At 64.1% G+C, this 57,465-nt stretch carries 54 protein-coding genes (2 of these 54 running past the window's edge); 22 read left to right on the top strand and 32 right to left on the bottom strand.

Features of this window, described 5'->3' with window-relative positions; all coding sequences use genetic code 11:
* The 3 genes in view from gspL to IPK65_13475 are tightly spaced (each overlapping or abutting the next) and all read left to right on the top strand, a layout consistent with a single transcriptional unit that may run on beyond the window.
* Nucleotides 1-373, top strand: the 3' portion of a protein-coding gene (gene gspL, locus IPK65_13485; GenBank protein MBK8164097.1) for a type II secretion system protein GspL. It extends 857 nt beyond the left edge of the window; 373 of the gene's 1,230 nt are visible here — the last part of the coding sequence; its start codon lies beyond the left edge, outside the window; it ends in the stop codon at nt 371-373.
* Nucleotides 370-855, top strand: coding sequence for a type II secretion system protein M (locus tag IPK65_13480; GenBank protein MBK8164096.1), 486 nt, complete (start codon nt 370-372; stop codon nt 853-855). Before gspL ends, IPK65_13480 begins: the two co-directional genes overlap by 4 nt.
* Nucleotides 852-1,622, top strand: a complete 771-nt coding sequence (locus tag IPK65_13475) for a type II secretion system protein N (protein ID MBK8164095.1) — start codon at nt 852-854, stop codon at nt 1,620-1,622. Before IPK65_13480 ends, IPK65_13475 begins: the two co-directional genes overlap by 4 nt.
* 52 nt (nt 1,623-1,674) lie before the next feature.
* Here the strand turns inward: IPK65_13475 and rho are convergent, their stop codons facing one another.
* Entirely contained in the window at nt 1,675-2,931 is a 1,257-nt protein-coding gene (gene rho / locus IPK65_13470; GenBank protein MBK8164094.1) for a transcription termination factor Rho, read from the bottom strand.
* A gap of 239 nt (nt 2,932-3,170) precedes the next feature.
* The gene (gene trxA / locus IPK65_13465) at nt 3,171-3,497 is read right to left on the bottom strand and encodes a thioredoxin TrxA (GenBank protein ID MBK8164093.1); all 327 of its coding nucleotides are present in this window, start codon (nt 3,495-3,497) and stop codon (nt 3,171-3,173) included.
* A 163-nt stretch (nt 3,498-3,660) separates the two neighbouring features.
* Between trxA and IPK65_13460 the strand changes: the two genes are divergently transcribed.
* Nucleotides 3,661-4,953, top strand: coding sequence for a DEAD/DEAH box helicase (locus tag IPK65_13460; protein MBK8164092.1), 1,293 nt, complete (start codon nt 3,661-3,663; stop codon nt 4,951-4,953).
* 6 nt (nt 4,954-4,959) lie between these two features.
* Here IPK65_13460 and IPK65_13455 read toward each other — a convergent pair whose 3' ends face one another.
* From IPK65_13455 to IPK65_13425, 7 genes are all read right to left on the bottom strand, one after another.
* Entirely contained in the window at nt 4,960-5,304 is a 345-nt protein-coding gene (locus tag IPK65_13455) for a Rieske 2Fe-2S domain-containing protein (GenBank protein ID MBK8164091.1), read from the bottom strand.
* A 5-nt stretch (nt 5,305-5,309) separates the two neighbouring features.
* Complete coding sequence (locus tag IPK65_13450) at nt 5,310-6,533, bottom strand: heme biosynthesis protein HemY (protein MBK8164090.1); 1,224 nt, start codon at nt 6,531-6,533, stop codon at nt 5,310-5,312.
* On the bottom strand, nt 6,530-7,615 hold the full coding sequence (locus tag IPK65_13445) for a uroporphyrinogen-III C-methyltransferase (protein MBK8164089.1): 1,086 nt from the start codon (nt 7,613-7,615) through the stop codon (nt 6,530-6,532). Before IPK65_13445 ends, IPK65_13450 begins: the two co-directional genes overlap by 4 nt.
* Complete coding sequence (locus IPK65_13440) at nt 7,605-8,432, bottom strand: uroporphyrinogen-III synthase (protein MBK8164088.1); 828 nt, start codon at nt 8,430-8,432, stop codon at nt 7,605-7,607. The genes IPK65_13445 and IPK65_13440 overlap by 11 nt, the downstream gene beginning before the upstream one ends.
* The gene (hemC, locus tag IPK65_13435; GenBank protein MBK8164087.1) at nt 8,413-9,348 is read right to left on the bottom strand and encodes a hydroxymethylbilane synthase; all 936 of its coding nucleotides are present in this window, start codon (nt 9,346-9,348) and stop codon (nt 8,413-8,415) included. Before hemC ends, IPK65_13440 begins: the two co-directional genes overlap by 20 nt.
* A 97-nt stretch (nt 9,349-9,445) precedes the next feature.
* Entirely contained in the window at nt 9,446-10,183 is a 738-nt protein-coding gene (locus tag IPK65_13430; GenBank protein MBK8164086.1) for a response regulator transcription factor, read from the bottom strand.
* The gene (locus IPK65_13425) at nt 10,180-11,253 is read right to left on the bottom strand and encodes a sensor histidine kinase (protein MBK8164085.1); all 1,074 of its coding nucleotides are present in this window, start codon (nt 11,251-11,253) and stop codon (nt 10,180-10,182) included. The genes IPK65_13430 and IPK65_13425 overlap by 4 nt, the downstream gene beginning before the upstream one ends.
* Before the next feature lie 151 nt (nt 11,254-11,404).
* Here IPK65_13425 and argH point away from each other — a divergent pair, with 151 nt between their 5' ends.
* Both argH and IPK65_13415 read left to right on the top strand, forming a co-directional pair.
* Nucleotides 11,405-12,790, top strand: coding sequence for an argininosuccinate lyase (argH, locus tag IPK65_13420; GenBank protein MBK8164084.1), 1,386 nt, complete (start codon nt 11,405-11,407; stop codon nt 12,788-12,790).
* A 173-nt stretch (nt 12,791-12,963) separates the two neighbouring features.
* Nucleotides 12,964-15,804, top strand: coding sequence for a class I adenylate cyclase (locus IPK65_13415; GenBank protein MBK8164083.1), 2,841 nt, complete (start codon nt 12,964-12,966; stop codon nt 15,802-15,804).
* Nucleotides 15,805-15,811: 7 nt separating this feature from the next.
* Here the strand turns inward: IPK65_13415 and mnmG are convergent, their stop codons facing one another.
* Complete coding sequence (gene mnmG, locus IPK65_13410; protein ID MBK8164082.1) at nt 15,812-17,707, bottom strand: tRNA uridine-5-carboxymethylaminomethyl(34) synthesis enzyme MnmG; 1,896 nt, start codon at nt 17,705-17,707, stop codon at nt 15,812-15,814.
* A gap of 171 nt (nt 17,708-17,878) precedes the next feature.
* Here mnmG and IPK65_13405 point away from each other — a divergent pair, with 171 nt between their 5' ends.
* The 4 genes from IPK65_13405 to IPK65_13390 are packed head-to-tail and all read left to right on the top strand — an operon-like array spanning nt 17,879 to nt 22,309.
* On the top strand, nt 17,879-18,832 hold the full coding sequence (locus IPK65_13405; GenBank protein ID MBK8164081.1) for a MoxR family ATPase: 954 nt from the start codon (nt 17,879-17,881) through the stop codon (nt 18,830-18,832).
* Nucleotides 18,833-18,848: 16 nt separating this feature from the next.
* Nucleotides 18,849-19,820 (top strand): DUF58 domain-containing protein, encoded by a 972-nt coding sequence (locus IPK65_13400; GenBank protein ID MBK8164080.1) that lies wholly within the window; start codon nt 18,849-18,851, stop codon nt 19,818-19,820.
* Nucleotides 19,817-21,793, top strand: a complete 1,977-nt coding sequence (locus IPK65_13395; protein ID MBK8164079.1) for a DUF3488 domain-containing transglutaminase family protein — start codon at nt 19,817-19,819, stop codon at nt 21,791-21,793. The genes IPK65_13400 and IPK65_13395 overlap by 4 nt, the downstream gene beginning before the upstream one ends.
* Nucleotides 21,794-21,853: 60 nt before the next feature.
* Nucleotides 21,854-22,309, top strand: coding sequence for a cyclic nucleotide-binding domain-containing protein (locus IPK65_13390; protein ID MBK8164078.1), 456 nt, complete (start codon nt 21,854-21,856; stop codon nt 22,307-22,309).
* A 134-nt stretch (nt 22,310-22,443) separates the two neighbouring features.
* On the opposite strand, the gene IPK65_13385 is transcribed toward IPK65_13390, so the two are convergent.
* Nucleotides 22,444-23,349: a LysR family transcriptional regulator gene (locus tag IPK65_13385; GenBank protein ID MBK8164077.1), complete on the bottom strand. Its 906-nt coding sequence runs from the start codon at nt 23,347-23,349 to the stop codon at nt 22,444-22,446.
* 124 nt (nt 23,350-23,473) lie between these two features.
* Here IPK65_13385 and IPK65_13380 point away from each other — a divergent pair, with 124 nt between their 5' ends.
* The 4 genes from IPK65_13380 to IPK65_13365 all read left to right on the top strand — a co-directional run bounded on the left by IPK65_13380 (nt 23,474) and on the right by IPK65_13365 (nt 26,209).
* Nucleotides 23,474-24,298 carry a hypothetical protein gene (locus IPK65_13380; GenBank protein ID MBK8164076.1) on the top strand — a complete coding sequence of 275 codons (825 nt, stop codon included), beginning with the start codon at nt 23,474-23,476 and terminating at the stop codon, nt 24,296-24,298.
* Between the two features lie 42 nt (nt 24,299-24,340).
* The gene (locus IPK65_13375; GenBank protein MBK8164075.1) at nt 24,341-24,907 is read left to right on the top strand and encodes a polyisoprenoid-binding protein; all 567 of its coding nucleotides are present in this window, start codon (nt 24,341-24,343) and stop codon (nt 24,905-24,907) included.
* 73 nt (nt 24,908-24,980) lie between these two features.
* Nucleotides 24,981-25,646, top strand: a complete 666-nt coding sequence (locus tag IPK65_13370) for a class I SAM-dependent methyltransferase (protein ID MBK8164074.1) — start codon at nt 24,981-24,983, stop codon at nt 25,644-25,646.
* A 38-nt stretch (nt 25,647-25,684) separates the two neighbouring features.
* Entirely contained in the window at nt 25,685-26,209 is a 525-nt protein-coding gene (locus tag IPK65_13365) for a cytochrome b (GenBank protein MBK8164073.1), read from the top strand.
* 19 nt (nt 26,210-26,228) lie between these two features.
* On the opposite strand, the gene IPK65_13360 is transcribed toward IPK65_13365, so the two are convergent.
* From IPK65_13360 to rpmH, 20 genes are all read right to left on the bottom strand, one after another.
* Nucleotides 26,229-26,930, bottom strand: a complete 702-nt coding sequence (locus IPK65_13360; GenBank protein MBK8164072.1) for a hypothetical protein — start codon at nt 26,928-26,930, stop codon at nt 26,229-26,231.
* On the bottom strand, nt 26,930-28,030 hold the full coding sequence (locus IPK65_13355) for a chemotaxis response regulator protein-glutamate methylesterase (protein ID MBK8164071.1): 1,101 nt from the start codon (nt 28,028-28,030) through the stop codon (nt 26,930-26,932). The genes IPK65_13360 and IPK65_13355 overlap by 1 nt, the downstream gene beginning before the upstream one ends.
* A 53-nt stretch (nt 28,031-28,083) precedes the next feature.
* On the bottom strand, nt 28,084-28,650 hold the full coding sequence (cheD, locus tag IPK65_13350) for a chemoreceptor glutamine deamidase CheD (protein ID MBK8164070.1): 567 nt from the start codon (nt 28,648-28,650) through the stop codon (nt 28,084-28,086).
* Between the two features lie 112 nt (nt 28,651-28,762).
* Complete coding sequence (locus tag IPK65_13345) at nt 28,763-29,599, bottom strand: protein-glutamate O-methyltransferase CheR (GenBank protein MBK8164069.1); 837 nt, start codon at nt 29,597-29,599, stop codon at nt 28,763-28,765.
* A gap of 98 nt (nt 29,600-29,697) precedes the next feature.
* On the bottom strand, nt 29,698-31,431 hold the full coding sequence (locus IPK65_13340) for a PAS domain-containing protein (GenBank protein MBK8164068.1): 1,734 nt from the start codon (nt 31,429-31,431) through the stop codon (nt 29,698-29,700).
* 145 nt (nt 31,432-31,576) lie between these two features.
* Nucleotides 31,577-32,887: a HAMP domain-containing protein gene (locus tag IPK65_13335; GenBank protein MBK8164067.1), complete on the bottom strand. Its 1,311-nt coding sequence runs from the start codon at nt 32,885-32,887 to the stop codon at nt 31,577-31,579.
* A gap of 532 nt (nt 32,888-33,419) precedes the next feature.
* The gene (locus tag IPK65_13330) at nt 33,420-33,956 is read right to left on the bottom strand and encodes a chemotaxis protein CheW (protein MBK8164066.1); all 537 of its coding nucleotides are present in this window, start codon (nt 33,954-33,956) and stop codon (nt 33,420-33,422) included.
* Nucleotides 33,957-34,019: 63 nt separating this feature from the next.
* Nucleotides 34,020-34,382, bottom strand: a complete 363-nt coding sequence (locus IPK65_13325; GenBank protein ID MBK8164065.1) for a response regulator — start codon at nt 34,380-34,382, stop codon at nt 34,020-34,022.
* Nucleotides 34,383-34,415: 33 nt separating this feature from the next.
* Nucleotides 34,416-36,047, bottom strand: a complete 1,632-nt coding sequence (locus tag IPK65_13320) for a HAMP domain-containing protein (protein MBK8164064.1) — start codon at nt 36,045-36,047, stop codon at nt 34,416-34,418.
* Between the two features lie 117 nt (nt 36,048-36,164).
* Entirely contained in the window at nt 36,165-36,617 is a 453-nt protein-coding gene (locus IPK65_13315; protein ID MBK8164063.1) for a purine-binding chemotaxis protein CheW, read from the bottom strand.
* Nucleotides 36,618-36,746: 129 nt separating this feature from the next.
* A complete protein-coding gene (locus tag IPK65_13310) occupies nt 36,747-38,849 on the bottom strand; it encodes a chemotaxis protein CheA (protein MBK8164062.1) in 2,103 nt (700 codons plus the stop codon).
* Nucleotides 38,846-39,133, bottom strand: a complete 288-nt coding sequence (locus IPK65_13305) for an STAS domain-containing protein (protein ID MBK8164061.1) — start codon at nt 39,131-39,133, stop codon at nt 38,846-38,848. The genes IPK65_13310 and IPK65_13305 overlap by 4 nt, the downstream gene beginning before the upstream one ends.
* A gap of 498 nt (nt 39,134-39,631) precedes the next feature.
* On the bottom strand, nt 39,632-40,393 hold the full coding sequence (locus tag IPK65_13300) for a protein phosphatase CheZ (protein ID MBK8164060.1): 762 nt from the start codon (nt 40,391-40,393) through the stop codon (nt 39,632-39,634).
* Nucleotides 40,394-40,400: 7 nt separating this feature from the next.
* A complete protein-coding gene (gene cheY, locus IPK65_13295; GenBank protein MBK8164059.1) occupies nt 40,401-40,790 on the bottom strand; it encodes a chemotaxis response regulator CheY in 390 nt (129 codons plus the stop codon).
* Nucleotides 40,791-40,925: 135 nt separating this feature from the next.
* Complete coding sequence (locus IPK65_13290) at nt 40,926-41,951, bottom strand: GGDEF domain-containing protein (protein ID MBK8164058.1); 1,026 nt, start codon at nt 41,949-41,951, stop codon at nt 40,926-40,928.
* Between the two features lie 258 nt (nt 41,952-42,209).
* The gene (gene mnmE / locus IPK65_13285; protein MBK8164057.1) at nt 42,210-43,568 is read right to left on the bottom strand and encodes a tRNA uridine-5-carboxymethylaminomethyl(34) synthesis GTPase MnmE; all 1,359 of its coding nucleotides are present in this window, start codon (nt 43,566-43,568) and stop codon (nt 42,210-42,212) included.
* A gap of 43 nt (nt 43,569-43,611) precedes the next feature.
* Entirely contained in the window at nt 43,612-45,261 is a 1,650-nt protein-coding gene (gene yidC, locus IPK65_13280) for a membrane protein insertase YidC (GenBank protein MBK8164056.1), read from the bottom strand.
* 12 nt (nt 45,262-45,273) lie between these two features.
* A complete protein-coding gene (yidD, locus tag IPK65_13275; GenBank protein MBK8164055.1) occupies nt 45,274-45,501 on the bottom strand; it encodes a membrane protein insertion efficiency factor YidD in 228 nt (75 codons plus the stop codon).
* Nucleotides 45,486-45,848, bottom strand: coding sequence for a ribonuclease P protein component (gene rnpA, locus IPK65_13270; GenBank protein MBK8164054.1), 363 nt, complete (start codon nt 45,846-45,848; stop codon nt 45,486-45,488). Before rnpA ends, yidD begins: the two co-directional genes overlap by 16 nt.
* Before the next feature lie 19 nt (nt 45,849-45,867).
* Complete coding sequence (gene rpmH / locus IPK65_13265; protein ID MBK8164053.1) at nt 45,868-46,002, bottom strand: 50S ribosomal protein L34; 135 nt, start codon at nt 46,000-46,002, stop codon at nt 45,868-45,870.
* Between the two features lie 233 nt (nt 46,003-46,235).
* Here rpmH and dnaA point away from each other — a divergent pair, with 233 nt between their 5' ends.
* The 4 genes from dnaA to gyrB all read left to right on the top strand — a co-directional run bounded on the left by dnaA (nt 46,236) and on the right by gyrB (nt 52,555).
* Nucleotides 46,236-47,621, top strand: coding sequence for a chromosomal replication initiator protein DnaA (gene dnaA / locus IPK65_13260; protein ID MBK8164052.1), 1,386 nt, complete (start codon nt 46,236-46,238; stop codon nt 47,619-47,621).
* A gap of 199 nt (nt 47,622-47,820) precedes the next feature.
* A complete protein-coding gene (gene dnaN, locus IPK65_13255) occupies nt 47,821-48,921 on the top strand; it encodes a DNA polymerase III subunit beta (protein ID MBK8164051.1) in 1,101 nt (366 codons plus the stop codon).
* 100 nt (nt 48,922-49,021) lie between these two features.
* On the top strand, nt 49,022-50,101 hold the full coding sequence (gene recF / locus IPK65_13250) for a DNA replication/repair protein RecF (protein MBK8164050.1): 1,080 nt from the start codon (nt 49,022-49,024) through the stop codon (nt 50,099-50,101).
* 36 nt (nt 50,102-50,137) lie between these two features.
* Nucleotides 50,138-52,555 carry a DNA topoisomerase (ATP-hydrolyzing) subunit B gene (gene gyrB / locus IPK65_13245; protein ID MBK8164049.1) on the top strand — a complete coding sequence of 806 codons (2,418 nt, stop codon included), beginning with the start codon at nt 50,138-50,140 and terminating at the stop codon, nt 52,553-52,555.
* A gap of 138 nt (nt 52,556-52,693) precedes the next feature.
* Here the strand turns inward: gyrB and IPK65_13240 are convergent, their stop codons facing one another.
* Nucleotides 52,694-53,665, bottom strand: a complete 972-nt coding sequence (locus IPK65_13240) for a LysR family transcriptional regulator (protein ID MBK8164048.1) — start codon at nt 53,663-53,665, stop codon at nt 52,694-52,696.
* Nucleotides 53,666-53,813: 148 nt separating this feature from the next.
* Between IPK65_13240 and IPK65_13235 the strand changes: the two genes are divergently transcribed.
* The 4 genes from IPK65_13235 to IPK65_13220 form a co-directional block, all read left to right on the top strand.
* Nucleotides 53,814-55,292: a ribulose-bisphosphate carboxylase large subunit gene (locus IPK65_13235; GenBank protein ID MBK8164047.1), complete on the top strand. Its 1,479-nt coding sequence runs from the start codon at nt 53,814-53,816 to the stop codon at nt 55,290-55,292.
* 23 nt (nt 55,293-55,315) lie between these two features.
* Nucleotides 55,316-55,750, top strand: coding sequence for a ribulose bisphosphate carboxylase small subunit (locus tag IPK65_13230; GenBank protein MBK8164046.1), 435 nt, complete (start codon nt 55,316-55,318; stop codon nt 55,748-55,750).
* A 74-nt stretch (nt 55,751-55,824) separates the two neighbouring features.
* On the top strand, nt 55,825-56,742 hold the full coding sequence (gene cbbX / locus IPK65_13225; protein MBK8164045.1) for a CbbX protein: 918 nt from the start codon (nt 55,825-55,827) through the stop codon (nt 56,740-56,742).
* Nucleotides 56,743-56,797: 55 nt separating this feature from the next.
* Nucleotides 56,798-57,465: the 5' portion of a class II fructose-bisphosphate aldolase gene (locus tag IPK65_13220; protein MBK8164044.1), read on the top strand. 562 nt of this gene lie beyond the right edge of the window; the window shows 668 of its 1,230 coding nt (coding positions 1-668); it begins with the start codon at nt 56,798-56,800; the stop codon falls past the right edge of the window.

Genomic DNA, 57,465 nt, shown 5'->3' with positions numbered 1-57,465 from the left:
GCTGGAACAGGAGATCCAGGCGATCTACCTTGACGCCTTTCCTGACGCGCGCCGGGTGGTCAATCCGCGCGCGCAGATGGAACAGGGGCTGGCCGCGCTGCGCGGCGGAGGTGGCGGCACGGGAGGCGGGTTCCTCGCCCTCATGAGCGACGCTGCCGGCCCGCTCAAGCAGGTCGACAACCTCATACTGCAGCGCGTGAATTATCACGACGGCAAACTCGACCTCGCGCTGGTGATCGGCGATTTGCAGGCCCTGGACCGGCTCAAACAGCAGCTGATCGAGGCGGCCGGCATGGAGGTCGACATCCAGTCCGCGAGCGCGCTCAATGACCGCGTCGAGGCGCGGCTGCAGCTGGCGAAGAAGGGCATATGAAACAGTTCATCGCAAACCTGAGCGACCGGGAACGGGTGCTGCTGGCGGGTGGCGGCGGGGGCGCGCTGCTCGTCCTGCTATTCCTCATCGCCTGGCATCCGTTCAGCCGATATGTCGAGCGGCTCGACGACAATGTGGTCGCACAGCGTGAATTGCGCGTGTGGATGCAGCAGGCGGCGACGGAGGTCAAGCAGCTGCGCGGCAGTGCCCCGGCACGGCGCGGCGCCGGCCAATCCCTGCTCGCCGTGGCGGACAGCACCGCGCGCCAGCACGGTCTCGCCGCCGCGATGAAGCGGGTCGAGCCCGAGGGCACCGACAAGGTGCGCATCCGCCTCGAACAGGCGGGCTTCGACGACTTGACCCGCTGGCTCGAGTTGCTGGTGCGCGAACACGGCGTGCGCATCGAATCGATCACCATCGACGGCAGGAGCCAGTCGGGCACGGTGGACGCGCGCCTGGCGCTGCAGGCGGGCACGCCATGAAGCGCCTGATCGGTTACGGCCTGCTGTTATCGTGCGCCTATCTGGTCTTCCTTATTCTCCAGTTCCCGGCCGCGCAACTGTACGCCTGGCTGCAGTCGCGCGCCGCCGCGCCGGTGCAGCTCTATCAACCCGACGGTACGCTGTGGTACGGCCGCGCCGCCGCCGCAACCATCGGCAAGACGCGCATCGATGCGCCGGCGTGGACGTTCCGCCCGCGCGCGCTGCTGCTGGGGCGCGTCGAATACGCGCTCTCAGGCCGGCTGGCACGCGCGCCCGTCAGCGCCGTCGTCGGCCGCGGGCTCGGCGCCCCTTTTTTTGCTGACGATGTCCAGCTCGCACTTCCGCTCAACGAGGCGCTGCGCTTCGTCGACCTGCACGACATCGGCCTCAACGGCCAGTTCAGGGTCGAGATCGGCCACCTCGAGATCCGTGCCGGGAAGATCGCCGCCCTTGAGGCGACGCTCAGTATCGCGGACGCGGCGTTCGCCCCTCCGGTCAACGTCGCGCTGGGGGGGGCCGCCATGCGGCTGGAATCCAGCGGTGAAATCATCAAGGGGATACTCAAGGACAACGGCGGTCCGTTGCAGGCGGACGGAGTGCTGATCTTTCAGCCGGGCGGCGAATACCAGCTCACGATCGGGCTGAGCGCGCGCGATCCGAACGACGTCCAGCTGCGCCAGGCGCTGCGCTTCCTCGGCACGCCGAATGCCGCCGGCAAGGTGAGTCTGAGCCGGCGCGGCCGCATCGATCTCGCGAGTTACTTCTAGGCCGGGCGCGCCTGTAGTACAGGTAGCTGCGCGGTCTTCCCGCGCGGTACCGTCAACGCTTCATCGAATCGAAGAAGTCGGCGTTGTTCTTGGTGACCTTGAGCTTGTCGATGAGGAACTCGATCGCCGCCAGCTCGTCCATCGAATGCAGCAGCTTGCGCAGGATCCACATCTTCTGCAGCTCGTCCTGGTCGGTGAGCAGTTCCTCGCGGCGGGTGCCGGAGCGGTTGATGTTGATGGACGGGTAGATGCGCTTCTCGGCGATGCGGCGGTCGAGGTGGATTTCCATGTTGCCGGTGCCCTTGAACTCCTCGTAGATCACGTCGTCCATGCGCGAGCCGGTCTCGACCAGCGCGGTGGCGATGATGGTGAGGCTGCCGCCCTCCTCGATGTTGCGCGCCGCGCCGAAGAAGCGCTTGGGGCGTTGCAGTGCGTTGGCGTCGACGCCGCCGGTCAGCACCTTGCCGGAGGAAGGCACCACGGTGTTGTAGGCGCGTCCCAGACGGGTGATCGAATCGAGCAGTATCACCACGTCCTTCTTGTGCTCGACCAGGCGCTTGGCCTTTTCGATCACCATCTCGGCCACCTGCACATGGCGGGTCGCCGGCTCGTCAAAGGTGCTGGAGATTACCTCGCCCTTGACGGAGCGCTCCATCTCGGTCACCTCTTCCGGGCGCTCGTCGATCAGCAGCACGATCAGGTGACATTCCGGGCTTTTGACCGAGATGGAGCGGGCGATGCTCTGCAGCATCATGGTCTTGCCCGCCTTGGGCGGCGAGACGATCATGCCGCGCTGGCCCTTGCCGATGGGCGCCACCAGCTCGATCACGCGCATGGTGATGTCTTCGGTGGTGCCGTTGCCGAGCTCCATCGGCAGACGCTTGTTGGCGAACAGGGGCGTCAGGTTCTCGAACAGCACCTTGCTCTTGGCAACCTCGGGGGCTTCGTAGTTGATCTCGTTGACCTTGAGCAGGGCGAAATATCGCTCACCCTCCTTCGGGGGACGGATCTTGCCGGAAACGGTGTCGCCGGTACGGAGGTTGAAGCGGCGGATCTGGCTGGGCGACACGTAGATGTCGTCCGGGCCGGCGAGGTAGGAGCTGTCGGCCGAGCGCAGGAAACCGAAACCGTCCTGCAGGATCTCCAGCACGCCCTCGCTGTAGATATCCTCGCCCTTCTTGGCGTGCGCCTTCAGGATCGCGAAGATGACGTCCTGACGACGCGATCGCGCCATACCCTCGATGTTCATGGATTCGGCCAGCTTGAGCAGGTCGGCCGCGGATTGCTGTTTGAGTTCGGTCAGATTCATAGATGTTTTATTGGATATGACGGTGACGACTAGAGGGGGACGGAAGTTGTCCGCGCTGCCCAGCAGGCCTGCGGTATTCTCTGTCAGGGATTGTACGTTAAAACTAAATGGAAGACGGCTGCAGGAGGTAAGCCGTAACTAGCTGTTTGGATTCTGTTTGGGTAACGCTATCACCATTTAGCGGCAGCGTCCAGCACTTTTTGCTGTCGCCGGCCGAACGCCCCGCCGCTGAATATTGCCTAAATATTGCTGTCGATAAACGCCGACAGCTGCGACTTCGATACCGCGCCCACCTTGGTCGCCTCCACGTTGCCGTTCTTGAACAACATCAGGGTCGGAATGCCGCGGATGCCGTATCTGGGGGGGGTCGCGGGGTTGTCATCGATGTTGAGCTTGGCCACGGTCAGCTTGCCGGCATAGGCATCCGCGATCTCATCCAGGATGGGGGCGATCATCTTGCAGGGCCCGCACCACTCGGCCCAGAAATCCACCAGTACCGGCAGATCCGATCTCAATACCTTCTGCTCGAATTCGCCGTCCGACACGTACTTGATGTTCGCACTCACTTAAGCTTGCCTCCGGTTTCCGACAACTTCGCGTTGCCCATGATCATGTGGTTGCTGGCGCCAATTATCAACAAAATGGTGGCGCGATACAAACCCGAAGGGCCGCTCCACTCCACTCGCGACATTCGTCGAAATGGACACAAATCTGATATGCTGTCGCCCCATGAGTGGCAAGCATTTGACGAATATCAGCTTTTCACAGCTGAACCTTCCGGCGCAGATTAAGCAAGCCATTGAAGAAATTGGTTTTTCATACTGCACGCCGATCCAGGCCCAGGCGCTCGAACTCGCGCTTGCCGGACGCGATGTGTGCGGGCAGTCGCAGACCGGCACCGGCAAGACGGCGGCCTTCCTTATCGCGCTGCTGAATCGTCTCATCAAATCGCCACCGCCCGCCGGGCGGCGTCCCAACCAGCCGCGCGCCATCGCCATCGCGCCGACGCGCGAGCTCGCGCTGCAGATCCACAAGGACGCGCTGGCGCTCGGCAAATACAGCGGCCTGCACATCGAGGTGGTGTACGGCGGCACCGGTTACCGCGAGCAGCGCGAGACCGTCGGGCAGGCGGTGGACATCCTGATCGGTACGCCCGGCCGCATCATCGATTACTTCAAGCAGCACGTGTTCGACTTCAAGGCCATCGAGGTGGTGGTGCTGGACGAGGCCGATCGCATGTTCGACCTCGGCTTCATCAAGGACATCCGTTTCCTGCTGCGCCGCATGCCGCCGCCCGCGAAGCGGCTCAACATGCTGTTTTCGGCCACCCTTTCGCATCGCGTGATGGAACTGGCCTACGAGCACATGAACCATCCCCAGCAGATCCGCGTCGAACGCGAGACCATCACGGCGGACAACATCAAGCAGACGGTCTACTACACCTCGAACGACGAAAAGATCCCGCTGCTGCTCGGCCTGCTGAAAAAACTCGAACCGCGCCGCATCCTGGTGTTCGTCAATACCAAGGAAGCGGGCAATCAACTGTGCGATTATCTGTGCGCCAATGACATCGACGCCGCCATCCTGTCGGGGGATGTGCCGCAGAAACAGCGCATCAGCCTGCTGGGCCGTTTTAGCGACGGTCAACTGCAGTTGCTGGTAGCCACAGATGTCGCGGCGCGCGGCCTGCACATTCCGGATGTCAGCCACGTCATCAATTACGACCTGCCGCAAGATCCGGAGGACTACGTGCATCGCATCGGACGCACGGCGCGCGCCGGCGCCACCGGCGACGCGATCAGCTTCGCCTGCGAGACCTACGCCTTTTCGCTGCCCGAGATCGAGGCCTACATCAGCCACAAGATCGCCGCTGAGCCGGTCAGCCGCGACCTGCTCGTCGAACCACGTGTACCGGCCAGCGCGACGGCGCGGCGCGAACGCCGCAGCGGGCGCGGTGGACGGCCGCCTCAACGGCCGCGTCGCGCGGCGCGGCCGCGCCACAGCGGAGCGCTGCAGGACTGATCGCGGTCAATCTGCCGTCGCGGGAATGTCCAGCCAGAGGTCCGCGCCGCGTGCGACCAGTCTGACCGGACTCAGGCGGGTACCCGCACACGGGCCGGCGATGCAGTAACCGTCAGCGACATTGAACAGCGCGCCATGATTGGCGCATTGCAGACGACTCCCCTCGGGATCCAGAAATTGATCGGGCAACCAGTTGAGTGGAAGCCTGCGGTGCGGACACCGGTTCAGATAGCCGTGGTACACCCCATCCCCGCGTACGACGATGATGCCGTGCGCGCAGCCCGGCAGGGGCAGCTCAAAACCCCTGGCCATGACGCCTTCCAGTTCAGACAGCGAACATACGCGGCGCATGCGCGCTAGGGCGCGTCGGCGCCGGTCCAGGCCAGCCGCTGCGCGTCCGCATCCTTCAGGGCCAGTCCGCGGCGGTAATAGATCAGCGCCGTCTCCCGCTCGCCCGTCTTTTCCAGCACCCCGGCGAGTTCGTTGAACGCCTCGTATCCGCCTCCGCTGCGGATGCAGGACTCGAGATATTGCCGCGCCTTGCCCCACAAGGCGTTACGCCGGCACAGCCGGCCGACGGTCAGCAATAGAACGGGGTCGGTTTCATGGCCGCTCAGCCATTCCTCGGCACGCCGCAGCTGGCGTTCGGGCTGGCTGCCGTCGATCAGCCCGTACAGATGGATCAATTCGGGACTCCATTGCCGCGTCACGCTGCGATACAACACCGCCTCCGCCTGGTCCGGCGCGCCGCATGCGATCAGCCGCTGCACATATTCCCGTACCAGCTCGGGGCGATGGGCAAGCTCCTTCGGAACGCGCTGCCAGAGCTCGTTCAGGGCCTGTTCGGTCCCCTTGCCGCCGCCACGCGCCAGCAGGCTGCGATAGGCCTGAATCTGCAGCCGTTCCGCAGTCGCGTGATCGATGCCATGCTGCTTGCGCAGTGCCGGCAACAGCGCGAGCAGCTGCTCCCAGTCCCGCGTCTCGCGGTACAGACGCAGCAACTGGCGCTGCATGACGATATTCTTCGGCTGCTCCGACCGCACCCGGGTCAGGTCAGCCAGCGCCGGCCCGTATTGGCCGCGCTCCAGCAGCAGTTCCGCGCGCGTGAGCGCCACCGCCGGATCCGACCCCGCCGCGCTGTCGCGTGCGAGCTCCAGATAGCGGTCGCGCCGCTCGTCGGCGCCGAGGGCCTGTGCGGCGCGCGCCGCCCCGAGGTAATTCAGCACCGCGGCGGTGTCGCCATGACCCGCGTACTTGCTGAGGCGCTGCTCGGCGCGCTGGTAACGCCCCGCATAAAGATCGAGATAGCCCCGCACCAGGACGGCCTGCGCGCGCCGCGCCGCGTGCCTCCGCCGCCAGTCGCGCAGGCGCCGCGGCAGGCGCAGCAGATTGCCCGCCATCCGCATCGACAGGTGAAACAGGACGATCATGCCCATGAGCATGACCAGGGCCAGGGCCAGGCTGAATTCGATGGTCCAGCCCCGGTACTGCACCAGCACGTAACCGGGATCGTAATACGCGAACAACGCCACCGCGAGCGCGAACAGCAGGGCGAGCAGGGTGGAAAACAGCCACTTCATGCGCCGCCGTCCTCGCGCCCAGGCGCGCGCCGGCGTTCGAGCGCCGCATGCAGGGCGTCCAGGGAACCGGAGACATCCGGCAAGCCCGGCGCGATATTCACCTGATCCATTTCGCTGAGACGCGCGGCGACCGCCGCCACGGCCGCGTTCCCGCCGTCGTAGTACTTGTCGAGCCAGGCCCGGGCCGCGGACAGGCTGGCGTGGAAATTCCTGTCGTCGCGGGCGAGTAGCGCGACCCGGGCCGATTCCAGCTTGAGGTACAGGTTCTGGGTCAGAAAGATCTGCTCTCCCGGGGCGATCAACGGCGGTTCGCCGCCCTCACGGCGCCGCACCACCACCAGACTCTTCAATGACGCCCAGATATCGCGCGCCACGACGCGCCATTGCGGCACGTCGGTGTCAGATCGCTCCCGTTCCGCTGCGTCCGCGGGTTCGGGCGCCTCCTGGCGCAGCAGCAGCGCACCCAGCTCACCCTGCAGGCCCGCGAGGGCGTAGGCCATGCCGGCGACATCCGGCCGCGGCACCGCCTCGAGTGACGTGATCTCCCGGGCGAGTCGGCGCCGCACCTCGGCGAACAGGGGATCACCCAGCGCCTGGAGACGTCGGTCGGCGTTTCTGAGCGCGAGCAGCGCGGTGTCGATATCACCGGCCAGCTGCAGGCTGTCGTTGGCCATGCGCAGCAGGCGTTCGATGTCCGCCGGCTCCACGCGCCGCAGCGCTTCGCGGCGCAGCAAGTCTTCGATCTCGGTCAGCTCAGTGGCAACACCCGGGATATCGCTTTCCACACGCGCGAGACGCGCGGTGAGCTCATCCTGGCGCCGGGAGGCGGATTGAAGCGCCGCATCCAGATCATCGCCATGTTTCGCCAGCACCTGTTGCTCTGTACGGAACTGCTGCGCGAAGTAATAACCCGCCAGGATGCCGCCGCCGGCACACAGCAGCGCAAGGAGCGCAATGCCGAAGCTCCAGGCGCGTCCGCCGGACGGTGCTGGCGCGGACGCGGGCGCCGGCGGCTCGATGGCGACGGCATCGCGCGCATGCGCCGCGTCATCGTCCGCCACGGGTTTGTTATCAATGTGCATGTACCATGTCCTCGCTCCCTTCGCGTGCGCCGCGCCACCAGCGGAGTATGGCTGCGAGCAGTCCTTCGTCGCTCGCCTCCGGAGCCACGCAGGCGGGATGGTGGAATCCCAGTTCGCCCGCGAGACGCGCGGTGCGCTCGCTGATCACGATCAGCTGCCGCCCGAGCAGCCAGCCGCGCCTGTCCTCGCCGGCCAGCACATACAGGTTGTGCAAACCCTCGTTACTGGTGACCACAATCGTATCAATATTGTCTTCGGTCGCTATGCGCTGCAGACCGGCCCGGCTCGCGGCGGGCAGGACGCGCCGATAGACCTCCGCGTACTCCACCTCTGCGCCGCGTGCGCGCAGTGCCTCGGCCAGCAATTCGCGGCCGCCCTCGCCGCGGAATACGATCACGCGCCGGCCCGCGACCCGCTGCAGCGCGTCGAGCGCGAGCAGACCTTCACTACTGTACTCCCGCGGCGGATGGACGTCGGCATGCAGACCGTGCTCCGCCAGTGCGGCCGCGCTGCCGCGACCTACGGCGGCCAGACGCAGTGCCGGAGGCCAGGCACGCTCCCCGAGCTCGGCGCAGGCGCGATGCACCGCATTGCCGCTGACGAATATGGCGATGTCGAACCGCTCCAGGCGCGCAAGCAGCTCCGCCAGGGCCCGCGGATTGCCTGGCGCGGAGATCTCGATCACGGGCAGCGCGGTGGCCCGCCCGCCGGCGCGCTCGATCAATGCACACAATCCCTGCGCCTGCTGCGCCGGACGCGTGACCAGGATATGGCAGCCGGCCAGGTCCGGACCCGGCTCAGCGCCCGCCGTAGACATGACCCAGGATCGCCCGCGCCCCGCAGCCAAGCAGCTCATCCGCCAGCCTGATGCCCACCGCGGCGGCCTCCGCCGTTCCGCCAGCGGCATGGCAGCGGATGATGCGGCTGCCGTCGGGATAGCCAACCAGTCCATGCAACGTGACGCTATCGCCCTGCAGGGTGGCGTGGCCGGCGATCGGCACCTGGCAGCCTCCCTGCAGGCGGGCGTTCAGCGCGCGTTCCGCCTCGATGCAGATCTGGGTGCTGCGGTCGTTGAGCGGGCGGATCATCTCGTTGACCGTGGCGTCGTCCATCCGGCACTCGATGCCGATCACGCCCTGGCCGATCGCAGGCAGGCATACCTCCGTCTCCAACTGCTGGGTGATGCGCTCCGCCATGCCGAGACGGATCAGTCCGGCGCTGGCGAGCACGATGGCGTCGTAGTCGCCCTCGGCCAGCTTGCGCAGGCGCGTGCCGACATTGCCGCGCAGGCTGAGGATGTCGAGATCGGGCCGCAGCGCGTGCAGCTGCGCCTGTCGGCGCAGGCTGGAGGTTCCAACGCGCGCGCGTGGCGGAAGACGTTCCAGCCGGTCATAGCGCAGGGAGACAAAGGCGTCGCGTGGTTCCTCCCGCGCGAGCACCACGGGGAGGTGCAGACCCGGCGGCAGTTCCACCGGTACGTCCTTCATCGAGTGAACCGCGATATCGGTGCGGCCCTCGAGCATGCTCTGTTCGAGCTCCTTGACGAAGAGGCCCTTGCCGCCGATCTTGGCGAGCGGTGAATCCAGGATCCTGTCCCCCTGGGTGCTCATCATGACCAGGTCCACCTGCAAACCCGGGTGCGCCTGCTCGAGCAGGCTGCGGACATAACCGGCCTGCCACAGGGCGAGCGGGCTCTTGCGGGTGGCGATGCGGATTCGGCTGGCGGTGGTCATGCGTCTGCGTGTTCGGGATCCGGGTGCGAAGGCCCCTTATGCTAAGGGCTGCGTCCCGGGCAGGCAAATGCAAATTCCGCAGCGCGGCGCCGCGCCCTCAACCGTAGCGCTTGAGCAGTTCCTTCAGCGCGAACAGGTGCCGCCGGCTTACCTCGGGCCGCTCCTCGACGCCGCGCAGGCTGACCATGTGGAGGCCGTCCGGAGTCTTTGTGAGACCGGCCAGAAAAGACACCGCGATCAAGGTATTGCGATGGATGCGCAGGAAGCGGCCGGCGAATTCCTCGGCCAGGTCCTTAAGCGGTTCCTCGATCAGCACCTCGCCGTGCAGATGGCGCACCGTCACGTACTTGTGATCCGCCCTGAAATAGATGATCTCCTTTACCGGTATCAGCACCATCTGCCCGCGCGCGCGCGCACAGATGTGGGTGCGTGACGGCGCGCCCGGCAGCATGTCGCGCACCGCGTCGAGCCGGGAGCGGCTCAGGCGCCGCGCCTTGGCGAGCGCCTCCGCCAGCCGCTGGCGCCGGATCGGTTTGAGCAGATAGTCGACCGCATGCATCTCGAAGGCCTCCAGGGCGTAATCGCCGTAGGCGGTGGTGAAAATGACCGCCGGCGGCTGTTCATAGCCCGCCAGATGGCCGGCGGCCTCGATCCCGTCGATGCCCGGCATGCGGATGTCGAGCAGCACGACATCGGGGCGGAGGCGGTCGGCGAGTTCAAGCGCCTCGCGGCCGTTGGCGGCCTCGCCGACGATCTCGTCGGCGCCGATCTCGCCGAGAAGACTGCGCAGACGGGCGCGGGCCGGGGCTTCGTCATCCGCGAGCAGCAGTCTCATGCCTCCTCCTTTATATAAGGAAAGCTCAGGCAGGCGTGGAACTGTCCATCTCGCGGTCCCGCATCGAGGCGCCCCGCGCGTCCGCAGTGGAGCTGCAGGCGTTCGCGCACGTTGTCCAGCGCCATACGGTTCCCGCCGCGCCGCGGCGGCGAATCCGCCAGCGGATTGCTTACGCACAGCGTGATCACTCCGTCGGTGCAGTGTCCGGTGATCCGGATGGCGCCGCCCTCGGGCAGCGGCTCAACGCCGTGGTAGACCGCGTTCTCCACCAGCGGCTGTACCAGCAATGCGGGGATCCGCGCGTCCAGGGGCAGGGCGGCGGTCTCGTCAACCACGCACAGGCGCTCTCCCATGCGCAGGGTCTCGATCTTGAGGTAGCGCCTGATCAGCTCCAGTTCGGCGCCCAGCGTGCTCAGGTTGGCGGCGTCGGACAGGCTGATGCGGAACAGTTCGGCGAGATCCTCCACCACCTCCTCAGCCAGCGCCGGATTGGTGCGGGTGAGGCTCGCGATGGTGTTCATACTGTTGAACATGAAATGCGGACGGATGCGCGCCTGCAGCGCCTGAAAGCGCGCCTTTGCCTCGGCCTCGATGGTACGCCGGGTCTGCCGCTGAAGGTAGAAATAGCGCAATACCACCGCCCCCACGATGCCGGCGATCGCCAGGCTCGTGCGCAGAAACTCCTCGTGCTGGCCTGGCGGCAGGAAAGACCCCAGGCCGGTGCCGCGCGCGATGAGCTGGGCGGACTCCACTGCAAGCACCGTCATCATCAGGATGATCAGATAGGCGGTCGTCCCCGCGAGCGGGTTGGACAGGCGGTTGAGCCGGCCGCGGGCGAGGCACAGGGCGCCCGCGCAGGAGAGCGAAATCCATTGAATGAACAGCGACAGCAGGCCGAGTCGGCTCCAGCGCTCCGCCCCGGAGACGGGGGCGGTCAGCGCCAGGATGAAGGCGAGCAGTTCGGCGGTGACGACGATGATGAAGACGATGCGGATATTGCAGAAATCCGGCAGGAAGCCGCTGGCGCCGTCGCGCGCGGCGCGGGGAATGGCAAGGGCGCTCGCTTTCATGGTCGTCGGTTCCGGATGCGCCCCGTCCCGCGGCCGCGGGACGGGTGTCGGCCACATATCGGCGCGCGGGAGAAAAACTTCAGAGCAGGGTGAGTGCCCGGAAACTTGTTATACTGCCCGGTAATCCGTTCCGTCCCGACGCGCATCATCCATGGACAAGACTGGCGACAAACTGTGGTCCGGCCGCTTCACCGAGGCCACCGACTCCCTGGTGGAAAGCTTCGGCGCCTCCGTCGGCTTTGACCGCCGCCTCTACCGCTACGACATCGAGGGCTCACTCGCCCATGCCCGCATGCTCGCCCGCGTCGGCGTGCTGACTGAGCAGGAACTCGCCGCCATCGAACGCGGCCTGCGCGACATCCTGACCGACATCGAGCGCGGCGATTTCGCCTGGCTGGTCGAGTTCGAGGACGTGCATATGAACATCGAGGCGCGCCTCACCGAGCGCATCGGCGAGGCCGGCAAAAAGCTGCATACAGGACGCTCGCGCAACGACCAGGTGGCCACCGACCTGCGCCTGTATCTGCGCCACGAGATCGATGCCGTCGACGCCGAACTGCGCAATCTGCAGCAGGTGCTGCTCGACCTCGCCGAGCGCGAGGCGGATACCATCATGCCGGGCTTTACCCACCTGCAGGTGGCGCAGCCGGTGACCTTCGGGCACCACCTGCTGGCCTGGTTCGAGATGCTGCAGCGCGACCGGGATCGCATGCGCGACTGCCGCCGCCGCGTAAATGTGATGCCGCTCGGTGCGGCGGCGCTCGCCGGCACGAGCTATCCGATCGACCGCGCCTACACCGCCGAACTGCTCGGATTCGACGCGCCGGCCGCCAATTCGCTTGACGCAGTCAGCGACCGCGACTTCGCCATCGAATTCGCCGCCGCAGCCGCCTTGCTGATGGTCCACCTGTCGCGCTTCTCCGAAGAGCTGATCCTGTGGTCCTCGGCGCAGTTCGGCTTCGTCGAGCTGTCCGACGGCTATTGCACCGGATCCTCCATCATGCCGCAGAAGAAGAACCCGGACATGCCCGAGCTGGTGCGCGGCAAGAGCGGCCGCGTCACCGGCAACCTGGTCGCGCTGCTCACCCTGATGAAGGGCCAGCCGCTCGCCTACAACAAGGACAACCAGGAAGACAAGGAACCGCTGTTCGACAGCGTCGACACGGTGAAGGCCTGCCTGCGCGTGTTCGCCGGCATGCTGCCCGGCATGCAGGTCCGGCGCGAGCGCATGGCGCAGTCCGCCCGCCTCGGCTACTCGACCGCGACCGATCTGGCCGATTATCTCGTCCGCAGGGGCATCGCCTTCCGTGATGCCCACGAGATCGTCGGCAAGACGGTGCGCTACGCCATCGACCAGGGCAGGGAACTCGCCGCCCTCACCCTCGACGAGCTGCGCGGCTTCTCCGACGCCATCGGCGACGATGTCCATGCCGTGCTCACGGTCGAGGGTTCCGTCGCCGCGCGCAACCACCCTGGCGGCACCGCGCCTGCGCAGGTGCGCGCCGCCATTGCGCGCGCGCACCGCCTGCTGGGCTGAACATCCCGCGCCGCACCCGGCTCCGCCAGACCCCGGCGGGCCATCCATGCCGCCCGATTTGACCGTCCGGCCATCCTTAGAGTCGACGGCGGGTAATTTTGAAGTTTGTCACACTCCTGCCGATACATTTCACGCCTCCTCATTACCCGGTCAGTGGCGCGAAAGGACAGGCCTTGCTCGATACCAAAACCATCAAGAAACGCTTCCTGGCGCTCAACCGCGACCGTGTGAATCGCATCCGCGACACCCTGCGCAACCGCCAGCGCGACGTGCTCGAGGTGCTGCCACTGCTGTTTCACATCAATCATGCGGAACTGCCCGGGTTCGTCTCCGCCGCCACCCCGGTCGGGGTATCCGACTATTCACCGAGCCGGCGCGCGCTCGAGATAGTGCAGAAGATGACACGCGAGCTCGATTACCGGCCGCGCGCCCTGCCCCGCTACGACATCTTCTCGCTGTTCCTGATGGGCAGCAGCGGCACCATCGCCTATTCGACCAAGAGCGACTTCGACATCTGGGTGTGCCACAACCCGGACCTCTCCGCCGTCCAGCTTGCCGAGCTGCAGGAAAAGGCCTCAGCCCTGGAGAAATGGGCGGAATCCTTTGATCTCGAGGTGCACTTTTTCCTGATGAACTGCGAACACTTCCGTGCCGGCAAGGTGGTCGAACTGTCCGACGAGAGCAGCGGCAGCGCGCAGTATCACCTGCTGCTCGACGAGTTCTATCGCACCGGCACCCTGCTTGCCGGACGTTATCCGGTCTGGTGGCTGGTCCCGGAGCAGGAGGAATCCGATTACGACCGTTACGTACGCCGCCTGCGCGAGCGCGGGGATATCGGCGACAACGAGACCGTCGACTTCGGCGGCATTCCGCGCGCGCCCGCCGAGGAATTCTTCGGCGCTGCGCTCTGGCAGCTGTACAAGAGCATCGATTCACCCTACAAGGCCGCGCTCAAGCTCATGCTGATGGAGGTTTACGCGGCCGAGTATCCGCAGGTCGAGCTGCTGTCGTTGCGCTTCAAGCGCGCGCTGCATGAAGGCGAGACAGATATCACCCGCCTCGATCCCTACATCATGCTGTACCGCAGGATCGATGAATATCTTGCCGCCCAGGGCGACGACGAGCGCCTCGCGGTGATGCGCCGCTGCTTCTACTTCAAGGTCAACGAGCAGCTCGGGCGCCAGGACGAACCGCAGGAAAACTGGCGTTTCGACGTCATGAAGGACATCGCGCAGGCGTGGGGATGGAAGCGCAGCCACCTGCAGCAGCTGGACAGGCGGCAGCAATGGAAGATCCACGAGGTGCTCGATGAACGACGGAGCCTGGTCAGCGCCCTGACGCAGAGCTATCACTCGCTCTCTCGCTTCGCGCGGGTGCAGAACATGCTGGCGAAGATCAACCAGCGCGACCTGAACATCCTCGGCCGCAAGCTCTACGCGGCCTTCGAGCGCAAGGCTGGCAAGGTCGACATCGTCAATCGGGGCATTTCCAGCGACATATGGGAGAGCCACCTCTCGATTCACCTGGTGGGCGGCCGGGAAACTGGCGCCTGGGTGCTTTACCGCGGCATCGTGCCACCCGAGGAAACGGCGTACGGCAAACCGATCAAGCGCAGCCGCGCCGTCACAGAGATGCTCGCCTGGTGCTTTCTTAACCAGCTCGTCGACGAACGCACAACCTTCGCCTTGTTCGCCCGCGAAAGCACACTCAGCGTGAACGAGATCAAATCCATCGTACGCGGCCTCGACCAGATGATACCCGGCTCGCGACTCGGCGAAACCACCCTGGAAGACCTTTCGCAGTCGCCGCGGCTCGCGAATCTCACCCTGTTCATCAACGTCGGACTGAAGCCCGCGACGCTGCGCGAGCGGGAAGGCAAGGAACTGACCAGTAACAAGACCGACGCCCTCAGTTTCGGCGGCGTGTGTGAAAACCTCGTGCTGTCCATCGACCAGGTCGCACGCACGACCTGGCAGGAGGTCATGGTCTCGCAGTACGAGGGCGAACAGGGTCTGCTCGACGGCCTCGGCGCCTACCTGCAATGGTCGCCGCCTTCGGCGGGTGCGCCCCCGCCGCCGGTGGCCGCCTACTGTTTTTCCTCCATGCAGAGCGCGGCCATCGTGCGACGCATGGAGGAATTGTTCCAGGATGTCGCAGCTTGCTACTACACCTCCCCCCACGCCGACAGGGCACGCTATATCCTGCTGATCGGGACACGCTACTACGCGCTGCAGCTGGACAACGGCGCCCTGCGCCACTCCCGGCTCGACACCTACAATGACCTGCTCAAGTATCTCGCCGCGCCGGTGCATGCGTACAGTCCGGTCGTGATCGACCGTTACGCGCTCGGTCATGACATCCTGCCGGTCATCTACCGCAATAACAAGGCGGGCGTGGTGCAGTTTTATTATGTAGAGGAGGCGACGGCGATCTACGTATATTTCATCGACGAACGCGGCTCGCTCTTTTCCCGTCGCATGCCCAGGATGGATGTCCGGCTCCTGGTACAGCAGTACCGGCGATTTCTCGCCGCGGTCGGCGCGCGCCGCAACCGGCACAAGGCGCCGGAAGGCGCGATGGACGCGAATGCCGTTCCGGTGGAGATCTACCAGGCCGTCAAGAAATATCACGGCCAGAGCCAGCTGGCGCGCCACCGGGAGCAGGGCGCGGACGAGGACCAGCGCTATTTCAACGTGCAGGTCATCGCAGGCGTCTCGGACAACAACCGCCCCGAGTTCACCATCTACATCGACGCGCGCGAATTCTCCTCGCTGGAATTCGGCGACGGTCTGTTTCACGAAGTCGCCAGATATGTGCTGGAGCTCCGCAAGAGCGGATTACGCTATCCGATCTACATCACCGACATCGACCTGTCCCACCGCGTCGCGGGCCTCGCGGGACCCGACCAGCTGCAGACCGTGCATTACCTGGAATACAAGAAACTGATCGAGGAGGGCCTGAACCGCGCGCTCGCCGCCCTGGTCGAGGACAAGACGGCGAACCTGGCGGGCTGACATCCGCTCAGGCGGATGCGCGCACGGCCTGGTGGGCGTGCTTCTTCAGGTACAGCAGCAACAGAGAAACGGCCGCCGGCGTCACCCCGGGTATGCGCGCCGCCTGGCCCAGCGTCACCGGGCGCGCGTCGGCAAGCTTCTGGCGTGCCTCGGTGGACAAACCGTGCACTGCGGCATAATCCAGTCCCTCCGGCAACCGCGTCTCCTCATGGCGGCGCTGGCGCTCGATCTCGTCGCGCTGGCGGTCAATATAGCCCGCATAACGCGCCTGGATCTCGACCTGTTCCGCCACCATCGCGTCCGCCACGCCGGGACCGGCGCCGGGCAGTGACATGAGAGCCTGGTATCCGACCCCTGGGCGGCGCAGCAGCTCGAGCAGGGTGAATTCCCGCGCGAGCGGGCCGCCCAGCACGGCCGCGGCGGCCTCTTCCGGAATCGTGGCAGGCCGCAGCCAGGTCGCGCGCAGGCGCTGCTGTTCGCGTTCCACCGCCGTGCGCTTCGCCTCGAAGCGGCGCAGGCGCTCGTCGTCCACCAGCCCGAGCTCCCGTCCCTTCGGGGTCAGGCGCAGGTCGGCGTTGTCCTCGCGCAGCAGCAGGCGGTATTCGGCGCGGCTGGTGAACATGCGGTAAGGTTCGGTGGCCCCGCGCGTGATCAGGTCATCGATCAGCACCCCGATATAGGCCTCGTCGCGAAACGGGCACCAGCCTTCCCGTTCCTGTACGCGCCGCGCGGCGTTGAGTCCGGCGACCAGACCCTGCGCAGCGGCCTCTTCGTAGCCGGTGGTACCGTTAATCTGGCCGGCGAAGAACAGGCCGGCGATGACGCGTGTCTCCAGCGTAGGCTTGAGGTCGCGCGGATCGAAATAATCGTACTCGATGGCGTAGCCGGGCCGCGTGATGTGGGCGCGCCCGAAGCCCGGTATCGACCGCACCAGGGCAAGCTGGACATCGAAAGGCAGGCTGGTGGAAATGCCGTTGGGGTAGATCTCGTGCGCGTCCAGCCCTTCAGGTTCGACGAAGATCTGGTGCGAGTCCCTGTCGGCGAATCGCACGACCTTGTCCTCGATCGAGGGACAATAGCGCGGCCCCACACCCTCGATCACGCCGGTGAAGAGCGGCGAGCGGTCAAGCCCGGCGCGGATGATGTCGTGCGTGCGTACGCACGTCGCGGTGATGAAACAGGAGACCTGGCGCGGGTGGTCGGCGGCCGAGCCCAGGTAGGAGAACACCGGGCGCGGGTCGTCGCCGGGCTGTTCACGCATGACGCTGTAGTCGAGGCTGCGGCCGTCAATGCGGGGTGGCGTTCCGGTCTTGAGGCGACCGACGCGCAGCGGCAGTTCGCGCAGGCGCCGGGCGAGCGTGATGGACGGCGGATCGCCCGCACGGCCGCCCGGGTGCTGGGTCTGCCCGACATGGATGCGGCCGCCGAGAAAGGTGCCCACGGTGAGCACGACCGCGCGGGCATGAAAGCGCAGCCCGCCCTGCGTCACCACGCCGCGCACCTCATCGCCCTCCACGATCAGGTCGTCGACACCCTGCTGGAACAGCCACAGATTCGCCTGCGCCTCGAGCGCGCGCCGCACTGCGCGGCGGTACAGCGCGCGGTCGGCCTGCGCGCGTGTCGCGCGCACCGCCGGCCCCTTGCTGCCGTTCAGGGTGCGGAAGTGGATGCCGGCCTGATCGGCGGCGCGCGCCATCAGTCCGCCGAGCGCGTCGACCTCCTTTACCAGGTGTCCCTTGCCGATGCCGCCGATGGCCGGGTTGCAGCTCATCTGGCCAAGGGTGTCGAAATTGTGCGTCAGCAGCAGCGTGCGCGCTCCGCTGCGCGCGGCAGCCAGCGCCGCCTCGGTGCCGGCGTGTCCACCACCCACCACGATGACATCGAATCTGTCGCTGAAGTCCATTCCTGCCTGCCTTGCCCGGCGGACGCCGTGCGCGGAAAAAACGGAGTAAAAATTGGGGCTTGGGATAAAGTCGGGACACCCGCGTGCCGCTAACTATGTCACGCGACCGCACGGCATCACGGACACGGTGCCGGCATCATACCAAGATCAACAACCGTTATACAGAGGACGATGCGCCCACACGCCGCAGCCCCCGCATCCGGCGGGGATTTCAACCCGCTGCTGAACAAGGTCATCGCCGACATCGGCGGCGTCATCCTCGGCAAGGACGAAGTCATCCGGCTCGCCGTGGCCTGCCTGATTGCACGTGGCCATCTGCTCATCGAGGATCTGCCCGGCGTCGGCAAGACCACGCTGGCGCACGTGCTGGCGCGCGCCTTCGGACTCAAGTTCCAGCGCATCCAGTTCACCAGCGACATGCTGCCGGCCGACATCCTCGGGGTGTCCGTATACGACAACGAAGGCGGCGTCTTCAAGTTCCATCCGGGCCCGGTGTTTTCCCAGGTCGTCCTCGCCGACGAGGTCAATCGCGCCACGCCAAAGGCGCAGAGTGCACTGCTGGAGGCGATGGAGGAATACCAGGTCACCACCGATGGCGAAACCTACCCGCTGCCGCAGCCTTTCTTCGTCATCGCGACCCAGAACCCGACCTACCAGATTGGTACATTCCCGCTGCCGGAATCGCAGCTCGACCGCTTCCTGATGTGTATCCGCATGGGATACCCGGACCGCGCGGCTGAGCGTGCCCTGCTGCTGGGCGCCAACCGTCGTGAGCTGCTGCAGCGCCTGCCGCCCAGCATGAGCTCCGAGGAGCTCGCCATGGTGCAGTCCCGCGTCGCGGAGATCCACGTCTCCGCCGCGCTGGTCGATTACCTGCAGGCCGTGCTCGCCTCCTCGCGTGAATCTCCGCTCTGCCAGAACGGACTGTCTCCGCGCGCCGGGCTTGCGCTGCTGCGCTGCTCCCAGGCCTGGGCGCTGATGGACGGCCGTACCCACGTGATACCCGAAGATGTGCAAAGCGTGCTGCCCAGCGTGGTCGGCCACCGCCTTCAGCCGGGTGACGGCCAGCCCGCGCACGCCGTCGACGAACTGGTGTCGCAGCTCGCCGCCGTGCCCATCCCCTGATAACGCGCACGCGGCCATGCCCCTGTCGCTGACATCGCTGCCGCACAAGCTGCACCGCCTGCTCGGCATCGACCGCCGCCACGCCCCGCGCGACCGCGCGGTCGAACTCATGCAACGGCGCATCTTCATCCTGCCGACGCGATACGGCCTGCTGTTCGGGCTGCTCACCTTCGTGATGCTGATCGGCGCCACGAATTACAACAACAGCACCGGCTTCCTGCTCAGCTTCCTCCTCATCGGAACCGCCCTGGTTTCGATCCTGCACGCCTACCACAACATGCTGCGGCTGACGTTCCAGGCGGGCCGTGCCGCCGCGGTGTTCTGCGGTGACGCCGCCCTATTCACCGTGGTGATAGACAACGGCAAGGGACCCGGACGCGTCGGGATCGGGCTCAATCTCGCGGGACAGGTGCCCGTGTTCACCGATATCGCGGCGGGCGGGCGCGTCGCCGTCGAGCTGGCGCTGCCCGCCATGCGCCGCGGCTGGCTACCGTTCGGCACCCTGACGGTGTTCACGCGTTATCCGCTCGGCCTGTTCCGCGCCTGGTCACAGCTCAGGCTGGACGCGCGCTGTCTGGTCTACCCGGCGCCGGCGGCGAAATTCACCACACCGCCGCACCGCCGCCCCGGCAGCGGCACGCGCCGCGGCCAGCACCCGGGCAGCGACGACTTCATGGGCCTGCGCACCTACCATCCAGGCGATTCGCCGCGGCACGTGGACTGGAAGGCGGCCGCGCGCGGCCAGACACTGATGACCAAGATGTTCTGCGATCAACTCGGCGAGGAACTGTGGCTGGACTGGCATGATCACCCGGTCCGCGACATCGAGATTCGCCTCGGCCTGCTGTGCCGGGGCGTCCTGTGGGCGGAGCAGGGCGGGTACCGCTACGGCCTGAGGCTGCCCGGATCGGTCATCGCGGCGGGACACGGCGAGGCGCACCGGCACCGCTGCCTGATGGCGCTGGCGTTGTGCGAGGAGGCGGCGTGAAACGCCGTTTTTCGCCCGACGACCTGCCGCTGGACAGGCGCGCGGTCAATCTGCTGATGCTGGCAACCGGGGCGACGATGCTGCCGCACCTGCCGCACCTGCCACCCTTCATTCCCTTGTTCTGCATCGTCTTCGCGCTCTGGCGCTGGATGTCCGCGCATTACGCCTGGGCATTGCCCGGCACGGCCGTGCGCACGCTGTTCACGCTGGCCGCGCTGAGCGGCGTCATCCTGGGTTTCGGCACCGTGTTCGGACGCGACGCCGGCACCGGCCTGCTGGTTATCATGCTCGGACTCAAGCTGCTCGAGACGCGCTGCTACCGCGATGCGGTGGTGGTCCTGTTCCTGGATTATTTCCTGTGCGTGGCTGTCGTGCTGTATTCGCAGTCGATCCCGACCCTGCTCTATCTGGCGCTGGTGCTGGTGGTAATCACCGCCGCCATGATCGAGCTGAACCAGCCCGCGCGAGGCGCACCGCTGCGCACGCTGCTGCAACGCTCCGGTGCCCTGCTGCTGCAGGCAATCCCGCTCACCCTGCTGCTGTTCGTCCTGTTTCCGCGCCTTCCCGGGCCGTTGTGGGGACTGCCTCAGGACGGCGGCGGCACTGCGGGTCTCAACGACTCGATGTCCCCCGGCAGCATCACCCATCTGAGCCGCTCAGACGAGATAGCCTTCCGCGTCGGATTCAGCAGCGCACCGCCGCCCTCACAGATGCTCTACTGGCGCGGCCCGGTATTGTGGTACACCGATGGACGCAACTGGTCGGTCGACCGCGACCGGACCGTCACGCCGCCGGCCGCAGTCCCCGGTTTCGTGCCGCTCGACGACGAGACGGTGGAATATACCGTGACGCTGGAGCCGCACAGCCGCGGCTGGATGTACGCACTCGACCTGCCGCTCTCCGTGCCACCGGGCGCGCACCGGACGCGCGATCTCTTCCTGTTCGCAGACAAACCGGTGCGCCAGCTGACTCGCTATACCGTCACCTCGGCCACCTACTACCGCACCGCCGCGCTGACGGCGGCGGAACGTGTCCGCGCCCTGCAATTGCCGCCGGCGAATCCTGCCGCACGGGCCCTCGGCGCCGAGTGGCGCGCGCAGGCGGACGATGACATGGCGGTGGTCAATCGCGCGCTGCGCTATTTCGGCGAGGAGCCCTTTTTCTACACGCTCGAACCGCCCCCGCTGAGCGGCGACTCCGTCGACCAGTTTCTGTTCGAGACCCGGCGCGGATTCTGTGAGCACTACTCCGCCGCGTTCACCGTGCTGATGCGCGCGGCAGGCATCCCGGCCCGTGTCGTGACCGGATACCAGGGCGGTGAAGAAAATCCGCTCGGCGAGTACCTGATCGTACGGCAGCGCGACGCGCATGCCTGGAGCGAGGTCTGGCTGGAGGGCCAGGGCTGGGTGCGCATCGATCCCACGTCCGCAGTGGCGCCGCAGCGAATCGAACAGGGCATCGACAGCATCCTGCCGGCGCCGCAGCGCGGGCTGTTGCGCGACTTCGGAGGAGGAGCTTTCGGCGCGTTATGGCAGCGTTCCCGCCTGGCGTGGGATACCGTCAACAACCGCTGGAACCAGTGGGTGCTCTCCTACGGACCGGAGAACCAGGCGGCCTTCCTCGCGCGGCTCGGCCTGCATTCCTGGGCCACCACAGCGCTTGCGACGCTCGCGGGCGCCGTGCTGCTGCTCGCCGCGCTGGGACTCTCGCTGCTGCTCAGACGCCGGCGCCGGACCGATCCAGCGCTGATGCTGTATCAGCGCTTCTGCGCCAAGCTTGCCCGGCGCGGCATCGTGCGCGCGCCGGAGGAGGGTCCGGCGGCCTTCGGCGCCCGTGTACAGCGGCAGTTGCCCGAGCTGCGCGAAGCGGTCGCCTTCATCAACCGCCTGTATATTGCAATACGCTATGAAAGCCACTACTCTGCGGACCAAATCAAGCAACTGCGTCGCGCGGTCGCGACATTCCGTCCATGATGCGACGCCGCACAGCGGGCAGCGCGCTTCCTGCGGCCGGCGCCGACGGTCATCGTAGCCATGCATAAGCATGAACTGATCCCCAAACTCGAACGCATGGCGATGTTCGAGGATTTCAAGCGCGATGAAACCACGCTGCTGGCCGCCTACCTGGTGGGGCAGCGCGTGGACCAGGGCAGCGTGATCTTCCGCGAAGGCGAGCGCACCGCGCACATGTGCCTGCTGCTCGAGGGCAGGCTCGAGGTCCTCAAGGGCGGCCCGAGCGGCCAACCGAAGAAGATCACCGACGTCATCCCCGGCAAGCTCATCGGCGAGATCTCCGTAATCGATGGACAGCCCTACTCCGCCACCGTGATCGCCTCCGCGCCGTCGGTGCTGGTGCTGTTGTCGCGCGAAAACCTAATGCGCATCTGCGAGGAACGTCCCCGCATCGGCAACAAGCTGCTGATCAAGATCGCCAACATGCTGAGCCAGCGCCTGCGCCAGACCACGGGCAAGCTGATCGATCATCTCTGACACAGGGCTGAGGATTGAGTGCCCGGCACTCAGTAACAGAACCTTAAATCTGTCGAGCCGAGCGGCGCGAAGCCCGCAGATTCCTGCGCTGGCCTCGGTGTGTCGATTTTCACTCGACCCGCCATCCTGAGCCCTCAGTCCCTGTCGTTGGTCAAGTCGCGCACAGACAGGCGTTCGGCCAGATAGTCGATTAACACGCGGGTGTTGAGCGGGGGTTTGCGCGTGGTGGCGTAAACCGCGTGTATGTCGACCACCGGTTCGTAATCCTCCAGCAGATAGACCATGCCGTTGCGGCCGAAGGCCTCCTCGATGAAGTTCGGCATGCGCGTGATGCCGAGCCCATCCCTGGCGGCCTGATACAGCGGCACGCTGTTTTCCGCGCTGAAGTTGCCGCTCACCTCGACCGTCTCCTTGCCGGCCGGGCCGCTGAATTCCCAGTCGTTGGGGCCGCTGATCTGGTGCTGATACAGCAGGCAGTTGTGATCCTTGAGATGCTGCGGCGTGCGCGGAGTCCCGTGAGCGGCCAGATAGCGCTCATGCGCGTACACGCGCAGGCGGGTCGAACCCACCTTGCGCGCGCGCATCGTGGAACTCTTCAGATTGCCGATGCGGATCACCAGATCGTAACCGCCCTCGACCACGTCCACATACTGGTCATTGAGGCTCAACACGACATGGACGTCGGGAAACTGGGTGAGAAAGCCGGTGATGATGCGCGGCAAGACAATCTGGCCGAACATCACCGGCGCATTGAGCCGCAGTACCCCCATCGGGCGCTGGCGTATCTCGCCCACGGCGGCCTCGGCCTCCTGCCGCAGGACATCCATCTGCTGGCAGTACTGATAGAAAGTCCTGCCGGCCTCGGTCAGCTCGAGCCGGCGCGTCGTGCGGCTGATGAGCTGTACGCCCAGCTGGTCCTCCAGGCGCGAGACGCGCTTGCTCACCAGGGAACGCGCCATCTGCATGGCGTGCGCCACGGCGGTGAAGCTGCGCAGCTCTACCAGCCGGGCGAACAGGCGCATGTCGTCGATCGACCCCACCGGATTAGTCCAGAAATGGAAACAATGTTGTTATATCATGCGTGATTATAAACTTATTGCACGCCCCCATCATTCAGATCGAGAATAGTTATCAATTGTTGAGATCTACCACAGGAACTTCTTGATGAGTCCATGGCTGGACAATGTCTTCGTGCAGTCGGCGCTGATTCCGTTCGCAGCCGCCCTGATCGCAGCGCTGGTGCTGCGACGCGCTGGCGCCCCCTGGGCCGGCCTGGGTTTCGCCCTCGCCTTCGGCTGTGCCGCGTATCTGATTGCGGGCTTTCAGCTGCTGCCGCTGACCAGCACGCGCAAGATGCTGCTGGCGGCCGCGGGCGCGGTCCTGGTCGCCGTCGCGCTCGAGACCCTGGTACGCGACCGCCGGCTGCGTCTGTGGCTGCCCGCGACAGCGTCCGCTGCGGCCATCCTGTGGCTCATCTGGCCGGTCGCCGCACGCAGCGAAGGCGCCGATCTCGCCCGAGCGGTTTTGCCTGCGCTCGCCTACGCCGCCTGGCTGACGGCGGGGATGGAAACCCTGGAGTCGCGGCCGGTCAAGGCGACGGTTGCTGTCCTTATGCTCGCCGTCGGCACGGGCATCAGCGCCCTGCTTGGCGCCTCGGCGCTGATGGGTCAACTGGGCGGCGCAGTCGCCGCCGCTGTCGGCGCCTATGTGCTGGTGATCCTGTGGCGGGGAGAATTCGCCCCGGGGCGCACCCTGACCCTGCCGGCGACGCTGTTGTGTGCGATGCTCGGGGTGGCCGCGGTGCATTATGCCAGCCTGCCGTGGTACAGCCTGGCCCCGCTCGCCCTGATCCCGCTGCTGGCGTGCCTGCCGCTGCCGGCGGGACGCAATCGTTTTGCCCGGGTAGCCCTGGCAGCGCTCTACATGCTGCCCGCGCCGGCCGCCGCCATCATCATCACCTGGCGCGTCGCCGGCGCCCCCCTGATCTGAGTCCGACTTCCACAACCCACGCAACCCTGAAGGAGTCATACCATGCGTAAATCCCTGCTCTTGATTGCCGTATCCGTCCTGCCCGCGACCGCACTTGCGGCCCCGGCCTTCTACACGGTGGACCCCGCCCACACCTACCCGCATTTCGCAATCAGCCACCTGGGCTTTTCCACCATGCACGGCCGCTTCAACACCACCGAGGGCAAGATCACGGTGGACCTGGCCGGCAAGACCGGTTCGGTCGACATCAAGATCGACGCCAATTCCGTCGACACCGGGTTCAAGAAGCGCGACGATCACCTGCGCTCGCCCGACTTCCTGAACGCCGCGGAGTTCCCGGCCATCACCTACAAGTCGAGCAAGGTGGTCATCAGCGGTGATTCCAGCGCGACGGTGGATGGCACACTGACCATCATGGGTGTCAGCAAGCCGGTCACGCTCGCTGTCGACCATATCCAGTGCGGCGCCAACCCGATGAACAAGAAGGAGATGTGCGGGTTCAACGCGACCGCAACCATCAAGCGCTCCGACTTCGGCGTCAACTACGCGCTGCCCGCCGTCGGCGACGAAATGAAGATCACCCTCGAAGTCGAGGCGTTGAAGGACTGATCTGACCGTGCGGAAACTGCGCCCCGCCGCTGTTGCGCGGGGCGCGGACCGGCTCACGCCCGCGGGATAAAGCATGGGCAAACGCACGCTTCCTCTCGACGAGCGTCTGTACGACTATCTGTTGTCGGTGTCCCTCCGCGACACCGACGTGGACCGGGCGCTGCGCGCGGAGACCGACGCGCTTGAACACGGCGTGATGCAGGTCGCAGCTGACCAGGCCCAGTTCATGACCCTGCTGGTACGTCTGTGCGGGGCCCGACGCGCGATCGAGATCGGGACCTTCACCGGCTACAGCGCCATGGCGATTGCGCGCGGCCTGCCGCCCGAGGGCCGGCTTATCGCCTGCGACATCAGCCGCGAGTGGACGGACATCGCGCGGCGCTACTGGGAACAGGCGGGACTCGCCCGGCGAATTGATCTGCGGCTCGCGCCAGCGCTCGACACCCTGAACGGGCTCATCGCGGCGGGTGAAGGCGGGCAGTTCGATTTCGCCTTCATCGATGCCGACAAGGCCGGTCAGCCCGCATATTACGAAGCATGCGTGACCCTCGTCCGCACCGGGGGCCTCATCGCCGTCGACAACGTGCTGTGGGGCGGCCGCGTCGCAGATCCCGCCGATCAGGGCGAGACGACGCGCGCCATCCGCACCTTTAACCTGAAACTTCACCTGGACGCACGCGTCGACCTCAGCCTGGTGCCGATCGGCGACGGCCTGACCCTGGCGCGCAAGCGCGTCTGATTCTGTCTCACTGCGGGAGAATCCACATGGATGCATTAATGGATAAGGATGACCGCTACGGCGCGGTCTCGCGTCTCAATCACTGGCTGGGGGCCGCCGCGGTCTTCGCGATGATCGCCGTCGGCCTGTATTTCAGCAATCTGCCGCGGGGGGATTCACGCGACTTCTGGTTCGGCCTGCATGTCTCGCTCGGCGTGCTCCTGTTTGTCTTCCTGTTCTTCCGTATCTCCTGGCGTCTGATGCGCGGCTTTCCACCCGCCTTCGCGCAGCCCCCCGCGCTGCAGCGCCTGACGGCCGCGGTACATCGCGGGATGCTGCTTGCACTGGGCGTGCTGATCCTGACCGGACCCTTCATCGTCTGGACGCTGGCGCGACCGCTCGAGGTGTTCGACTGGTTCACGCTGCCGAGTCCTCTGCCGAAACTGCGCGATCTGCACGAGATACTGGAAACCGCACACGTCACCGCCGCCTATACCCTGATCAGTCTGGTCGCAGTGCATGTGCTGGGCGCGCTCGGTCACGCACTGAAGGGTAACGGCGCCGGGCGCCGCATGCGGGGTTGAAGGATCCGCGCCGGCGGCGCTAAAACAACTCGACCTTGCCTGCCAGCATGGAGGTCTGTGTGATATGGCGCTGGCGGTCGACTGCCCAGTGGCGGCTTTTCTCAAGGTATTTCTCGCAGGCCCGTACCAGCCTTGATTCGCGCTCGGCCGGCTGCCGGAGGAGCTCCGCGTCGCACAGCAGACCGGCCAGCTCGTCCGCGCAGGACTCCAGGCCGGCCACCTGGTGATCGCAATACTCGAGCAGCTGGCGCGCCACGTCTTCGAACTGGAGCGAACGCACCAGCACCTGAATCCCGTCCACGGCTTCCTGTCCGGCCGACGGACGTACACGCTGCATCGTCTCGCTGAGCTCCTGGAACCCATCCCCCAGAGTCACCGCCGCGTCGTGAACCAGGCCGCGCACCTGCCTGAGGTCGGCGCGCAGGGAGCGCAGGTCGTTGCCGGCCGTGCGGCTCGACGTCGCGATCAGCTTGCGCAGGGCCTCGCTGCGCATGCTGTCCCCGTCGTGCGCGGCGGCGAGTGGCCCACGGACGCACGGCTGTTTGCCGCCGTACGCCAGCCAGGCCCACTGCGCGACGGCGAGCGCGAACAGGGGCGCTGCCCAGGGGGCGGCGCCCGGAATGAGGGCGATCCCCACCGCCGCGACGCTGAGCGCCCAGGCCGCCCGGTGTCCGAGCGAAGGCGCGGCGGCGCGTCTCCGGCTGGCCAGCATCGACCGCATCAGCCCGCCTTCCCGTAGGCCTTGGCCTCGCCGCGCGCGACGGCACGCAGAATGGTATCCGTCATCGCGCGGATGTCCACGATCTCGTCCACGCCGCCCTGTTTCACCGCCTCGCCGGGCATGCCCCACACCACACTGCTCCGCTCGTCCTGTGCCAGCGTATAGGCGCCCGCCTCGTGCATCTCCTTCAGGCCGCGCGCACCGTCGTCGCCCATGCCGGTCAGGATCACGCCGATGGCGTTGGGGCCGGCGTTCTGCGCCACCGAACGGAACATCACGTCCACGCTCGGCCTGTGCCGGTTGACCGGCGGACCGTCGCTGAGCCGGCACACGTAGCGCGCGCCGTCGCGCTCGATGACCAGATGGCGATTGCCGGGCGCGATCACCACATGTCCCGGCAGGACCTGCTGTCCGTCCCTCGCCTCGCTGACGGTCATCTGCGACTCGCGATCCATGCGCATGGCGAAAGGACGGCTGAACGCCTCCGGGATATGCTGGGAGATCACTATTCCGGGCGCGTCGGGGGGCATCCGCATCAATACCTCCTTGATCGCCTCGGTCCCCCCGGTGGAGGCGCCGATCGCGATCAGGCGGTCGGTGGTGCGGAAATGCTGCGGACTTTCACGTTTCAACACCGCGTCCGCGCTCAGCCGCGGCGGGATGTTCTCGATCATCTGGGCGGGCTCCCGCAGGCGCAGGCGCGTATGCGCCGCCATCTTCACCTTGGCGAGGATTTCATCGCGATACTCTTCCAGCGTGTGGGCCAGATCGATCTTCGGCTTGGAGACGAAATCGACCGCGCCGAGCTCGAGCGCGCGCAAGGTGACCTCGGCACTTTTTTCGGTGAGCGATGACACCATGACCACAGGCATCGGGCGCAGCCGCATGAGATTGGACAGGAAGGTCACGCCGTCCATCTTCGGCATCTCGACGTCGAGTGTCAGCACGTCGGGATTGAGCGCCTTGATCTTCTCGCGCGCGACATAGGGATCCTGCGCCGTACCCACGACTTCGATCTGCGGATCGCTGTCGAGCATCTTGGTGAGGAGCTGCCGCACCAGGGCCGAATCGTCCACAATCAGTACGCGTATCTTGTTCATGTTGTTATTCTCCGTCCGATACTGAATCCGGAATCCCGGTGCGATGCACGGCGTCAGAACAGGGTAACGTCCCCTTCCACCGGTTTGTGCACGATCTCCTCCATATACGCGGTTTCGCGCTCCAGGATGGTGTTGTTGTGCAGGGCGCGCAATTTCTTCATGAAGACCTTGCCAGTGGCCGGCGCGTAATAGACCTTGCGTGGATGAATATCGCCGAGATCGCTCGCCGACAGCCGCAACCCCTCGGCACTGATGTAGGCGCGCACGAAATTGATGTTCTTGTCGCCGATATCGGTCATGTTGGCGAGGATCTTGCCGCCGCCGAATACCTTGACCTCCAGGTTCTGACGCCGGCCGCCGTTCTTGAGGATGTCGTTGATCAGCCGCTCCATCGCGTAATTGCCGTAGCGCGTCGAGGCGCCGAGACCGGCGGCGTCCCAGCTACCCCCGCCACCGCCCTGGCTCACCGGCAGCATGAAATGGTTCATGCCGCCGACGCCGGAGACCGCGTCGCGGATGCAGGCCGACACGCATGAACCCAGCACCGTCACCACCATTTCCTGGCCGCAGGTCACGTAGTACTCACCCGGCAGGATCTTCGCGGCGAACTGCCGGTGCATATCGTCCCAGTAGCGGTTGATGTGCTCGAACCCGGGCAGGACCGGGGGAGAACAGCGGGGTCTTTCTCGCTCGCGCGACCGCTCGCGTTCATTGCGATTCCATCCCCTGCCGTCAGTGTTTGTGATAGATGGTGCGCCCGATCAAGGTGAAACGGTCACTCACCTTGAACAAGGTCTCCGAATGACCGATGAACAGGTGCCCGCCATCCGCGAGCAGGTCTGCATAGCGGTCAAACAGGCGCCTCTGTGTCGGCTTGTCGAAATAGATCACCACGTTGCGGCAGAAGATCACGTCGAACGGGCCGCGCATTGGCCAGTCATGCATCAGATTGAGCTGGCGGAAGGTGATCAGGGAGCGCACCTCGTCGCCGACGCGCAGCATGCCCGCGTTGTCGCCCTGTCCCTTGCGGAAGCTGCGTCGCAGATAGCGCTCCGGAATGCCGGACGCGCGCTCCTCCGCGTACACGCCCTGCTGCGCGCGCGCCAGCACGTTTGAATCGATGTCGGTGGCGAGGATCTTCGCATCCCAGCCCTGCGCAGACGGCAGCGCGTCGCGCAGCACCATCGCGATCGAATAGGGCTCCTCGCCGGTCGAGCATCCCGCCGACCAGATGCGGATGCGGCGGCTGTCCGCATTGCTGCGCAGGAGCGCCGGCAGCAGGGTGTCGCGCAGGTAGTCGAAGTGATATGACTCGCGGAAGAACGAGGTCAGGTTGGTGGTGATGGCGTTGACCAGCTCATGCAGTTCGTCTGCATTCCGCTCGACAAAGGAACAGTAATCGGCGAAGGACTGCAGATCCAGGCTGCGCAGTCTCTTGGAAAGCCGCCCGTACACCAGCTCGCGTTTCTGTTCCGACAGGGCGATACCGGTCTTCTCCGCGACCAGACGCCGGATGAAATTGAAGTCCGCGTCGGTGAATACCAGTTCACGCTGATAGACATCCGATATGAGCTGCCCGTTTGCCGCCACGCTACGCCTCTTGATCTCGACCGCTGTTTATCCGCCTGCTGGATGCAGGTATCCGGCACCGCTTGACGCCGCCATTGCTAGAACTGTGCCCGGTCCGCGGCTCCGCCGGCAGGGGACTGCCGCCGCGCCGTCATGGGTGGCGGCGCCGGGCGGGATTCCGCGCCGTCCTGCCTGGCAGCGGATTCCGCCGGGCGCCGCGGCGCACCGTCACGTCCGGCCGCCTTTGCCGCGGCCGGACGGCTCCGCGGCACTGCAGAACGGGCACCCGGCGCGCACGCCATCTGGAAGAAGTCCATCATCTGGATCAGGCCCCTGGAATCCTCCTCCAGGGTGCGGCTGGTCTGCGCCGCCTCCTCGACCAGGGCGGCGTTCTGCTGGGTGAGGTCGTCCATCTGCATCACCGCCTGGTTGACCTGTTCGATCCCCGCCGACTGCTCGCGGCTTGCTGCGGCGATGTCGGCGACGATCGTGGTCACCTTGCCGACCCCGGTCACAATCTCCATGAGCGTCTGGCCAGAGGCGTTGACCAGTTCGGTGCCGGCCTCGACCTTCAGCACGCTGTCGTTGATGAGGTCCTTGATCTCCTTGGCGGAGGTGGCACTGCGCTGCGCCAGGCTGCGTACCTCGCCCGCGACCACGGCAAAGCCGCGGCCCTGCTCGCCGGCCCGCGCGGCCTCGACCGCCGCGTTCAACGCCAGCAGGTTGGTCTGGAACGCGATCTCGTCGATTACCCCGATGATGTCCGCGATCTTCTTGCTCGCCTTGTTGATGCCGCTCATGGCGCTGACCGCCCTGGTCACCACTTCGCCGCCCTTCTCGGCCGACTTCCGCGTATCTTCCGCCAGGCGGCTGGCCTGCACGGCGTTGTCCGCATTCTGCTTCACCGTCGAGGTAAGCTCTTCCATCGAAGAGGCGGTCTCCTCCAGCGAGGAGGCCTGCTCCTCGGTGCGCTGCGACAGGCTGTCGTTGCCGGCGGCGATGCCGCTCGCGGTATGATTGAAGGCGGAGGCCCTGCACACCACGTCCGCGACGATGCCCTGCAGCGTGCCTTTCATGATACTGAGTGCATAGAGCAGATCGCCGAACTCATCCCGTCCCCGGTTTTCCACCTCCACGCCGAGGTCGCCCGCCGTGATCGCGTTGGATACCCGCACAGCCTCGCGCAGCGGGCGCACGATCACACGCACCAGATAGAATTCCATCGCAATCAGCATGAGGACGTTCACGCCGATCGACGCCCAGGTTCCGACACCCAGGAACGACATGCCGATCGCGGTAAAGGTGAGCGCCGCCATGCCCAGCATCAGGCGCGCCTTGACGCTGAGGGAGCCGAGTTTCTCAAGCTGGCCGCGGAGGCCGCGGTGCACCACGCGCCCCTCCTTGATCCGGAGATGGTTCGCGCGCCCTTCGCGCACCAGGCGGTAGGTGTTCTCCGCCCACTCCACCTGCTCGCGCGTCGGGCACGAGCGCATCGATACATAGCCGGTGACCTCGCCGTTTTCGGAAATCGGATTTACATTGGCCTCGACCCAGTAATAGTCGCCGTTCTTGCAGCGGTTCTTCACCAGGCCGCGCCAGGGCTTGCCCGACTTGAGGGTGTTCCACAGATCCTCGAAGGCCGCCGGCGGCATGTCGGGGTGGCGCACGATGTTGTGCGCCTTACCCATCAGCTCCTCCTTGGTGAATCCGCTGATTTCCTCGAAGGTCTTGTTGACGTAAGTGATGCGTCCCTTCGTGTCGGTCTTCGACACGATGCGCTCATGTTCGCCGAAGTGACGCTCGACGTTGGTGACTGGTCCATTGTTACGCATGATCACATCTCGCTTTCTGTCCGGTAAATCGGTCGCCCATGTCAAAGCGGGTGAACCGAGTTGCATGGATAATGCAAGTCCATCCGGGTTCGCCGCGAGGAAACACCCCGACTGCCGGCAAAGACGGCTGCCCTGTCACGTTCGGTTAAAACTCCTGCCATTCATCGGCGCCGGCGCCGTTGACCTTGCCATTGACGCGGGCGTGTGCCGGCGGCATGGAGAACTCATCATCATGCGCGGACGCCTGCTGCTGGCTGCGGCGGGCGGCTGCGGGCATGCGCACGCTGATCATCTTGCGCGCCTTGCCGGACACCGACTCGGACGAAGTCTCCGCGCCATCCTCACTCATGTCGGTCCGGCGCACTGATGCGTGCTGTGTCGTGCGTGCCACCGTGTCGCCGTTGGTCTTGAATCGGGCCATCAGGTCGCTCATCACATTGGCCTGCTCTTCCATGGAACGGCTCGCCGCCGACGCCTGCTCGACGAGAGCTGCATTCTGCTGGGTCATCTCATCCATCTGCATCACGGCCTTATTGATCTGCTCGATGCCGGATGACTGCTCCTGGCTGGCCGCGGCGATCTCGGCCACGATGTCGGTGACCTTCTTCACGCTGGAGACGATCTCCTCCAGTGTCTTGCCCGATTGATTGACCAGCTCGGCGCCGCCGTTGACCTTCTGCACCGAATCGCCGATCAGGTCCTTGATCTCCTTGGCGGAGGTGGCGCTGCGCTGGGCCAGGTTGCGCACCTCGGCGGCGACCACCGCGAAGCCGCGGCCCTGCTCGCCGGCGCGCGCGGCCTCGACCGCCGCGTTCAGCGCCAGCAGGTTGGTCTGGAACGCGATTTCGTCGATCACCCCGATGATGTCCGCGACCTTCTTCGAGGAGGCGTTGATGTCCCCCATCGCCCCCATCGCGCGCGACACCACGTCGCTGCCCTTCTCGGCCGCCTCGCGCGCGGCATTGGCGAGCTGGTTGGCCTGGCGCGCGTTGTCGGCGTTCTGCTTCACCGTCGAGGTGAGCTCTTCCATCGAAGAGGCGGTCTCCTCCAGCGAGGAGGCCTGTTCCTCGGTGCGCTGCGACAGGTTGACATTGCCGGCCGCGATCTCGCGCGCGCCGGTGGCGACCGACACGCTGGCCTCGCTCACCTTGCCGACCATCTCGGCGAGCTTCGCACTCATCTGCTTCATGGCGGCGAGCAGCTTGCCGGTCTCATCCCTGGTGCGCACCTGGATCTGTTTGGTCAGATCGCCGGCGGCGATATCGTTGGCGATGCGCACCGCCTCGTTGAGCGGGTTGACGATTGCCCGCACCAGGAAAAACCCGACCACAGTGGCCATCAGCATGCCGATGCCGATGCAGCTGAAGGCGATGATCTGTACCTCGCCATATGTCGCCTGCGACGACTCGTAGCTTTCCTTGGCGTGTCTTTCCTGCACCTCCATCAGGGCGTCCATGCGGGGCTCCAGCGCCAGCGACAGCGCGAACAGCACGTAGATCAGGTGACGCTGGGCGTCTTCCACCTTGTTTTCGCGCAGGAAGGCCACCGCGGGACGTACGCCCTCCTGGATGAAGCGCGGGAAGATGGTGGCAAAGTCGTCGGCCACCACGCGGTCTTCCGCGGACATCTCCGTCTTCATGTATTCGTCCCAGAGCGTATTGATTTCCCCGATGTTCTTCTCCACCTCTGCGGTGCGCAGGCGGATGGTGTCTTCCGACGGATCGGAGGTCGCGATGAAGAGCGCGATACGGTTCTTCAGTATCTTGCGCTCGATGGCGGACAGCCGGATCACGTTGGCGGCATCCTGTTCGTAGACCTTCTGCAGGCTCGCGTTGGTCTTGTTGAGACCGTACAGACCGAACCCCCCGTTGATCATCAGCAATACGGCGAGCAGCCCGAGCACGAATATCAGGCGCGCCTTGATCGAAATGTTCTTGAACATGTCAGCCCTTCCTTTGTTGTTCTGCCTGGTAGAGGTGTGCGCCGAGTCAACCGGATCGGCGCGATCCGGCTGCGGCATCCACCACCGCCAGTTCGTCGCTGTGAAACAGACGGTCGACGTCGAGCAGGATCACCATCCTGTCGTCGATCGCGGCCATGCCGCTGATGAATTCCGTCTGCGCCGAGGCACCGAAGTCCGGCGCGGGTTTGCGCTCGTTATTGCCCACATTGCATACATCCGAAACCGCATCCACCACCAGCCCTATGGTGCGGTGCTGATCCGCCTGCATCACCCTCAGCACCACGATGACCGTGGTGCGGCTGTTGGCGATGCGCTCGATGCCGAAGCGCGTGCGCAGATCCACGATCGGCACGATCGTGCCGCGCAGGTTGAGCACGCCGTGGATGTAGTCGGGGGTATTCGGGATATGGGTCACCTGAGACCAGCCGCGAATCTCCTGCACCCGCAGGATATCCACCCCGTAGTGCTCCCCCGCCAGGACAAAGGTCAGAAACTGGTCGGTCGCGTCATCCGCCCGCGCCTCGGTTTCCGCCCTTGCCGTTGCTGCATGTCCCGTATTCATTGTTCTCTCTCCCTGCTGTCTCTGTTCATGACGGCTCGTGCACGCTGCCGGATGAGCCGCCTGTTACCCAAGTACCTTCCTGATCGTCGCGATGAGCTGATCCGGGCTGAACGGCTTGACGATCCAGCCGGTGGCGCCGGCAGCCCTGCCCTCCTGCTTCTTGGCGTCGGAGGATTCCGTGGTCAGGACCAGGATCGGCGTAAAGCGGTAGGTCGGGAGAGTGCGCAACTCCCGGACCAGCGTGATGCCGTCCATGTTCGGCATATTGACGTCGGTGACCACCAGGTCGACCTTCTGGGTCCTAGCGGTGGAGAATGCGGCCACCCCGTCCTTAGCCTCGATCACCTCATGCCCAACACCCTTGAGCGTGAACGCCACCATGCGGCGCATGGAGGCTGAATCGTCGACTGCCATAATCGTTGCCATCGTGCTTCCCCGAGGTTTTGATTTACGAGCGCCCTAGCCTGCGGTCACGCCCATCATCTCTTCTTGTAAGTAACGCGGCATGGCGACTGGACGCTCGGCGCGGTTGCCCGCAGCTGCCGCCCTCCCGACCCGATGCATCTTGAAAAAGGCGATGCATTCAAGCAGTCTGCGCGACTGCTCCTCCATCGCGCGGGTGGCGGTGAACGCCTGTCCGACCAGCACCGCGTCCCGTTCGCTCATCACACCCATCTGCAGTACAGCCTGGTTGATCCGCTCGATACCCGCCGATTGTTCCCGGCTCGCGCTGGAGACCTCCACTGTGTCGCCAGAAATCGTTCTTACATTCGCGATAACCCTGTCGAGCATCTCTCCCGATTGATCGACCAATTGCCTGCCGAGCTTGACCCTCCACAGATTGTCATCGATCAACCCCCTGATTTCCCTGGCTGCCGCCGCGCTGCGCTGCGCCAGCTCATGCGCCTCGGTTGCAACGCCGGCGAAATCGTTGTCCTGTTCGCCGGCGCGCGCCGCCTCGACCACGGCCTTGAGCGCAAGGAGGTTGGCCCGCGAGGCGATGTCATCGACGACCCGGAAGATGCCGGTGATCTTGCCGCTGGACCCGTCGACATCGGAAATCGCGACCGCCGTGTCACGGAGAACGTTACCGCCAGCCTCAGCCTCCTCAAGCGCCGCCTTGACCAGGCGGCCCATCTGCTGGGCGTTATCCGCGCTCCGGTGCAGGGCGGATGCGATTGCCTCCGAAGAGGCGGCCGCCTGTTCCAGGCTGGATACCTGATCTGCACGGTGCCGGGAAACATCCTCGATCCCGCGCGCGATCTGCCTGGATCCTATGGAGATGTTGGCGGCCCCGTCGATCATCCCGGTGACGACGTCCTTCAGCGTGTCCGTCAGTTCGTCGATCATCGCCGTCAGCTCGCCGAACTCGCTGCTGTCCCTGATCTCCGTCCGATGGGTGAGATCGCCCCGGACCAGGCGGATGATGGATTCCCGCATGATCCGCATCGGTCGCGTAATCCGGCGCGCGAGCATCAACGCCGAGGTCACGCCGACGAGCACGATCAGTCCTGCCATGGCCAGCATGGTGAGGACAAGCCCGTGTATGGCCTGTGAGTTCGCGGCGGAAAGTTCCGCGTACACCCGGTCGAGATTCACAACGCTCGCGTCCACGGCCTTGATCACCGGATCGCAGATTCGATCATGCTCCGCCATCGCCATGTTCCCCTGGACCCAGTCGCGGGAATACGCCTCGAACATGCGGCCCCCTGACTGGTGCATCCGGTGCAGGCCGCTCTCGAGGACGGCGATATCGCCCAGGGCTCCGCTGTCGACCCGCTGATCCTGTAAAACCATGCGTTTGAGCGCACCCAGCGCCTGCTCGTAATGCGGTGTTGCCTTGCGGTCGACGATGCCGCGATCCCGGGTCAGCGAGGCAGCGGCGAAAGAAAGCCTGAGGTTGGACACCGAGAGCCGCAGCAGCCTCGCCTCTGTCGTCAAGACGCGTATCTCATCGAGGCGGGCCTTCCTCTCGTCGATGTCGCTCAGCCTGCCGTGCACATAGATCGACAGGCCTGCCGCCAGGACGATCAGCACCGCGAAGGCCTCCATGACCCTGACCGTGACGGTGCGTTTGCGCAAAAACTCCATGATCTCCTCCTTAGCACTCCGTCATGAGACGGATATCCGCCCTGAGTATCCCTGTGAATCCCTTAAGCAAGCGGTCCGGTAGATCCGTCACACGGCATCCCCGGCGCCTCCCTCCATCTAAATGCCATCGATGCTCGATGCGATCAGTCTGTCGATATCGAGCAGCATGATCATCTTGTCATCCACCCCGGCCAGGCCGTTCACACACGTCCCGTCGATCTGTTCACCCATCTCCGGCGGTGGCATGATCGCCTCGGCCGGGAAGGTGTAAACCTCGGATACCGCATCGACGACGATGCCAACGGTCTTCTCTGCCATGGCGCACTGCACCCGCAGCACGATCACCACGGTGGAGGCATTAAATGGCCGCTGTTCGAGATTGAATCGTGTGCGCAGGTCGATCACCGGGACAATCAACCCGCGAAGATTCATCACGCCCAGAATATAGGCCGGGGTGTGCGGCACGTGAGTGGCGCCCTCCCAGCCCTTGATCTCCTGCACGCGCAGGATGTCGATCCCGTACTCTTCTCCCGCGCAGAGGAAGGTGAGGTACTGCGAGCCCGTCACCATCTCATCCGCGGCGAACTCGCCGGCAGGCCCGACCACGGGCTTCGTGATCTCTTTCACCGCCGTGTTCATCTGCATCGTGAGTACTCCGTACCACCCGCCACATCGGTCATGTCCCGCCCCCTCCCCGCGTCACGCTGCATTCCGCACAGCGGCCTGTCGGTCGTCGCGCAGCTGCCTTTCACGGGATTCAAACAGCGCGATCAGGCCGGGAACGTCGAGGATCAATGCCACCCGGCCGTCTCCCAGCATGGTCGCCCCCGAGATGCCGGTCAGCTGGCGGAAATTGGTTTCCAGACTCTTGATCACCACCTGCTGCTGCGCCTGCAGTTCGTCCACGAAGATGCCCATGCGCTGGCCGTCGGATTCGACGATGGTCAGCAGGCCGTCGTCGAGATCGGTGGTATCCGACTGCACCTCGAACAACTGATACAGGCGTATGATCGGGATACACTCCTCGCGCAGGCGCAACAGCTCGGCGCGGCCGCCGGCCACAGAGTTGATCTGCTCGCGCCGTACCTGGATCGTCTCGACGATCGACACCAGCGGGATGACATACACCTCGCGGCCGACGCGCACGAGCTGGCCGTCGAGGATCGCAAGCGTGAGCGGGAGGCGGATGCGCACCGTGCTGCCGTGATCCGTATTGGAGAAGATCTGTACGTTGCCGCCCAGCTCCATGATGTTGCGTCGCACGACGTCCATGCCGACACCGCGGCCGGATACGTCGGTGACCTTTTCCGCGGTGGAAAAGCCGGGCTGGAAGATCAGGTTGTAGATGCGGTCGTCGGAAAGCTCCTCCTCCGGGCCGATCAGGCCGCGCTCGCGCGCCTTGGCCAGGATGCGTTCGCGGTTCAGGCCGGCGCCGTCGTCGATCACCTCGACCATGATGTTGCCGCCCTTGTGATAGGCATTCAGATGGATGGTGCCGGCCTCTGGCTTGCCCGCCGCACGGCGTTTCTCTGCGGACTCGATGCCGTGGTCGATGCTGTTGCGCACCAGGTGAACGAGCGGGTCGCCGATCTTTTCCAGCACCGTCTTGTCCAGCTCGGTGTGCTCTCCGGTCATCTTCAGTTCGATGCGCTTGCCGAGCTTCTGGCTGAGGTCGCGCACCATGCGCGGAAGACGGTTGAACACGAAGCTGATCGGCAGCATGCGCACGCGCATAACGCTTTCCTGCAGGGCCCGCATCTGGCGCTCGAGGTGTCCGAGACCGTTGCGCAGCTGTTCCGACTGCGGTCCGTCCATGTTTACCATCAGCTGGCTCAGTACGGACTGGGTGATCACGAGCTCTCCCACCGTGTTGATCAGCTCGTCGATCTTCTCGATGCTGACGCGGATCGAGGTCGACTCGCTTGCCGCGGCCTTGGGCGCCTCGGCCTGGGAGACGCGCGCCTCCGGAGCCTTGCCGGGCGCGGGAGCCGCGGCCTGCGCCACGGCAGGTTCCGGCGCGGATGCGGTTTCGAGCGCCGCCGTTGGCAGCGTTGCGGGCGCGGTGATCTTGATGTCAGCGTCGTCGCCGATCCAGTCGAATACCTGATCGAGGGCCTCTTTCTCCTTCGGGCCGGCAAGTTCGATATGCCAGTTCAAATAACAGCGGTGCGGATCGAGTTGCGCCAGCGGGGGCAGACTGCCCGCGTCCACCCGCACGCTTATGTCCCCGATGCGGGAGAGCTCGCGGAAGATGCGCAAGGGATCGTTGCCGCGCGCGAGCAGGTTTTCTCCCGGGCGGAAATCGATCTGCCAGCGGTCTGCCGCCGTGTGTTGAACGGATTGCTGCGGTTCGGGTTCCTGTTTGGGTGCGGCTTGCGCAGCGGCAGACACGGGTACGGGTGCTTCTCCGCTGGCGCGCGCGATGACCGCCTTGACGCTGTCCTGCAGTTCCGCTACCGCCTTCTCGTCGAGCGGGCGCTTGTGCTGTTCCGCCGACAACATCTCGCGCATCACGTCCACCGACCGCAGCAACAGGTCCATTTCAGCCGGAGTGATGCCGATCCGACCGGTGCGTACCAGATCGAGCAGCGTCTCGATGGTATGAGTGAAAGTGGCGATGCCGGTAAACCCGAAGGTGGCACTGCCGCCCTTGATCGAGTGCGCCACGCGGAAAATCGTATCGATCTGTTCCTTATCCACCGTTCCGTCGGTGATCTGGAGCAGCGTCTGCTCCATGGTGTCGAGCGCCTCCGCGCTCTCCTGGAAAAACATCTCATGAAACTGCGCAAGATCGATTGTCATGACGCTCCCTCGACATCGAATACCGCACCCGGACTCTCCATCAGCGCGCCCAGCCCGAGGAGGCGTATCGCCTCATCGAGTGCGGCCGGGCGCTGCTTCCATGCGAAAGCGACACCTTGGACCAGGCAATCGATGGCGAACGCCACCAGCAGTTGCGCCCCGGCCGCGTCGATGCGTTCGACCCGGGTGGCGTCGATGATGATGGGCTTGTTTGCGGCGAGATGCGCGATGAGATCGTTGCGCAGCTGTGCTACATCCTCGATCGTGCAGGAAGCCCCCAGCACAACCTTGCTGGGGGCATGTATATCGTCAGCGTGTTGCGCCTCTGCAGGCTTGGCTCCGGAATCCATTTCGCATGCCTTTCACTTATATCCTCTGGATAGGCCGTTGCACCGAGAAACGGGCCTTATCGATCCGCTGCTGCGCTCATTTTTCGTGACAATTGCCCGCCGCCCGTTTCCCGTCTGATTACCCAATCTCTGGCTTGTATCGGCGTTGCATGATTTAGCTTTAAAGTCAACTATCGGACCCGCCTCCCTCTGTGACACTGTCCGCGCTTATGCTCGAATAAGACAGGATCTGATCCTTGCACGGCCCATGGATGATTGCGGACCGGCTGGCGGCGGCCCGTCGGGATGAGGCGGGCCAGAGGGAATTAGGCTGCGATACAGGAGGCCGGCGGAATGCCCACGCACTGCAAGTCAGTGCCGGGCTGTGCTGCGGCTTAAGCGGTCCGGAGGCGTCGGTTTACCGGCCCCGTCGTCATTTCGCTCGATCTTCGCTCAGATATTGAGATGAGAGAGCAGGGCGTCGATGTCATCCTGCCCGTTGACGGCGCCGGCGTCGCTGACGTGCGGGACTACCGGCCCATGACCCTGCGTATTGCCGCTTGCCGCCGGGTGAACGGTGACATCCGGGGAATGCGCCGGCTGGCAGCGCGACAGCCGGACGAGAGACACCAGGGCGCCTTCAAGCTCGACGATCAGCTTCATTACACCGCGGATGATCTGCCCGGAGAGATCCTGATATCCCTGGGCCAGCATCACTTCCTTCAAATTGTGCTGCACATGCTCAGCGTCCGTGCGCGCGTGTTCGAGAAAGGCATCCATTGACTGCATCAGCCCGGGGTGTTCCTGCAATACCGCACGGGCGCCCGCCGCGCGGAAGTCCTGCCACATGGGTGTCAGCTGCGCCACCGAGCGGCTGGTGCGCTCCGCCGGGGCGTGGGCCTGTTCGACCAGGTCCATGGTGTGATGAGCGGCCTCGTCGGTCAGTTTGAGCACGTGTTCGAGCCGCAGGCGTGCGTCCGGCACCTCCTTCTCCGCCAGACTGCTCATGCGCGTGTCAGCGCAGAAGCGCGCCAGGGCGGATTCGATATCATGCGTCACTGCGCCGAGCTTCGCGAGCACGCTGCCTTCGCGCAGGCGCGCCATCTCGTCGAGTGTGTGATGGAAGGCGGCCGCGTCACGCCGTTCAAACGCGCCTGCAAGGGCGCTCATCAGCAAGGCGTATTGCAGCTGGATGTCGTCGCTCGCGGCGGACACGGAATCCTCAGGCCGCTGCCAGGGTGGCGAAGATCTTGTCGAGCTTTTCCTTCAGGGTGGCGGCGGTGAAGGGTTTGATGACATACCCGTTGACACCTGCCTGTGCCGCTTCGATGATCTGCTCGCGCTTGGCCTCCGCGGTCAGCATAAGCACCGGCAGCCTGGCGAGACGCGCGTCGGCGCGCACAGCTTTGAGCAATTCAATCCCGGGCATGCCAGGCATGTTCCAGTCGGTGATGAGGAAATCGAAGTTCCCCGCCTGCAGCATGGGCAGCGCGGTCTTGCCGTCGTCGGCCTCGGTGACGTTGGTGTAGCCCAGATCGTGCAAGAGATTCTTGACGATGCGCCGCATGGTGGAAAAGTCGTCCACAATGAGAAATTTCAGATCCTTGTGCATCCCGGCCCTCCTTCCCTATGTATTCAGCGCCGCTGCTGCTGGCGGCAGCGTACACACGGCCGCAGCATGCGCTGGCCGCGATTACGTGATCGGCGATGGCGGGGTGAAACTTGAGACCGGCACGACCGGTGAGAATCAGGCAGCCTTCTCGCAGCGGTTCCGTCCGCCCGATTTCGCCTGATAGAGCATGCGGTCGGCCCGATCGATCAGATCCCCGGGCCGGTCATCGCCTGCGGACTGCGCGACACCGATGGATATCGTGACCGTCGAATAGGCCTTGCCCGAATTCATATCCTTCAGCCGCCCACTGCAAATCGCCTGACGGATCTTCTCGGCAACGGCGTAGGCCCCGTTGATGTCGGTGTCGGGGAGCAGCACGGCAAATTCCTCTCCGCCGAAGCGGGCGACGAAATCACTGCCTTTCAGGCAGCGCTTCAGCGTAACGGCGACATAGCGCAACACCTTGTCGCCGACCAGGTGGCCGTAGGAATCATTGATCTTTTTGAAAAAATCGATATCGGCCAGCAGCAGGCACAGCGAGGATCGCCCCTGCTGCGCCGAACCGAGCGCCTGCTCCAGGTGGATGTCGAAGGCGCCCCGGTTGGAGATTCCGGTCAGCGAATCCGTCAGTGATGCCTGCTTCACTTGCATCAATTCGCTCCTCAGGGACTCCAGTTCGCCTGAGATCTGGCTGATCTGGGCCTCGAACTGCCGATGTGACTGTTCCGCCGCCCGTGTATCGTCGATTACGCGCTTGACCTCGATCTGCATGTCGCGCAGCGACGTTGACGCGCCCAGCACGGTCAGAAACTGACCCAGACGCGCCGAGTAGCCCTGGAGCGTGCCGCCGGATCTATCCATGTCCTGCTGCATGTTGGTGATGAGCAGCTTGAGTTCCTGGCGGATGTTGTCCAGCGTCTCATCATCCTGGATATAGGATCGCCGGTAGGTCTCCCACAGATGTTCCGCCAGCGGTTTATCCGGAAGCAGCACCGCCTCATCGAGCGCCTGTTTCAGTACGTCGCTGTTGCCGGCGGCGCCGTCATAGGCCATCCGGTAATTCAGCGGCGATACCGGCAGCTTGTGTTTGGACAGGATCAGCAGGGCGAGGCGGAGATATTCTGCGGCCTGATCATGGCCGTCGCTGTATGGATTTTCCATGCGGAGTTCCCAGGCGATTATTCTTCATTCTTATTGGTTGTCACCACGTGACCAAGATGCCGGTCAGCTCGCCTAGTCATCGGCGGGAATTAACAAAAACATTAGCAAAGACCGGGTTATCGATTCATCCCCGATTCCTGCGGTCCCGGCTAACGCATCGGCTGCCTTCCCTGTCGCCGTGCGCCATCCTCCCGGACAGGGCGCTGGCCTCCGGCATGGAGCGCGGAAGCACGGCCGTCGACTGGCATCGCGTTACGGCTATTTTCCGATGCAGAAGCTGGCAAATATCCGTCCGAGCAGGTCGTCGCTCGTGACCTCGCCGGTGATCTCGCCCAGGGCCTGCTGGGCCTGGCGCAGTTCCTCCGCGGCGAGCTCCCCCGCGCGCGCCTCTTCGAGCTGGCGCAGCGCCTCGGACAGATTGTGGCCGGCGCGCGCCAGCGCGTCGAGGTGTCGCCGCCGCGCGCTGAAGACACCCTCTCCGGCGGGTTGATAGCCCATGCAGGTCTTGAGATGGGCGCGCAGCTGCTCGATGCCCGCCCCGGTCGTTGCGGAGAGCCAGACCTCCGCCCTGCCATCGCCGTGCTCCTTCAGCGCGGGCGGCGGTCCGCCCAGGTCGATCTTGTTGTGGACCAGAGTGAGCCGCGCCTGGAGTTCGGGCCGGTCGTTCAGCAGTGCGGCGTCCTCCTCCGCGCGGGATTGTGTGCTGTCAGTCACCAACAGGATGCGGTCGGCCGACTCGATCTCGGACCAGGCGCGGCCGATGCCGATCCGCTCGACCGGATCGGCGCTGTCGCGCAGGCCTGCGGTGTCGATCACGTGCAGCGGAAGGCCGTCAATGGCGATGTATTCGCGCAGCACATCGCGCGTCGTGCCCGGGATCTCGGAGACGATCGCGGTCTCGCGCTGCGCGAGCCGATTGAGCAGGCTCGACTTGCCGGCGTTGGGCCGGCCGGCAATCACCACGCGGATGCCTTCGCGCAGCAGACACCCTTGCTGCGCCGCATCCATGACCGCACCCAGTCCGGCCTTCAGGTCAATGAATCGCCGGCGCAGATCCGCGTCGGCGAGGAAGTCGATCTCCTCCTCGGGAAAATCAATCGCCGCCTCGATGTACACCCGCAGCTCGGCCAGGGCCTCGGCGAGCGAGTGAACACGGCGGGAGAAATCTCCGGCGAGCGAGCGCAGCGCTGCGCGCGCCGCCTGTTCCGAGGCGCTGTCGATGAGGTCGGCGATGGCCTCGGCCTGCGCTAGGTCGATCTTGTCATTCAGAAACGCGCGCTCGGAAAACTCGCCGGGTCGGGCATGGCGCGCACCGAGCGCAAGCAGTCGCTGCAGCAGGCGGTCGAGCACCACGGGGCCGCCGTGCCCGTGCAGCTCCAGCACGTCCTCGCCGGTGAAGGAATGCGGGCGCGGAAAGTACAGGGCGAGACCGGTGTCGAGTGCCGAGCCGTCCTCCGCGCGGAAGGTGCGGTATTCGGCACGGCGCGGTTCCGGCACCCGTCCGAGGACGGCGACGGCGATACCGGCGGCATCCGGCCCGGACACGCGCACCACCCCGACGCCGCCCCGCCCCGCCGGGGTGGCGATCGCCGCGATGGTGTCGACATGACTGTTCATAGAAAAACGGTCCGCGCGCAGCGCGGGGGCGGATTGCCCGGACTCAGGCCTTGGCCGCCTTGCCCGCCTTCTCGATCCGGTGGGTAATGTACCACTGCTGCAGTATGGAGAGCACGCTGTTCGCCACCCAGTAGACGACGAGGCCTGCGGGGAAGAAGGCGAAGAACAGCGTGAAGATGAACGGCAGCGCCATCAGCACCTTGGCCTGTATGGGATCCGGCGGCGGCGGATTGAGCTTCTGCTGGATGAACATGGTGATGCCCATCAGCAGGGGCAGGATGTAATAGGGGTCCTTGGTCGAGAGGTCGTGGATCCACAGCACGAACGGGGCCTGGCGCAGCTCGACGCTCTCGAGCAGCACCCAGTACAGTGCGATGAACACCGGGATCTGGACCAGCATCGGCAGACAGCCGCCAAGGGGATTGATCTTCTCCTTCTTATAGAGATCCATCATGGCCTGGCTCATGCGCTGGCGGTCGTCGCCGTAACGCTCGCGCAGCTGCATCAGCTTGGGTTGCAGCACGCGCATGTTCGCCATCGAGCGATAGCTGGTCTCCGACAGCTTGTAGAACACCAGCTTGACCATCAGCGTCAGCAGGATGATGGACCATCCCCAGTTGCCGACGACGCCGTGGATGTATTTCAGGAGCCAGAACAGGGGCTGGGCGAGGATGGTGAGCACGCCATAATCGACCGTGAGACGCAGTCCTTCGGCGGCCTTCTCCATGCGCGCCTGGTCCTTCGGCCCTACGTAGAGCCGGCTCGAGAACTCGCCGGTCTCCCCCGGCGCGACCGTCATGGGCTGGGATAACAGCCCCAGCACATAGGGCTGGCCCTTGGGTGCCTTGCTGTAAAACTGGTTGGTCTCCTGCGCCTCCGGTAGCCAGGCGCCGAGGAAGTAATGCTGGATCATCGCCGCCCAACCGCCGGTGATGCTGCGGCCTAGATCCCGCTTGTCCATATCGTCAAATTTGATCTTTTCGTATTTCTCTTCCTGGCTGTAGATCACGCCGCCGGTATAGGTATATATAAAGAATGACGTTTCGTCTTCGCCCGGCAGGCTGCGCTGGAACTGGCGGTACTGGTAGCCCGTCCACGGCGCCGCCGTGCTGTTCTCGACGCGGTGCTCGATCCCGATCTGGTAACTGTCGCGATGAAAGACATAGGTCTTCGTCACGCTGATCCCGTCCGCCCCGGTCCAGCGCAGCGGAACGCGCAGTTCGTCGCCCTGCAGGCGGTACTCCGCCGCCTCAGCAGTGTAGACGGCGTAGTGATCAGGCGCGGGCTGTTGCGAGATCAGACCGCTCTGCGCGATGAATACGCGCGTGCCCTCGTCCCGCATCAGGCGGAAGGGCTCATCCCGCTTCTCCGTGGATACCGGGTAGCCCAGCAGGGCGACCTCGCGCAGGTCGCCGCCCGTCGTATCCAGTTCAACCTCGAGCAGGTCCGTGACGACGCGAATCCGCTGCGCGCTCTGGAAACCGCGTGGCGCGGGCGGCACGGAGACCGGCGCCCCGGCCTCCGGCACGGTTGCCTGCGCCGCGGGTGCAGCGGGAATGTCGGCGGCGGGGACCGGTGTCGTCAGGGCCGTGGATTCGGCGCTGTCCGTGGCGTAATCCTCCTGCCATGCCTGCCAGATCAGCAGCAGCACGAAGGACAGCGCGAAAAACAGGATGATCTTCTGGTTGTCCATCGATGTCAGTGCTTATCGTTGCGGGACGCGTTCCGGCACCGGGTCGACACCGCCGGCGTGCCAGGGATGACAGCGCAGCACGCGGCGCAGCGCGATCCCGCCGCCGCGCAGGACTCCGAAGCGCGTGATGGCGATCTCGGCGTAACGCGAACAGCTGGGTTCGAAGCGGCAGTGCGCGCCGAGATACGGGCTGATCCCGTAACGGTACGCCCGGATTAATACAGTCAGCAGCCTGCGCATTGTTCAATCTCCGCGAATTGCGCACTTACCACCGCGCGCAGCTCTTCCCTGTCCTGACCGGCGAGGCCCTGGCGGCCAAGAAATACGATGTCCACGCCTCCCAGATCATGCGTGCGCAGTCGGAAACATTCACGGATGATCCGTTTGGCGCGGTTCCGCGCCACCGCGCTCGGCAGGCACTTGCGCGAGATCGCAATGCCAAGACGGGGATGACCGAGCGCGTTGGGGCAGATATATACAGTGAAACCCCGCGCCGGGCGTTTGCGCGCGCGTTGGAATACATGCCGGTAATCGCTCGGTTTCAGCAGCCGGTGCGATTTACTGAAACGAAAGCGAACCGGGTCCAATCCGTTCAGACACTAGGACTCAGGCGCACAGCTTGGCGCGGCCCTTCGCGCGACGACGGCTCAACACGGCGCGCCCGGCGGCGGTCTGCATGCGCGCGCGGAAGCCGTGTGTACGCTTACGTTTCAGAACACTCGGTTGAAATGGCCTCTTCATGACTCGTCCCGCCTGCTATACCTGCTGGAAATTCCCAGAAAATCAGCTTTTTGCTGCCCAAAATCGAAAGGGGGAAACATTACCAATTTTTCCTCTCGCGTGTCAATCTAAATGTCGCCGGACGCGCCTTTTCGGGTATGGATTAGCACAATAAAGAGGTATACACTTGCCGACTTCATCCGTTCTACAACCTTGCCGGCACCCGGTTTCTACGCGAAGGGAGACGTCGTTCTGTGGAAAACTCGCTCTGGAAAAAGTGCCTGGACCATCTGGAGAACGAGCTTACCGCACAGCAATTCAACACCTGGATACGCCCCCTGCAGGCGATTGAAAACGATACCTGCCTGCGTCTGCTGGCCCCCAACCAGTTTGTGCTCGACTGGGTGAACGAGCGCTTCATAGACCAGATTTCCGAGATCACCGCCCAACTCCGGGCAGGCACCTCGATGCAGGTGTCGCTCGAGGTCGGCAGCCATCGCGCCCGCCCGCTGGCGGCGCGAGACCAGGCACCTGCGCCGCGCCGCGCACCCCCTCCGGCGCGCCCGCCGGGCGCGCCGGGCGGCTTCACCCGGCGCAGCGACCACGACGAGATCCACCATATACGCAACCTGCAGCCCGAGTTCACCTTCGCAAACTTCGTCGAAGGCAAATCGAACCAGCTCGCGCGCGCGGCTTCATCCCAGGTGGCTGAAAATCCGGGCCGTTCCTATAACCCGCTGTTCATCTACGGCGGCGTCGGTCTCGGCAAGACCCATCTGATGCACGCCATCGGCAATCAGATGGTGCAAATCAATCCCGCGGCCCGCGTCGTCTACGTCCATTCAGAGCGTTTCGTGGGCGACATGATCAAGGCCTTTCAGCACAACTCGATCGACGAATTCAAGCGCTATTACCGCTCGGTGGACGCCCTGCTCATCGACGATATCCAGTTCTTCGCCAACAAGGAGCGCTCGCAGGAAGAGTTCTTCCATACCTTCAACACCCTGATAGAAGGACAGAGCCAGATCATCCTGACCTGTGACCGCTATCCGAAGGAGGTCGGTGGTCTCGAGGAGCGCCTGAAGTCGCGCTTTGGCTGGGGCTTGACGGTCTCGATCGATCCGCCTGAACTGGAGACCTGCGTCGCGATCCTTAAAAGCAAGGCGGTGCTGAGCAACGTCGAGTTGCCGGACGAGATCGCGTTCTTCATCGCAAAGCGGGTGCGCTCCAACGTTCGTGAGCTCGAGGGCTCGCTGCGGCGCGTGATCGCGAGCTCGCGTTTCACCGGCCGGCCGATCACGATGGATCTGGCCAAGGACGCCCTCAAGGATCTCCTAGCGCTGCAGGACAAGCTGGTGACCATCGAAAACATCCAGCGCACCGTCGCCGATTATTGCAAGATCCGCTATTCCGATCTGCTGTCGAAACGTCGCTCCCGCTCGGTGGCGCGGCCGCGACAAGTGGCCATGGCGCTGGCCAAGGAACTCACCAGCCACAGCCTGCCCGAGATCGGAGAGGCCTTCGGCGGCCGCGACCACACCACCGTGCTGCACGCCTGCCGCAAGATCCAGGAGCTGAGAAAGACCGATGTGCGCACGAATGAGGACTACACAAACCTGTTGAGAACACTGACAACATGATGTTCACAGTCTGTGGATAAACTGGACCGTGAAAACGGGTCCGTTTTACCGCACATGATATCCACAGCATACCCCGCGCGAATACGCGCATGATCAACAGCTTCGATGCTACGTCAACTCCTTGATGCGCAGGAAGGAAAACGGGTTATACAGTAAATGTGCCGGTACTAATAAATATAGATTTCAGGAAGAAACATAAATGAAATTTACTATTACACGTGACGCCCTGATCAAACCTCTGCAGACGGTGAGCGGGATCGTTGAAAGGCGTCAGACCCTGCCAATCCTGTCCAACATCCTGCTGAAGGTGTCGGACGAGACCCTTTCCCTGACGAGCACCGATCTCGAGATCGAGATGCTGGCGCATGCAGAAACAAGCAAGGCTACGCCAGGCGAGGCAACCCTGCCGGCTCGCAAGTTCCTGGATATCTGCCGTGCCCTGTCCGAGGATGCCGTGCTGGATGTCTCCGTCACCGGCGAGCGCGCCACGATACGTTCCGGCAAAAGCCGTTTCGTACTGTCCACCCTGCCGGCGGGTGATTTTCCCAACATCGAGGTCAGCCAGAAACTTTCCCAGCTCAGCCTGTCACAGCGCACCCTGAGGAACGCCATCGCCCGCACCCACTTTGCCATGGCGCAGCAGGATGTGCGGTACTACCTCAACGGCCTGCTGCTGGAGCTGGAAAACCGCATCATCCGGATGGTCGCCACCGACGGCCACCGCCTCGCCATGTGCGAAACCCAATATCCAAAAGAAATTAATAAAAATCAAAGCATTATAATCCCGAGGAAGGCGGTGATCGAGCTCTACCGACTGCTTGCCGACGATGACAGCGAGGTCGAGATCCGCGTTGGAGGTAATTTCATCCAGGTGAAGACGACCGAGATCAGCTTCACCACCAAGCTGATCGATGGGCGTTTTCCCGATTACCAGAACGTGATACCCAAGGGGGGTAATAAAACTGCGGTCTGCAACAGGGAAGCGCTGCGCCAGGCCCTGTCTCGCGTCTCCATCCTCTCGAACGAGAAGTATCGCGGAGTACGGCTGCAGTTCAGCAATGGCACCATGCAGATACTCGCACACAACCCCGAACAGGAAGAGGCCGAGGAGGAACTCGCCATAGAGTATTCCGGAGACAACCTCGAGATCGGATTCAACGTGACCTACCTGCTTGACGCACTGTCGGCAGTGGCCTCAAACGAGGTTTCTCTCCAGCTGATCGATGCGAACAGCAGCTGTCTGATTCAATCCATGGATGACAAGACTTGCCGTTACATTGTCATGCCGATGCGCCTGTAGACACATTGGTACCGCTTCTCCATCCGCGTGATACGTTTCCCGACAACAACAGGCTGAGTCCAGCCCTGTACGTTACCCCGACATCCGCCCTGCCCGCCGCATGACGCTGGTTCGGATCAAGATCAGAAATCTCAGAAATATCCTGTCCCTGGATCTCGCGCCTGGACACGGGATCAACGTGGTCCTGGGGCCAAACGCCAGCGGTAAATCCAGCCTGCTGGAGGCCATCCATCTGCTCTCCAGCGGGAGATCCTTCCGCACCCATCACCTGGCACAGGTGGTTCAACGCGAAACGTCCGAGATGGTGATCAGCGCCGAGGTGTTCAGCGAGGCCTCTGGTACCAGAGCACTGGGTATGGAATTCGATATGGACCGTGGGCGCCTGCGTATGAAGGCCGCCGGGAAACCCGTTCAACGATTATCGGAGTTGGCGCCCTTTCTGCCCGTTGTTACGATCCATCAGGAAAGCCACCGGGTGTTCACCCTCGGCCCGGAGTTCAGACGTTCGTTTATGGACTGGGGAGTGTTCCACGTGGAACCTCGCTTTCTCCCCGCCTGGCAAAGATACCGCCGCGCGCTGAAGCAACGTAATTCCATTCTGCAACAGGCGTTACCGCGACCCGAGGTCTGGGACAGGGAACTGGTCGAAAACGGGGTCCTGATGGATGCATATCGCAGACGGTACCTGGAGCAGTTCATCGCCAGATTCCGGGGTCTGCTGCCCATGCTGAGGATTGACTCCGCCATAGATCTCAAATACCGGTCGGGCTGGGCCTCTGACGCCGATCTTGCGGTGCAGTTGGCCAAAGGATTGGAAGGAGATCGTCGCAGCGGATACACTCGCATCGGGCCACATCGCGCGGATATCGAATTTGTCACGGGTGGAATTCCAGTTCGCGAATGCCTCTCGCGCGGCCAGATGAAGGTGCTGGTCTACGCCCTGTATCTCGCGCAGGCCTGCACCCTGGCTGAAATCACAGGCGGGCGGGGTTTGATCCTGATAGATGACCTCGCAGCCGAGCTGGATGCCCAGCACATCGAACAGTTGATCCTAAAGATCAGCGCGCTGGGTTTTCAAACCATAGTCACCTCCAGTGATCCGGAGTTTCGCCGGCATGTTGTCCGGGTGGACCACAAGATGTTTCACGTGGAACATGGTGTATTCACGGAAGTGATATAATGCCGCACGCCGTTTAGAGCCAATACGGAGATACCGATGGAAGAGGCCCAAAGCTACGATTCCTCAAGGATTAAGGTCCTGCGCGGGCTCGATGCCGTGCGCAAGCGACCCGGGATGTATATCGGGGATACCGACGACGGCACGGGTCTGCACCACCTGGTTTTCGAAGTGGTGGACAATTCCATCGACGAAGCGCTCGCGGGATATTGCAGCGAGATCTCGGTGACCATTCACCGTGATGGCTCGGTCACGGTGACAGATAACGGACGCGGTATCCCGGTGGACATCCATCCGGAGGAGGGGCGATCCGCCGCGGAAGTGATCATGACCGTGCTGCACGCCGGCGGTAAGTTCGATGACAATTCATATAAGGTATCGGGCGGCCTGCACGGGGTCGGTGTCTCCGTCGTCAACGCCCTGTCGGAAATCCTTAAGCTCACGATTCGGCGCGATGGGCATATGTACCACCAGGAATACCACATGGGTGAACCGGTAGCGCCCTTGGTGGTATCCGGGGATACGGATCAGACCGGGACGGAGATCCGCTTTCTTCCGAGCACGACGATCTTTACCAACACCGAATTCCATTACGACATCCTCGCACGCCGTCTGCGCGAACTTTCCTTCCTCAATCATGGCGTACGAATCCGCCTGCATGACGAGCGCAGCGACAAGGTCGATGTTTTCGAATACGAGGGTGGGATCCGCGCCTTCGTCGAGCACCTCAACCGCAACAAGACACCGCTGCATCCCACGGTGATTTATTTCACCAGCGAAAAGGGCGGCATCGCGGTCGAGGTGGCGATGCAGTGGAACGATTCCTACCAGGAAAATATTTTCTGTTATACCAATAACATACCGCAGCGCGACGGCGGCACGCACTTGGTGGGCTATCGCTCGGCGCTGACGCGCACACTCAACCAGTACATCGATAACGAAGGCTTGGCCAAGAAGGCCAAGATCGCCATGGTCGGCGATGACGCCCGCGAGGGTTTGACCGCGGTCCTTTCGGTGAAATGCCACGACCCGAAGTTTTCCTCCCAGACCAAGGAAAAGCTCGTATCGTCCGAGGTCCGGGCAGTGGTGGAATCGGTTGCGGCAGAGAAGATCCAGGAGTTCCTGCTCGAGTTTCCCGCTGAAGCCAAGGCGATCACCGCCAAGATCATCGATGCGGCGCGCGCGCGCGAGGCGGCCCGCAAGGCTCGCGACATGACGCGTCGCAAGGGCGTGCTCGACATTGCGGGTTTGCCGGGGAAGCTTGCCGACTGCCAGGAAAAGGATCCCCGCCTCTCCGAGCTATTTCTGGTCGAGGGCGATTCCGCAGGCGGATCCGCCAAACAGGGCAGGGACCGTCGCTACCAGGCCATCCTGCCCTTGAAGGGCAAGATACTGAATGTAGAAAAAGCCAGGTTCGACAAGGTGTTATCATCTGTCGAGGTGGGCACGCTGATCACCGCGCTGGGTTGTGGTATCGGTAAGGAGGAACACAATCCGGACAAACTCCGCTACCACCGCATCATCATCATGACGGATGCGGATGTCGACGGTTCGCATATCCGCACCCTCCTGCTGACCTTTTTTTATCGTCAGATGCCGGAGCTGATCGAGCGCCGTCACATCTACATCGCACAGCCACCGCTGTACAAGATCAAGCGTGGCAAGCAGGAGCGATACGCCAAGGATGATGGCGAACTTAACGCCTATTTGCTGCAATCTGCATTGGAAAATGCTCGATTGAGCGTGAACGCCGATTCTCCGCCTATCAGTGCCCAGGCGCTGGAGACGCTGGCCGGGAAGTACATGGCGGTGATGGCGACCATCCGTCGCATGGCGAAGCGCTGGAACGCCAATGTCCTGGAGCAGTTGATCTACATGCCCGAACTCAGCGCCGAGGAGGCGTCCAACATCGGCCGGGTGGAGCAATGGAGCCGGGAACTCGAGGCACGCCTGAATGCCGACAGGGCGGCCGGACTCCGCTTCAATATCACCGTGGTGCGCGAACCCGACGAGAGAGGGTGGAGGGCGGAGATTGTGGAAAACCTCCATGGCATCTCCACCAGCCGCCAGTTCAACCGGGAATTTTTCACCTCGGCGGAATACCGCAGCATGGTGGAGCTGGGTACCCAGCTCGATGGGCTGATCGGCAGCGGCGCCGTGATCCAGCGCGGCGAACGCAGGCTGGACGTCGCCAGTTTCAAGGAGGCGATGGACTGGATCATCGAGGAGGCGAAGCGCGGACAGCAGATACAGCGCTACAAGGGTCTTGGCGAGATGAATCCCGAGCAGCTGTGGGAGACGACCATGAACGTTGAAACGCGCCGTCTGCTGCAGGTACAGGTCGAGGATGCCGTGGCGGCGGACGAGATCTTCACCACACTGATGGGCGATCAGGTCGAGCCGCGCCGCGAATTCATCGAGAAGCACGCACTGTCGGTGGCGAATCTCGACATCTAGTCGCTAGCGCCTTTCGGACTGCCATCGCGCCGGTCCGCGCGATGTTCCATCGGAGTTCCATCGCGGCCCGGCGAGCGACCCGCTATCCCGCGCGCTCCACCATCATTCCCGCGGCGTGGTTATCCTGCTCCGATCGGATCAGGCGATCTCGCGGTACAGGCTGGTAAAGATGTTGCTGCGCCGCTCGGCCATATGCCGGCCTTCATCCTGCAGGAAGGCAAGGAAGGCGCGGGCCACGACGGAAAGCTGCTTACCCGCCGGATATCCCACATACCAATGCCAATCGAGCGGAAAGCCGCGCACGTCGAGCAGCGCGATCTCGGCCATCGGCGCCTCCCAGATCAGGGCGTGCTGAGACAGTCCTGCGATGCCCATACCGCTCGCGACGATCTGCTTGATCGCCTCGTTGCTGCCGAGTTCCATGCGCACCTTGAGCGCGATGCCCTGTTCCCTGAAAGTCTGCTCGAGTGCCATGCGGGTACCCGATCCGGGTTCGCGCATGATGAACGGTTCCTGCGCGAGGCGCGATAGCGGTATTGCCTTCTTTCCCGCGAGCGGGTGCGCGCGCGGTGCTACGATCACGATCGGGTTCAGCAGAAACGGCTCGAACTCGACGTCGGGTGATGCCGGCGGCTGGCCCATGATATAGAGGTCGTCCATGTTGTCCGTCATGCGCTCCAGCAGCCGCTCGCGGTTGGTGACCTTGAGCGCGACCTCGATGCCGGGATAGAGGCGGCAGAATTCTCCCAGTACGCGCGGCGCGAAATACTTCGCCGTCGTGACCACCGCCAGATTCAGATGACCGCTCTTCAGTCCCTTGAGATCGGCCAGTTGCATGTCGAGCCGCGAAAAGGTGTCGAACAGTTCGCGCGTGGCCTGCAGCAGCACACGTCCACAGTTGGTCAGATAGACGCGTTTACCGATCTGTTCGAACAGCGGCAACCCGATCACCTCGGTGAGTTTCTTGATCTGGATCGACAGCGTCGGCTGGGTCAGCGCGAGCTCGTCGGCGGCCTTGGTGAAACTGCCCAGGCGCGCGATGGCCTCGAACACCTGCAACTGGCGCAGGCTGGCGTGACGGGCGATCTGGCTGACGTGGAACTTATCCATAGATCTGCATCTATCATATGCATCAGTATTTTTGATTGGAATTTATATCACGATTCGGCCATCGTAGACCAGCCTGTTCTGCTGCAGAACAGATCACCAAGCGCGCACCGCCGCATAATTCAAGATTCAAGACCAGGAGGCTAGATCCATGGGCAAATCAGAGACTATTGCAGAGGGTAAGCAACGCTACAAGTCCGGCGTTATACCTTACAAGAAGATGGGTTATTGGGAACCGAACTACGTCCCCAAGGACACCGACGTTATTGCGCTGTTCCGCATCACACCGCAGCCTGGCGTGGACCATGAAGAGGCCGCTGCGGCAGTGGCCGGCGAGTCCTCCACCGCCACCTGGACGGTGGTATGGACTGACCGCCTGACCGCCTGCGAGCTCTACCGCGCGAAGGCATTCAAGAGCGAGCTCGTGCCGAACACCGGTCCGGGGACCAAGACTGAAGCCCAGTACTTTGCCTATATCGCCTACGACCTGGATTTGTTCGAGCCGGGCTCGATCGCCAACCTGACCGCGTCGATCATCGGCAACGTGTTCGGCTTCAAGGCCGTGAAAGCGTTGCGCCTCGAAGACATGCGCATCCCGGTCGCGTATCTGAAAACCTTCCAGGGTCCGGCCACCGGCGTCATCGTCGAGCGCGAACGCATGGACAAGTTCGGCCGCCCGTTCCTCGGTGCGACCACCAAGCCCAAGCTCGGCCTGTCCGGCCGCAACTACGGCCGCGTGGTGTACGAGGCGCTGAAGGGCGGTCTGGATTTCGTGAAGGACGACGAAAACATCAACAGCCAGCCGTTCATGCACTGGCGTGACAGGTACCTCTATTGCATGGAGGCCGTGAACAAGGCGTCCGCCGCCACCGGTGAGGTGAAGGGGCACTACCTCAACGTCACCGCCGGCACGATGGAGGACATGTACGAGCGCGCCGAATTCGCCAAGTCGCTCGGCTCGGTCATCATCATGATCGACCTGGTCATCGGCTACACCGCGATCCAGTCGATGGCCAAGTGGGCGCGCAAGAACGACATGATCCTGCACCTGCACCGCGCCGGCAACTCGACCTATTCACGCCAGAAAAACCACGGCATGAACTTCCGCGTCATCTGCAAATGGATGCGCATGGCGGGTGTGGATCATATCCACGCCGGTACCGTGGTCGGCAAGCTCGAAGGCGATCCGCTGATGATCCGCGGCTTCTACGACACGCTGCTCGACACGCACACGGCGCCGCAGCTCGAGAAGGGCCTGTTCTTCGAGCAGGACTGGGCGTCGCTGAACAAGGTCATGCCGGTGGCCTCCGGCGGCATCCACGCCGGCCAGATGCACCAGCTGATCCACTACCTCGGCGAAGACGTGGTGCTGCAGTTCGGCGGCGGCACCATCGGTCACCCGATGGGCATCCAGGCCGGCGCCGTCGCCAACCGCGTCGCGCTGGAGGCGATGATCCAGGCCCGCAACGAGGGCCGCGATTACCTGAAGGAAGGCCCGCAGATCCTCGAGGCCGCCGCCAAGTGGTGTTCGCCGCTCAAGGCCGCGCTGGACACGTGGAAGGACATCTCCTTCAACTACGACTCCACCGACACCGCGGACTTCGTGCCGACCGCAACCACCAGCGTTTAACAAATCGCCAAGGAGACGCCATCATGATGACCAATCACGGCAACCGGATCACGCAGGGCCAGTTCTCGTTCCTGCCCGATCTCACCGACGCCCAGATCACCGCGCAGATCAAGTACGCGCTGAAGAACAACTGGGCGGTCAACGTCGAGTACACCGATGATCCGCACCCGCGCAACACCTACTGGGAGATGTTCGGCATGCCCATGTTCGATCTCAAGGATCCCGCCGGGATCCTGATGGAGATCAACAACTGCCGCAAGACATTCCCCAACCACTACATCCGCGTCACCGCATTCAACAGTACGCGCGGCGTGGAGTCGCCGACGATGTCCTTCATCGTCAACCGGCCGAAAACCGAACCCGGCTTCGGCCTGGCGCGGCAGGAGGTCGCGGGACGGCAGATTCACTACACCGTCCACAGCTACTCGACCGACAAGCCGGAAGGCGAGCGTTACTGATACTCGGTGCAGGAGCGGCGGCGGGCGCAGGCCCGCCGCCTTCCCCCTTCAGGCAGCGATGGGATGCGGCAGCCATGGGAAAAGATGACAATCTGAACGCCGCCGGCGCCGACGAGGTGCGGGTGGATCTCGAGGCCGAATTCAAGGCCTCGAACATACAGGAAGTGCTGGACACGCTGGACCGGGAGCTGGTCGGGCTGGTGCCCGTCAAGACGCGCATCCGCGAGATCGCGGCGCTGCTGCTGGTCGACCGCCTGCGGCGCAAGTTCGAGCTCTCGTCCGAAACGCCGACGCTCCACATGTGCTTCACCGGTAATCCGGGCACCGGCAAGACGACGGTCGCGATGCGCATGGGCGAGATCCTCAAGCGCCTCGGTTACGTGCGCGAAGGACACCTGGTCACCGTCACGCGCGATGACCTGGTCGGCCAGTACATCGGCCACACCGCGCCGAAGACCAAGGAAGTGATCAAGAAGGCCATGGGAGGCGTGCTGTTCATCGACGAGGCCTACTATCTGTACAAGCCGGAGAACGAGCGCGACTACGGCCAGGAGTCCATCGAGATACTGCTGCAGGTCATGGAAAACAACCGCGACGATCTCGTCGTGATCCTGGCCGGCTACAAGGACAAGATGGATAAATTCTTCCAGAGCAATCCGGGCATGCGTTCGCGCATCGCCCATCACATCGATTTCCCCGACTATTCGCCGGCCGAACTGCTGCACATCGCCAGGCTGATGCTGGAGCGCCAGAACTACCGCTTCAGCGCGGAAGGCGAGCTGGCGTTCAATGAGTATCTCAAGCTGCGCATGAAGCAGCCGCACTTTTCCAACGCGCGTTCGGTGCGCAATGCCCTCGATCGCGCCCGGCTCAGACAGGCCAACCGGCTGTTCGCCAACGCCGGCAGGATGCTCAGCAAGATGGATCTGGTTACCATCGAGGCGGAGGACGTGCTGGCCAGCCGCATCTTCAGTGACAAGGGCGGGGAATGAGATGAAGTGAGGCCGGGCCATAGGCCGGCAACCATGACAACGAGGTGAGCGCAGTATGGCATTGGTGAACATGCGTGATCTGCTGAACCACGCGTACGAGGGTCATTACGCGGTCGGCGCCTTTGACGTCATCAGCCTCGACTTTCTGCAGGGTGTCCTGCAGGGCGCAGAGGAGGCGCGTGCGCCCGTCATCCTCAACTTTGTCGTCCCGCAGTTCCGCTACTATGATTTCGAGCTGCTGGCCGCCGCCGCCGTGGCAGGTGCCCGGCGCAGCCCGGTGCCGGTCGCGCTGCACCTGGACCACGCCGCAAACCTGGATCACGTGGCCCTCGGCATCCGTCACGGCTGCAACGGCGTCATGATCGACGGCTCCCATCTGCCGTTCGAGAAAAACGTCGAGCTGACCCGGTCTGTGGTGCAGACTGCGCACGACTGCGGAATCGCCGTCGAGGGCGAGCTTGGTGTCATCACCGGATACGCCGGCGACGACCAGGCCGAACCCGGGCCGGGCGTCTATACCTGGCCCGACGAGGCGCGGCAGTATGTGCGCCAGACCAAGGTGGACTTCCTCGCGGTCTCGGTCGGCACCGTCCACGGCATCCGCCCGGAACGATCCGACCTGGATCTGGAGCGGCTGACGCGCATCAACAAGGCGGTCGGCATCCCGCTGGTGATTCATGGCGGCAGCGGCCTGACCGATGCGCAGTGCGAATGCCTGATCGA

It is taken from the genome of Gammaproteobacteria bacterium (assembly GCA_016712635.1).
Lineage (GTDB): Bacteria > Pseudomonadota > Gammaproteobacteria > SZUA-140 > SZUA-140 > JADJWH01.
Note: the sequence above shows the minus strand (reverse complement) of the source record. Positions and strands in the feature narration are given on the sequence as shown.

What these genes read in the sequence shown, in the direction of transcription:
- IPK65_13480 (MBK8164096.1), top strand. Translation starts at nt 370, where the DNA reads ATGAAACAGTTCATCGCAAACCTGAGCGACCGGGAACGGGTGCTGCTG.
- IPK65_13475 (MBK8164095.1), top strand. Translation starts at nt 852, where the DNA reads ATGAAGCGCCTGATCGGTTACGGCCTGCTGTTATCGTGCGCCTATCTG.
- rho (MBK8164094.1), bottom strand. Translation starts at nt 2,931, where the DNA reads ATGAATCTGACCGAACTCAAACAGCAATCCGCGGCCGACCTGCTCAAG.
- IPK65_13460 (MBK8164092.1), top strand. Translation starts at nt 3,661, where the DNA reads ATGAGTGGCAAGCATTTGACGAATATCAGCTTTTCACAGCTGAACCTT.
- IPK65_13455 (MBK8164091.1), bottom strand. Translation starts at nt 5,304, where the DNA reads ATGCGCCGCGTATGTTCGCTGTCTGAACTGGAAGGCGTCATGGCCAGG.
- IPK65_13450 (MBK8164090.1), bottom strand. Translation starts at nt 6,533, where the DNA reads ATGAAGTGGCTGTTTTCCACCCTGCTCGCCCTGCTGTTCGCGCTCGCG.
- IPK65_13445 (MBK8164089.1), bottom strand. Translation starts at nt 7,615, where the DNA reads ATGCACATTGATAACAAACCCGTGGCGGACGATGACGCGGCGCATGCG.
- IPK65_13440 (MBK8164088.1), bottom strand. Translation starts at nt 8,432, where the DNA reads ATGTCTACGGCGGGCGCTGAGCCGGGTCCGGACCTGGCCGGCTGCCAT.
- hemC (MBK8164087.1), bottom strand. Translation starts at nt 9,348, where the DNA reads ATGACCACCGCCAGCCGAATCCGCATCGCCACCCGCAAGAGCCCGCTC.
- IPK65_13430 (MBK8164086.1), bottom strand. Translation starts at nt 10,183, where the DNA reads ATGAGACTGCTGCTCGCGGATGACGAAGCCCCGGCCCGCGCCCGTCTG.
- IPK65_13425 (MBK8164085.1), bottom strand. Translation starts at nt 11,253, where the DNA reads ATGAAAGCGAGCGCCCTTGCCATTCCCCGCGCCGCGCGCGACGGCGCC.
- argH (MBK8164084.1), top strand. Translation starts at nt 11,405, where the DNA reads ATGGACAAGACTGGCGACAAACTGTGGTCCGGCCGCTTCACCGAGGCC.
- mnmG (MBK8164082.1), bottom strand. Translation starts at nt 17,707, where the DNA reads ATGGACTTCAGCGACAGATTCGATGTCATCGTGGTGGGTGGTGGACAC.
- IPK65_13405 (MBK8164081.1), top strand. Translation starts at nt 17,879, where the DNA reads ATGCGCCCACACGCCGCAGCCCCCGCATCCGGCGGGGATTTCAACCCG.
- IPK65_13400 (MBK8164080.1), top strand. Translation starts at nt 18,849, where the DNA reads ATGCCCCTGTCGCTGACATCGCTGCCGCACAAGCTGCACCGCCTGCTC.
- IPK65_13390 (MBK8164078.1), top strand. Translation starts at nt 21,854, where the DNA reads ATGCATAAGCATGAACTGATCCCCAAACTCGAACGCATGGCGATGTTC.
- IPK65_13380 (MBK8164076.1), top strand. Translation starts at nt 23,474, where the DNA reads ATGAGTCCATGGCTGGACAATGTCTTCGTGCAGTCGGCGCTGATTCCG.
- IPK65_13375 (MBK8164075.1), top strand. Translation starts at nt 24,341, where the DNA reads ATGCGTAAATCCCTGCTCTTGATTGCCGTATCCGTCCTGCCCGCGACC.
- IPK65_13370 (MBK8164074.1), top strand. Translation starts at nt 24,981, where the DNA reads ATGGGCAAACGCACGCTTCCTCTCGACGAGCGTCTGTACGACTATCTG.
- IPK65_13365 (MBK8164073.1), top strand. Translation starts at nt 25,685, where the DNA reads ATGGATAAGGATGACCGCTACGGCGCGGTCTCGCGTCTCAATCACTGG.
- IPK65_13360 (MBK8164072.1), bottom strand. Translation starts at nt 26,930, where the DNA reads ATGCGGTCGATGCTGGCCAGCCGGAGACGCGCCGCCGCGCCTTCGCTC.
- IPK65_13355 (MBK8164071.1), bottom strand. Translation starts at nt 28,030, where the DNA reads ATGAACAAGATACGCGTACTGATTGTGGACGATTCGGCCCTGGTGCGG.
- cheD (MBK8164070.1), bottom strand. Translation starts at nt 28,650, where the DNA reads ATGCACCGGCAGTTCGCCGCGAAGATCCTGCCGGGTGAGTACTACGTG.
- IPK65_13340 (MBK8164068.1), bottom strand. Translation starts at nt 31,431, where the DNA reads ATGCGTAACAATGGACCAGTCACCAACGTCGAGCGTCACTTCGGCGAA.
- IPK65_13335 (MBK8164067.1), bottom strand. Translation starts at nt 32,887, where the DNA reads ATGGACGCCCTGATGGAGGTGCAGGAAAGACACGCCAAGGAAAGCTAC.
- IPK65_13330 (MBK8164066.1), bottom strand. Translation starts at nt 33,956, where the DNA reads ATGAATACGGGACATGCAGCAACGGCAAGGGCGGAAACCGAGGCGCGG.
- IPK65_13325 (MBK8164065.1), bottom strand. Translation starts at nt 34,382, where the DNA reads ATGGCAACGATTATGGCAGTCGACGATTCAGCCTCCATGCGCCGCATG.
- IPK65_13320 (MBK8164064.1), bottom strand. Translation starts at nt 36,047, where the DNA reads ATGGAGTTTTTGCGCAAACGCACCGTCACGGTCAGGGTCATGGAGGCC.
- IPK65_13315 (MBK8164063.1), bottom strand. Translation starts at nt 36,617, where the DNA reads ATGGTGACGGGCTCGCAGTACCTCACCTTCCTCTGCGCGGGAGAAGAG.
- IPK65_13310 (MBK8164062.1), bottom strand. Translation starts at nt 38,849, where the DNA reads ATGACAATCGATCTTGCGCAGTTTCATGAGATGTTTTTCCAGGAGAGC.
- cheY (MBK8164059.1), bottom strand. Translation starts at nt 40,790, where the DNA reads ATGCACAAGGATCTGAAATTTCTCATTGTGGACGACTTTTCCACCATG.
- IPK65_13290 (MBK8164058.1), bottom strand. Translation starts at nt 41,951, where the DNA reads ATGGAAAATCCATACAGCGACGGCCATGATCAGGCCGCAGAATATCTC.
- mnmE (MBK8164057.1), bottom strand. Translation starts at nt 43,568, where the DNA reads ATGAACAGTCATGTCGACACCATCGCGGCGATCGCCACCCCGGCGGGG.
- yidC (MBK8164056.1), bottom strand. Translation starts at nt 45,261, where the DNA reads ATGGACAACCAGAAGATCATCCTGTTTTTCGCGCTGTCCTTCGTGCTG.
- yidD (MBK8164055.1), bottom strand. Translation starts at nt 45,501, where the DNA reads ATGCGCAGGCTGCTGACTGTATTAATCCGGGCGTACCGTTACGGGATC.
- rpmH (MBK8164053.1), bottom strand. Translation starts at nt 46,002, where the DNA reads ATGAAGAGGCCATTTCAACCGAGTGTTCTGAAACGTAAGCGTACACAC.
- dnaN (MBK8164051.1), top strand. Translation starts at nt 47,821, where the DNA reads ATGAAATTTACTATTACACGTGACGCCCTGATCAAACCTCTGCAGACG.
- recF (MBK8164050.1), top strand. Translation starts at nt 49,022, where the DNA reads ATGACGCTGGTTCGGATCAAGATCAGAAATCTCAGAAATATCCTGTCC.
- gyrB (MBK8164049.1), top strand. Translation starts at nt 50,138, where the DNA reads ATGGAAGAGGCCCAAAGCTACGATTCCTCAAGGATTAAGGTCCTGCGC.
- IPK65_13240 (MBK8164048.1), bottom strand. Translation starts at nt 53,665, where the DNA reads ATGGATAAGTTCCACGTCAGCCAGATCGCCCGTCACGCCAGCCTGCGC.
- IPK65_13235 (MBK8164047.1), top strand. Translation starts at nt 53,814, where the DNA reads ATGGGCAAATCAGAGACTATTGCAGAGGGTAAGCAACGCTACAAGTCC.
- IPK65_13230 (MBK8164046.1), top strand. Translation starts at nt 55,316, where the DNA reads ATGATGACCAATCACGGCAACCGGATCACGCAGGGCCAGTTCTCGTTC.
- cbbX (MBK8164045.1), top strand. Translation starts at nt 55,825, where the DNA reads ATGGGAAAAGATGACAATCTGAACGCCGCCGGCGCCGACGAGGTGCGG.